Genomic DNA, 57671 nt, shown 5'->3' with positions numbered 1-57671 from the left:
ATTTGCATCTTGCGGGCACGGATGAGTCCGCCATCTTTGCCAGTCAAACCAACCGCCTGGCCGCCATAATGATTAATCAACATCACGATATCTTGTTGCACTTCGCCACCGAGCACCCACTCAACCACTTCCATGGTTTCTTCATCGGTAATCCGCATGCCTTGCACAAACGAACCTTGTTTGCCGATTTTTTTAAGCGCGTTATCAATTTGCGGCCCACCGCCATGGACGACTACCGGATTCATCCCGACCAGCTTGAGCAAAATAACATCGCGGGCAAAACTATGCTTCAGACGCTCTTCTGTCATTGCATTGCCGCCGTATTTAACGACGATCGTTTTACCGTGAAATTTACGGATGTAAGGAAGCGCTTCTGCTAAGATTTCGGCCTTAATCTCTGACGCAACGCCAGCCAATTTATCCGTTGAAGAGATTGCTGTGTCGGTTACACTGCTCATAATGAAAATATCCTGTGGTCATTTGGAAGTTTCCTGAATTTTACAGGGAAAAAGTGTCATGCAGCCATGCGACCCTACATTTGCACAAGCTAATGATGCCTTGACGTTATCATCGTAGTTATTTGTCAAAATTATCTATTTAAAAAATGACATCACTCCCCGCCCTACATCAACAACTTGAGGTCATGCGACCCGTTTTGTTGCGCTTCGCACTGTTGCAATTGCGGAATCAGGCATTGGCAGAAGATGCCGTCCAAGAGGCTTTGCTTGCCGTACTGGAAAAACCGGATAGCTTTGCCGGACAATCTTCATTGCGCACCTATGTCACAGGGATTCTTAAATATAAAATTATTGATTGCTTACGCGCCTCGAATAAAGAAGTCTCTTTGCAGGTAGAAGACGGCGAGTCGGAGGCGGATTTGATCGATAGTCTTTTTAAACAAGACGGGCATACGATAGAGCAACCGCGTGCTTGGGGTAACCCGGACGCAACGCTGGAACAAAAGGATTTTTTCCGGGTATTAGAGGTATGCCTTGAAAAACTACCAGCGCAAACAGCACGCGTATTTATGATGCGCGAATGGCTGGACTTAGAAACTGAAGAAATTTGTAAGGAATTGAGCCTGACCACGTCTAATCTATGGGTGCTGCTCTACCGAGCCAGATTACGTTTGCGGGAGTGCCTGGATTTAAACTGGTTTGCCAATAAAATCTGAGCTAAATCTTAAAGCTAAAACTTCAAGTTAGTATTTACAGTACTAATTCATTTTATATAATTTAGGACTTACGCAACATTGTCCTGGCCCAGCTTGGCGAAGAAGATGGTCTTTAGTACGACCAGATTCTGGAACGCAGCTGAGGAGGTTTTGCGTAATTCCTATCCTCTACCTACTTATCATGAGACTACGACTCACCTGCAAACAAGCGCACCAGATGGTCTCGGAAGGTCTGGACCGCGAGCTAAAACTAGGCGAGCGCACGCGCCTGAAAATGCATCTGACCATGTGTGACGCCTGCACTAACTTTAATGGGCAAATGCGATTATTGCGTAAAGCTATGCGCCAGCTACCGATACAAGATGATAGCTCTGGGCCAGATCGTCCAAAATGAGTACCTGCCCACGCTGCCAAACCAGCTTTACTTGCGCGATGACAGACAATACTGGCCAAGCTTGCTGGTGTGTTGCATTACCACAGATCCCACTCGCCCAGCTACCAGAAGGTAAATTGGACATGGATGCAAGTTGCTTTTGTCCACAATGTTTGCCCGAGTGGAAAGCCGAGCGGGTAGCGCTACAAAACTTGAGTTCGGCAATTCAGTTACCATAGTGTTTTTGTGGTGTTTGTAAGCGCAGGCAAGACCGCAAATGTCTGTTTGTGCGCCCTTTTTTGGAATCTAGCATGCCATCTGATTTGTCTTCTGAATTAAAACAACTACCGACACCCGTTCCAGTCTCGCAGCGGATACGTGAGCGAATTGTGGCGAGCAAAACGCGCTACCACGCGAACGACAATATTGCCAATTTTATCCAGCCAGGCGAGTTAGATCTATTGCTTGATGAAGTGGAAGAAAAACTCAAAGGCGTATTGCAAAGTTTAGTCATTGATACCGATAGTGACCACAATACGCAAGATACGGGTCGCCGTGTCGCGAAGATGTATTTGAACGAAATCTTCAAGGGACGCTATGTCAATATGCCGGCGGTGACTGAGTTCCCGAATGCATCGCATCTCAACGAGCTGATGATCATTGGCCCGATCACGGTACGCAGCGCTTGCTCGCATCACTTATGCCCGATTATTGGCAAGGTATGGATCGGCGTCATGCCCAACGAACATTCCAATCTGATCGGTTTGTCCAAATACGCGCGGATCGCGGAATGGATCATGAGCCGCCCCCAAATTCAGGAAGAAGCGGTGGTGCAATTGGCCGATGCCTTGCAAGAAAAAATGCAGCCAGATGGCTTGGCCGTGGTGATGGAAGCAGATCACTTTTGTATGCACTGGCGCGGAGTCAAAGATATGGACGCAAAAATGATCAATAGCGTCATGCACGGATCATTTTTAAAAGATCCCAACCTGCGCCGAGAATTTTTATCGCTGATTAAACGATAGTATACTTTTAAATTCGCTTCTGGATTTACTTTTAATTTACGCTGATCAAAAAACCAGCTCGACCACTTGTATGCCACTTATGGCAAGCTAACTTTATTCAAAGAGATCATCATGCTAGTCCGACTTTTGTACGCCAGCCGTGCCGTTGATCAACAGATGTCCAACATGATATTAGGCATCATGCAGCAATCGCGTACACAAAATCCACAAAATGGCATTACCGGTATTTTGTGCCACAGCGACAATGTCTTTATGCAAGTCTTAGAAGGTGGGCGCGATGCTGTGAATACGCTCTACGCGCACATCTTGCGAGATCCGCGTCATACGGATATAACCCTGCTGCATTACGAAGAAATCAACGAGCGGCGCTATTCTGGCTGGACTATGGGACAAGCTAATCTGGGCAAAATCAACCCATCGATTTTATTGAAATATTCAGCTCTGCCAGAACTCAATCCGCATCTGATGTCCGGCAAAAACTCTTTGGCTTTGATCGATGATTTAATGGCGACAGCAGCCATTGTAGGCCGCACCTGATTGGAATAAACCCGATTACGGCAAGTGGTCGGGTGCTTGGACGGAGCGTACAAACAAGCTTGGAGAGGAACATAGAAGCGCGCTTACTAATCCAGCAATTCTCCAACGGTTCAGCCCTTTCTCTGCAACGCATACTTCCCTTACGCAAACCCCATAAACAATATACTCCTATACAGTATATTTAGTTGTCCATAGAATCATTGGACGATACGGCATATTTATCAAAAATAAGGGGGAGTATATTTAACTTAACTCTATTACAAAGTAAATTCGCCGACTTTCTGCGGAACAGGCGCGTCGATTGCAGCGCAAATACAACGGAGTAAATCTGCGCTGTCTGGATTGAGTCGCTCGCCTGGCAAAGCTGCGGCGGCGACCAGCAAACGAATTAAAAATGGCTTAGCCAAAGGCGCTAGCTGATTCAATTTATCCAGCGCTCGCTTCACCTCAAAAAAGTCGGGTGCATTCACCGATACGGCGACCGCCGCACTGGTGTTGATCGGAGCTGTGTTGATCGCAGCTGTATTGATCACACACATATCACTAGCATTTAAGCCCAGGTCAGGCATGCTGTTGGCAGCGCGTAAAAATGCATCTCTGGCATCAAACGCTGCTGTATCTTTGCCGCTGGCAGTGTAGGCGACTAAAGACAGCAACAATGCGGTTTCTTTTTTCAGCGCAGCCAATTGACCAAAACGTACCGGCACGGCACGTCCTGCTAATGGCCCCAGTCGGCGATCAAGTACTGTTTGTAGAACAAACTCGGCCTGAGTCATCTTTTGGTCCGCTGCGATCAACCTAGAAACGATCGCTAACAGACTCGCCCTCTGCTCCACCGACAATAGTTTTAATGCGGGCATTGCCAGATCAAGCAAAGGTAAGCGCGCACTGCACGGCATGGCCTCAATATGTGGCAACAAACTTAGTGCTAAGGCAGATTGCGCTGCGGCGGATTGCTGCAAAATGGTAGTTTGTATGGCGTAGGCTTGCGTGTCACTGCGATCTAACAACAAAGCATATACCGCGGCACTAACACCCAAAGGATCGCGCAAGGCATCCAGTAACTCACTTGGCATGCGATTTTTTGATGATGGGAGGTTGCCAAATCCCAGACCGAGTTGATTACTTAAGTTTGATGTTTTGGTATCTGATGCTGCAATGTCTGATCTCGCTGCGCCCGGAGAGGCGATGATTGCCAAGGAGGAACCCGGTACGCTGTTATTCGTTGCCGCTTGCGCTGCCATAAAATTGCGTGCGCCAAATCCATATACGCCATCAGGCAAACCGGCACCAGCGTCAACATCGATAATTTCACTGGCATCTAAAAACTCTACATTCCAGCCATACAAACGTTGCAGACGTTCTTTTAACGGCGGATGTGTCGCAAAAAAACCGTCTAGTAAATTAGGTCGGGCTGCGCCTAAAAACATATGAGAAAGCTGTTCTGCATGTGGGCTATCGATACGTGATCCGCATTGGTTGGTGAGCGTTAATCCGCCGATTTTACGTAATGCGCCGCCAATACTTTCAGGGTTACGCGTAAATTGAACTGCGCTGGCGTCAGCTAAAAATTCACGCTGACGGGAGACTGCCGACTTAATCAAACGACCAAAAAAGATCCCGACATAGCCAATCACAAACAGAGCAACGCCTGTTAGAAAAAAGATCGTTTGCAACGATGGACCTTTTTCATCACGACTACGTGACGACCCGATGCTGGAACCCCAATACATCAGTTGCTGGCCAAAACTGGCAATCATCTGTATCCCAAACAGCATACCGATCAGTTTGATATTCATACGCATGTCGCCATTGAGAATATGGCTGAACTCGTGCCCTATCACTCCCTGTAATTCATCGCGGGTCAAGCGCACCAAAGTGCCTCGCGTGACGGCAACGACTGCCTCATTTTGATGATAGCCTGCGGCAAACGCGTTGATTGCCTCTTCATGATCCATCACATAAACGCGGGGACATGCGATGCCAGAGGCCAGTGCCATTTCTTCTACAATATTGAGCAGACGACGTTCTTGCAAATCCTGCGAAGACGGCATCACTAGACGCCCGCCAGCCAACTGAGCCACGGCATCACCGCCGTCGCGCAGACGGAACATCTCTACCAAAGTACCGCCGCCGATGAACAGCAGAGTCAAAAAAGTGTTCAGAATAAAGAAGCCGCGGGGGTAGTGGTGCACGCCAGCAAAGCGCTGGCCGCTGGACCAAATCCAGACCAAAGCAAGGCTAAGATTAACCGCCAGCACGATCGCTACCACCGCCAGAAAAAACAAGAATAAAAGCTTCTTACTTTGGCGGTGTGCCTGGTCTTGTTGCTCGAAAAAATCCATACGGATTTATAGAGGACAGCAGCGGTTAGAAAGAGACTTTAACAGCTTTGCGCTCTTCTGCCGACTCGGTGGCCTGCAAGAGTTCGCCAGCTTTGAAGCCAAACATATTGGCAATAATAGAACCGGGGAATTGCTCGATGGAGGTGTTGTACTGCATCACGCTGTCGTTATAAGCTTGGCGAGAGAAGGCGATTTTGTTTTCTGTACCAGTCAATTCTTCTGTCAATTGCATCATGTTCTGGTTGGCTTTTAAGTCAGGGTAGGCTTCTGACAAAGCGAACATTTTTCCTAAAGATGCAGTCAAAGTGCCTTCTGCTGCGGCCATCTGCTGCACCGCTGCGGCGTCGGAGGGATCACTTACTGCTTTCGTATTGGCGGTCACTGCCTGATTGCGTGCTGCGATAACGGCTTCCAGCGTTTCGCGCTCATGCTTCATGTAGCCTTTAGCCGTTTCTACCAGATTTGGGATCAGGTCGTAACGACGTTTTAGCTGAACATCAATTTGAGCGAACGAATTCTTGAAACGATTACGTAAGCTCACCAGCCGGTTATAAGCACCGACGATCCAGAATGCAAACACAGCAACGACGACTAAAAAAATGATTAACATGGGTTCTCCTGATGGAAAAAAAGGGTTTGAACCAAAGTACAAACCCTGTAGTTGTTATCGCTAGGCGATTAGCTTCTTCTTGGCTTCGTCTTAGCTTAGTATTGACTAAGCGGCTATTTGGATTCAGTCGCACTCTCGGACTTCGCGTCTGGCTTCTTAGGTTCAGCGGACAGTTCTTTTAATTCACTCTCGCTGATGTAGTCAAATACTTTGATTACTTTGCGCACACCACTGACACCGCGTGCGACTTCTCCTGCCAGATTACCTTCGCGCTGTGTGACACGCCCCATCAAATAAACCGTACTGGCTTCAGTGACTACTTTAAAAGCACTGGCATATAAATCTTTGGTATCAACAAAAGAGGCTTTAACCTTAGTCGTGATCAGAGCGTCGTTGGAGCGCGAAGAATAGTTGGACAACCCGGCAACTTGCAACTCGTTTGCAACGGATTGCACGCCTTCTACCGCACGCATTTCTGTCTCTGCCTTGGTTTTAGTGGCTTCGTCAGGCACTTCACCGGTCAACAAAGCACGGCGATTAAAACTGTTAACGTTGACGTGGGACGAATCACCCAGCGCTCTGGATAAACGAATTTCACCCTTCAGGACAATCGACTTGTCTTCCGTCTGAGCACCAAATGTACGCCTGTCGGTCGCAGCAAAGGTGCCGACTACCGCACTGCCTACCATCATTTCTATACACCCCTGCAAACTCATCGCAGTAGCACAACATAAACTGATTACCAGTACCGGTCGAGCGGTCTTGGTCACTAAACTCTTAGTTAGGTTCTTAATCATCTGCATCACCTCCGAATAAAGCGGCATCGATGCCGTCACACAAACAATGTATGGTTAATAAATGGACTTCTTGTATTCTGGCTGTCCGGTCATGCGGTACACAAATATGGACATCGGCGTCGCTCAGGATTTTACCGATTTGTCCGCCGCCCTTACCTGTAAGCGCAATCACGCGCATATCACGGTCAATTGCAACGTTAATCGCATTAATCACGCTAGTTGAATTACCCGATGTGGATAAGGCAAGTAATACATCGCCTGCCTGGCCAAAAGCCTGTACCTGTTTAGAGAATACTTCCTGAAAGCTATAGTCATTGGCTACGGCGGTCAAAATAGAGGTGTCTGTTGTCAGTGCGAGTGCCGGCAACGGCAAACGTTCACGCTCAAAGCGACCTATTAACTCGGCTGCAAAATGCTGGCAATCCGCAGCAGAACCGCCGTTGCCGCAAGCCAGTATCTTGTTACCGTTAGACAGCGCCGCGAACATTAGTTCGGTTGCCTGTTCGATAGGACGTGCCAGAATACTGGCCGCTTGAATTTTGAGTTCAGCACTTTCGTGGAAGTGCGCAAGGATGCGTTGATTTGTCATGGTGGGGCGATTATAAAGCAGGTCAGTGGCAAACTACCCGATGATCACGTTTTTAAGCCAGTTAATCTCTTGATCATCAATAGCCAGCAGATCAAAACGGCATGCGGGTTCTGTATGTTGTGTCTGTAAATATACTTGTGCCGCATGTACCATGCGGCGTTGTTTTGCAGGTGTCACGCTGGCAATCGCACCACCAAACTGAGAGGAAGTGCGTTTTCGTACTTCAACAAAAACCAGGGTGGTTTGATCTTGCATGATTAAATCAATTTCACCACCTTTGCACAAAAAACTGCGATGCACTAATTTTAAACCTGCCTGTTGCAAATATAAAAGTGCCTGCTCTTCGGCGGCGTCACCAGTACGCTGCCGACTGGTTCTCACTGATGCAATCCGTTTTGCTAGCCAACTCTGCTCAGCCATTGTCGTACAATCCTGTTTTGATTTATGTAAGTCTGATTAAATCACAATGAATTCGAATGAATACCTATGAATATGTCAGAAGACACATCCGCAAAAGCATCTGCAAACGCGCCTGAGAATGCGCCTAAAAACCCGTCCGAAAACACGACTGGAGCTTATTCGCTTGCCAACGCGACGATCATGCAAGCATTAGCCAGCCAGAGTTATCCCGTTTCCACATTATATGTAGTTGCAACGCCCATAGGAAATGTTTGCGATATTTCATTGCGGGCTCTGCACTTGCTGGCAATAGCAGATGCGATAGCTTGCGAAGATACACGTAATACCGCACAACTACTCAATCGCTACGGCATTAATAAGCCCCTGATTTCGGCACATCAACACAATGAACGAGAAGTTGCTGAGAAAATCGTAACGCGCCTGCAAGCAGGTGAGCGCATAGCATTGGTGTCTGATGCCGGTACGCCAGGAGTCTCAGATCCTGGTGCAAAAATCGCAGACACAGTGCGGCAAGCTGGCCTGCGTGTAATGCCTTTGCCCGGTGCCTCGGCTGCAATTAGCGCATTGTCTGCCAGTGGCTTAATCAACGATCAGTTTTATTTTTTTGGATTCTTACCAGCAAAAGCTGGCCAGCGTGACACGGCTCTGCGCAGCGTGTTGACCATCAACGCGACACTGATTTTTTACGAAGCGCCACATAGAATCATCGATTCAATCACAGCACTACAAACGATTTTTCAAGGCGAACGCCAGATCGTATTTGCGCGTGAACTAACCAAATTATTTGAAGAAATTCATCGCTGTAATTTATCGGAGGCGATCAATTGGCTTAGCGCTGATCCGCACAGAGAAAAAGGCGAATACGTTATTTTGCTGGAAGGTGCGCCAAGTAATGTGGAGGATAGCCAGCATGAGGCACTTCACATTTTGAGTATTTTGCTCGAGGAGTGCTCAGTCAAACAGGCAGCATCGCTTGCTGCAAAAATCACAGGTCAAAAGAAAAATGGCTTATATAAGCTTGCGCTTGAAATGAAACAAGAAGCACCTGATAACAACTGAGTTGGGAGCTTAGAGTTAAGAGAGTGCGGCAGATTAACGCTGAACCACAATGGGTTTGGCGGCACCTAAATCGGCAGTTTGTACAATAGCGCTGGATGCATCTGCGCGACTGGCAAATGGCCCGCTCACAAGACGATATAAACTTCCTTGCTGGACGATATCGAAACCAGGTAAGCGGCTTTGCGCCTGATCTTTTAACCTGGACATCGTTGCTTCTGCATTGGCGCGTATAGCATATGCGCCAAATTGTATATAAAACCCTGCTACCGAATTAGTGGCTGTATTAGCAGCAATAGCAGTATCGCCAGCAACACTTTCTGCGCTAGCGGTATTGCCTACTCTCCCAATTTTTTCTACTGGCTTACTACTTTGTTCCGCCAATAATTCTTCCATCGATATCTGAGCTGCCTTCGGATCAGCTTGCGGAACGGCAGCAACACTAGAGGCTGTCGTAGCCGCTGAAGTTAAAGCCACCACTGAAGAAGCAATAACAGTATTAGAAATCACCGGACGTTGATTTTTACGATTCTCTGCCATACGTTCTATATCGTCAGGCAGCAAACGCTCAACCTCAAGCTGAGTGCTTCCTTTACCAAGATAATCTAGCTTTAGCGCAGCGGTATAAGATAAATCGATAATACGGCTGGAGTGGAAAGGGCCGCGATCGTTAATCCGTACAATTACCTGCTTGCCGTTAGAAAGATTCGTCACTCTGGCATAAGAAGGAATAGGCAAAGTAGGATGCGCCGCGGTGATTTTATACATATCGTATGGCTCACCGGATGAGGTTTTTTGATTATGAAATTTTTTACCGTACCAGCTACCAACGCCGCGCTGAACAAATGGCGTCGTGCTGTCAATTAATGGTGTATAGGTTTTACCAAATACGACATAAGGTCTATTGCCAGAGCGAGAATAAGCCTCCATGGTAGGAATCGGCTCTACCGTATTCTCTAACCCCTCAGGCGGATTATCGTCGGGACCATCATCCTTGTAATAGCCACCTTTGCCTGAGTTTGCTTTGGGTAAATATGGCGCAGTATTTGTTGCACTAGTTGCTGGCTTTCCAGCAGTTGCAGTCACTGGACGGGGCTGATCAGTCGACACGGCAGAATGCTTAGGGGCACTGCTACAAGCAGCCAGAAATAATGCGCTAGTAATTGCGAAGAATTGGAATTTTCGGCTAATTGATCGTTGTCTCAAGTTTGCACCAGCTTACGATTACGTTGCACGCTCATCAAAATACCTGCGCCCATACCCAGCATAACTAAAGCTGTACCGCCGTAACTCATAAAGGGTAAGGGCACGCCAACTACGGGCAAAATACCGCTCACCATTCCCATGTTTACAAACGCATAAGTAAAGAAAATCATTGTCACCGAACCTGCCATCAATCGGGCAAACAAGGTCGGCGCATTTGCAGCAATCATCAAACCACGAATAACCAACAAAAGATAAAGCAGCACCAGAATGCCGTTACCAATAAAACCAAATTCTTCTGAAAAGACTGCAAAAATAAAATCTGTGGTTCTCTCAGGAATAAACTCCAGATGTGCCTGTGTACCTTTAAGCCAACCTTTTCCAGATAAACCACCAGAACCCACTGCGATCGTAGATTGGAGAATATGAAAGCCCTTACCAAGCGGATCACGGTTAGGATCTAAAAATGTCAGAATACGATCACGCTGGAAATCGCGCATCAGCGGCCAGACTATTGTTGGAATCACGACCAGTGCTGCAACAGCCAAAGACAACAGCAGCTTCCATGACAACCCGGCAAGAAACACCACAGTAAATCCGGCGATAACAACCAACATTGCCGTACCCAAATCTGGCTGCCTGTAAATCAATCCAACTGGAATTATAAGAATTACGGCAGCGATCAAAAAGTCCTGCACTCTCAATGCGCCCTCGCGCTTTTGAAAATACCAGGCGAGCATCAATGGCGCAGCGATCTTCATCATTTCGGATGGTTGAACAGGGGTGCCGACATTAATCCACCGACGAGCACCTTTTTTTACCATACCGAATGTAGCAACGGCAATTAATAAAGCTACGCCAAATGCGTAAATCGGTATGGCAAAACGCATCAGCGTTTGTGGTGGAATATTAGCCATAATCCACATCACTACAAATGAGATGACGATATTGCGAAGCTGATCTTCAACACGTCCGGGAAAATCAATCCCGGCGGAATACAATGTAATGATGCCTATCGACATAATCAAAAAAATGATGATCGACAGAGCTGCGTCAAAAACCATGATATGGGACCGGATTGCTCTCCAGTTGAACGCTCTATTGTTCATGATCAATCCTTATTCCCTTCGGTTTCGCCGCCAGGCTTTGGCTCACCGCTCATTTCTGCAGCAGCTTTAATATCCTCATCGGTGCGATATAGAGCCGGATCTGGTTTAAGGGCAGGTGTTTTGTCTTTATCCTGCGGACGTTTACCAAGTAAATAATAATCAAACGCTTTTTTAACAATAGGGGCAGCTGCGTCAGAGCCAAAGCCGCCATTTTCTACGATGATTGCAATCGCAATTTTTGGATGATCAGCGGGTGCAAAAGCAATATACAAAGAGTGATCTTTATGTCGCTCGGCAACGCGTCTGGCATCATATTTTTCGCCCTTTTTTATGCCCACGACTTGTGCCGTTCCTGTCTTACCACCTGACGCATATTCAGCATTTAGGAACACTGAACGAGAGGTACCTTCACGCGTAACACCGACCATCGCCTGTTTTACAAAATCAATATTTTCCTGTTTTAAAGGAATCCGAAAACTTTCTTTGGGCACAGTTAAGGTACGAACACGAGTCTGTGCATCCTCAACGATTTTAACCAAATGCGGTTTCATCACCACACCATCATTCGCCAGCGTAGCAACCGCATGCGCCATCTGCAAAGGCGTAAAGGTATTTTGCCCCTGACCAATTCCGAGTGAGATAGTGTCACCTAATACCCAGCGTTGCTGCGCTGGTTTTTTAAAAGCGCTACGTTTCCATGCGGTAGAAGGTAACAAGCCTTTTCTTTCATGCTCTAGGTCAATCCCTGTAATTTGGCCGAAACCAAAAGGCATCATAAAATCATGCATCGTATCAACGCCCAGATCATTGGCAAGCATGTAGTAATAAGTGTCACAAGATTGCACGATAGAACGATACATGTCCACCATGCCATGCCCCCCCACTTTGTCATCATTGAAGCGGTGATTACCAAAAACAAAATAACCCTGATCAGCAATTGCCTGCGTAGTTGTACGCTTGCCTAACTCTAGCGCCGCCAGCGCCATAAAAGGCTTATAAGTTGAGCCAGGCGGATAAGCTCCTGTCAATGGACGATTAAGTAAAGGCTTATCCTCAGAGGTATTTAAATCATTCCAACTTTGCTGATCTATTCCCTCAACAAAAAGATTGGGATCATAAGTAGGCTTAGATACAAAAGCGAGAACATCACCTGTAGCTGGCTCGATAGCAACTAATGCACCGCGTCGATCACCAAAAGCATCTTCAATCACTTTTTGCAATTCGATATCAACCGATAAAATTAAATTTTTACCCGAAGTAGGTGCAGTACGGGATAAAGTCCTTACTGCCCGCCCCCCTGCAGAGACTTCCACTTCTTCAAAACCAGTTGTCCCATGCAGTAGTTTCTCGTAGCTCTTTTCTAAGCCCTCTTTGCCAATATAACTGGTGCCGTTGTAATTGGCAGAATCATCACTGTCATCGATGATTTCTGCATCTTTCTGACTAATACGTCCAATGTACCCAATCACATGCGACGCGACATCACTCAAAGGATATTGACGAAACAGCCGCGCTTGAATGTCTACACCTGGAAAACGAAAGCGCTGCGCAGTAAAACGAGCAACCTCTTCATCCGTCAATTTAGTTCTAATCGGAATACTCTCAAAACTTTTGGATTCCTCTATTAACTTACGAAATTGCTTGCGGTGCTTGGGCTGAATATCGATCAATAAGGACAACTCATCAATCACAACGTCAAGATCATTGGTAATTTTAGACGGGGTTATTTCTAAAGTATAAGCAGAGAAATTGCGTGCCAAAATTACGCCATTTCTGTCTAAAATTAGCCCACGATTCGGCACTACAGGAACGATAGAAATACGGTTTTCATCTGCTTGCAAAGCGTATTCGTTGTGCTTGACGATTTGCAACCAGACAAAACGTGACATCAACAAAATAAAACATACCAAAGCGAACGCGCCTATAAAAAACAGGCGCATTCTGAACAGATAAAGTTCGCGTTCGGTATTCTTGAGTTCGGTCATATCTGCTCTACCCGGCAAAACAAGCGGGATTAAATGGGACGGGTATCGTCTTTATCAACGGCACGTCGTTGCGGTGCCAGCAATAACCAAGTCACCAGCGGCCATAACAAGGTCGTGATTAAACTTTCGGAGAAATACAAAATTCCAGGAAATTGCCCATTCGGTGCCACTAGCAAGCGGATTGCAATTTGAATTGCCTGCACCAACAGAAATAATGGCAGTACATGTAAGGACTGTGTTACTGGGTTAAACCAAAGTACGCGTCTATGAATAGTGATCGCGAAATAAGATAACAAGGTGTATGCCAGTGCGTTCTCGCCAAGGTAAATCGAATCATGCACATCCATCAATAAACCCATCGCAAAAGCCACGCCAATACCGACTTTACGGGGTTGATGGATACTCCAAAATACTAATACCAAAGCCACGAAATCAGGAACACCGATCCAATTACCCCAAGGAAGAAAATTCAGAAAAAAAGCGCATAGCAAGCTAACAGCTATAAATGTTGAACTCACCGGTAGCAAAATGTAATGAGGGCTATTCATTTTGATTTCTCCTTACTGAGCTCTTTGTTCGCGGGTTTGGTAGCGTCTTTGTTTGAATTTGAATTCACATCTTTTATTACTGGAGCTACCTGAGTCGATTGCGTTGCTGACTCCGCTGGATTAGCATTATTTACCGACTTTTGCGGCAAAGTTGTTAATGACTCTGGAGGGCTTTCTCTTGCGGCATCTCTGGTCACTTTGCGGTTTAATTTTTCTTTTTTTACTCGAATATCTTCAGTGTCAGGACGAGGCAAATTATTTGTCGATACCAGCAAGATCAACAATTGCTTGTTTTTATCAATTCCTGCTGATGGAGTGCAAAGGATATTCTCAAACTGCGTAGTGGCTTTGTTTTCTACCTGAACTACCTTAGCAACCGCCAGCCCCGCCGGATAAACCCCATCAATACCAGATGTCACCAGCACATCCCCATTGTGAACATCGGCATTAGACGTCATGCGCATATCCAGATAGCCAGACTGGCCACGACCATACACAACGCTACGCAAGCCATTACGCGTGATTTGCACCGGAATTGCCTGGTTCTTATCTGTCAATAAAGTTACTTCGGATGTCAATAGGAACACTCGCGTCACCTGGCCGACAACACCCAAATCGTCAATAACAGGCTGACTTAATGCGACCCCGTGTTGACTACCGCGGTCCAAAATAATTTTACGGGTAGTGCTATCGCGGGCATCGTAGATAATTTCGCCCAAAATCGATTTAACAGTAAGTTTTTCACGAATATCCAGCATTTTTCGTAAATGTGCGTTCTCAGTCGATAGCAGACCATTTTGTTGCAATGCCTCAGCATTTAGCGTTTGTTGCAACTTGAGTTGAGCGTTTTCTTTTTCTAAAGCAATTGTAGAGGTGAAATAAGAAGAAATTCTTGATACGGCGTCGCGTGGCATAACAGCCACGACCTGGACGGGATATAGAAGTGTGCCTAATATTTGCCGGGCAAAAATTAAGGTATTTAGGCGAGAATCAACGACTAGCAAAAAAATCGCTAAAATTGAAAAGAACACCACTTTGGCGCGAGCAGAAGCGCCTTGCTTAAAAAGTGGTGGTGGACTGTATTGCATAAATTAGATAGAAGTTCGACGTCAAGCAAGGAGCAAATTACTCGTAAGAGAAAATAGATCCCAGCTTATCCATGCGCTCCAACGCCATTCCTGAGCCACGCACTACGCAAGTGAGTGGATCTTCGGCGACAATGACGGGCAAGCCCGTTTCTTCCATCAGCAAACGATCCAAGTCACGAAGCAATGCACCACCGCCTGTCAGCATCATGCCCTTTTCAGCAATATCAGCACCCAATTCTGGCGGAGTTTGTTCCAGCGCGTTTTTTACAGCGGAGACGATGTTGTTTAAAGGGTCAGTCAACGCTTCTAAGATTTCGTTACTGGAAATAGTAAATGACCGTGGAATACCCTCTGAAAGATTGCGTCCTTTCACTTCCATCTCTTTAACTTCAGAACCGGGGAACGCAGAACCAATTGCCTTCTTGATCGCCTCAGCAGTTTGTTCGCCGATCAACATACCGTAATTGCGACGGATGTAATTGACAATTGCCTCATCAAATTTATCACCGCCGACACGTACTGAACCTTTGTACACCATGCCACCTAGAGAAATAATCCCGACTTCAGTGGTACCACCACCGATGTCAACAACCATAGAGCCTGTTGCTTCAGATACAGGCAAACCAGCACCGATCGCCGCAGCCATAGGCTCTTCAATCAAATACACCTGAGAAGCACCTGCTCCTAAAGCTGATTCACGAATTGCGCGGCGCTCTACCTGAGTTGAGCCGCAAGGTACACAAATGATGATACGAGGAGAAGGCTTAAAAAATTTAGTGTCATGCACCATGCGGATAAATTGCTTGAGCATTTGCTCAGTCACCGTAAAATCAGCAATGACGCCGTCTTTCATCGGGCGAATAGCCTCGATATTGCCAGGTACTTTACCCAGCATTTGCTTGGCTTCCCGACCGACCGCCTGGATGGTTTTTTTACCGTTAGGACCACCCTCCTGACGAATCGCAACAACGGATGGCTCATCCAATACGATACCTTGGTTACGCACATAAATCAGCGTGTTTGCGGTACCCAGATCAATTGCCAGGTCATTAGAAAAGTAACTACGAAAAAAACCAAACATGTAAGAATCCTGTATTTTGTGTTGTCGTCATGCGCAGCAGTTCTGCGCGAATTTGTCTAACCGCATCTTGCTTTAGGCTCAGCGTTATACTGATGCCGAATAATAATGATGAACATTGACGAATCACCATAAGCAAAGAAGCCCTCAAAACCCTCGCAAGCGTTTCAATGCAGGCCGAGAAACTCAGCTTTATCGTATTTCGAAGATAAAGCGGCTTCACAAACGCAATATTGTGCTGCGCAGCAGGTTTTCAGAGCTTTATGAGGTATTAACCCTATATTCTACCTTATAATCTTGCGAATATTAGGCTATCTACCGTATCTACTGAAAATGGATTTTTTACCGATGTTGGCAGCATTAACCGACATTTAGTCTGGTAAATTTTGCTTTTGTTTCCATTTGCTTCTATCAACAAGCCTCGTTATCACCATCTTTTATTACAATTCGATACTTTTATTTACCCATTACGCGCGCTACGCGATTTAGCCATGTCACTAGACCTATCCGATGTTAAGCGAATTGCTAACTTAGCAAAACTTGAACTATCCGAATCAGAAACCGTCAGCACGCTGGGGAAGCTGAATGGCATTTTTTCGCTGGTTGAGCAACTCAAAGCTGTTGACACCACCGGCATCACGCCACTCAGCCATCCAATCGCGGCGTTAATGCCAGAATTAGGATTGCGCCTGCGAGAAGATATCGTCAGCGAGCCCAATCGTCGCGATGACTACCAGGTAGTTGCGCCAGCAACACAAGACGGGTTGTATCTCGTGCCCAAGGTCTTAGAGTAGGCTAAGAACCGTCCTATAGATAACCATCACGACTTATTTCGAGAATCATCAGGATATTTCAGAACATGCATAAGCACTCTTTAAAACAATTGTCTGCCATGCTGCATAGCAAGCAGATTTCCGCGACCGAATTGGCGCAGCATTATTTGGGTAGAATTCAGGCTAGTGACCTGAACGCATTTTTGCATGTTGATCCAGAATTAACTTTGCAACAAGCCACAGCGGCTGACGCACGTTTAGCCAATGGTGATGCCACTGTCTTGACAGGCATTCCGATTGCGCACAAAGATATTTTTGTGACGCGCGGCTGGCGATCTACCGCAGGCTCTAACATGCTGGCAAACTACACTAGTCCGTTTGACGCAACAGTAGTAGAGCACTTTAATCAAGCTGGCATGGTCACACTAGGCAAACTTAATTGTGACGAGTTTGCGATGGGTTCCAGCAATCAAAATTCTGCTTTTGGCGCAGTTAAAAATCCCTGGGATTTACGTGCAGTACCTGGCGGCTCCTCGGGCGGATCAGCCGCTGCGATTGCGGCACGTTTAGCGCCAGCGGCAACAGCAACTGATACTGGCGGATCGATCCGCCAGCCGGCCTCATTTTGTGGTGTTACCGGGATTAAACCTACCTATAGCAGCGTCTCTCGTTACGGGATGATTGCGTTCGCCTCGTCACTGGACCAAGGAGGTCCCATTGCACAAAGTGCTGAAGATTGTGGACTACTACTCAATGTAATGACGAGTTTTGACCCAAAAGATTCAACCAGTTTAGAAAGACAAAAAGAAGACTTCAATCGGGATTTAAACAAAGACTTAAAAGGGTTGCGTATCGGTGTACCGCGTGAATTTTTTAGCGAAGGCTTAGCAAAAGATGTGGAACAAGCTGTCCGCGCTGCACTCGCCGAATATGAGAAATTAGGCGCCGTCTTAGTCGATATTTCTCTACCTAAAACTGAACTGTCTATCCCGGTATATTACGTCATCGCTCCGGCCGAGGCATCATCAAACTTAAGCCGTTTCGACGGCGTACGGTACGGTCATCGTGCAGCCAATTACAAAGATCTTAACGACATGTATAAGAAATCGCGTGCCGAAGGTTTTGGGGATGAAGTCAAACGTCGTATCCTGGTGGGTGCTTATGTTTTATCGCACGGATATTACGACGCCTATTATTTGCAGGCACAAAAAATCCGCCGCTTAATTGCGCAAGATTTCAAGGCTGCGTTTGAGCTATGTGACGTCATCATGGGGCCTGTAGCGCCCACTGTTGCATGGGATTTAGGCGATAAAACAGACGACCCTGTCGCCAATTATCTGGCAGATATTTTTACTTTATCTACCAGTTTGGCAGGCTTGCCTGGCATGTCAATTCCATGTGGTTTTGGACAAGGTGAAAAAAATAGCCTGCGCCCTGTCGGCCTGCAAATCATTGGGAATTATTTTAAAGAAGCCCAATTGCTGAATGTCGCACACCAGTTCCAATTAGCGACTGACTGGCATCAAAAAGCGCCTATATGAAATCAATCCGCTCACTTCTTGTTCCAACACTTTTACTCGCTTGCAGTGGCGCTTTCGCGCAGGCAGAAAAGCTCACAATATCGGCGGCGACACCAGCAGCAGTGACATCGGCGACTTCGGTAACAGCACAGCAATCGTCTAAGACCGATGTACTGGAAGCTAATTTCTCCTGCGCTTTGGTACAGCAAGAAACTAATGGTGGTGAACGTTTGGATTACGCTGATCAGGCGCATATCCGCATTGAGGGCGACGTGATCAAAACATTTCAGTGGGAATCCAGTTTGTTCAGAAGTAACCACGGCAATGAATGCAGCATCGATCTGGGTGATGACCCGCAGGCAGAAGTGACTGAGAAGGGCTGGCGAATCAGCTTAAAAGATGCGCGTGCAGCACGCACACGACGTGGATATGATTTTGATCGCGGCTTCAATTGCAGCATTCGGTTAGAACGTGTAGGTGATGATTTGCAAATCAAACCTACATGCCCCGCCTTATGCGGATCGAGGATGAACTTTACAGCACTTACAGTCAATCTTAAAAGCGGCCAATGTCGTAACGACGAATAAATAAGTAGCAATCAAAGTCGCTTACTAAAATCAAGCCGACTGGTAGTGCAAACGAAATTAATGCAATTCATGCAAATGAACGGAAAAAGGATTTAACATGCAATGGGAAGTCGTCATCGGTTTTGAGACTCACGCACAACTCAAAACCCAATCAAAAATTTTTAGCGGCTCTGCCATCCAATTTGGCGCTGAGCCAAATACGCAAGCGAGTCCCGTTGATCTGGCATTGCCTGGGGTACTCCCAGTAATGAACAAGACTGCGGTAGAAAAAGCAATACAGTTTGGCTTAGCCGTCGGTGCGGTCATTGCGCCAGAATCTATTTTTGCCCGCAAGAACTACTTCTACCCCGACCTGCCTAAAGGCTATCAGATCAGCCAATTTGAGATCCCGGTAGTACAAGGCGGCAGCGTCACTTGCGTAGTCGAAAAAGACGGCAAATCCGAAGTGAAAGTCATCGAACTCACCCGCGCCCACCTAGAAGAAGACGCCGGAAAATCGCTGCACGAAGACTACCAAGGCATGACAGGGATAGATCTGAACCGCGCTGGTACACCACTATTAGAAATCGTCACCGAACCCTGTATGCGCAGCGCGGCAGAAGCCGTCGCGTACGCCAAAGCCCTGCACTCACTAGTCATGTGGCTGGATATTTGCGATGGCAATATGCAAGAAGGTTCTTTCCGCTGCGATGCCAACGTGTCGGTACGTCCGGTGGGACAAAAAGAATTCGGCACGCGCGCAGAGATCAAAAATCTCAATTCATTCCGCTTTCTCGAAGAGGCCATCAACATTGAAGTACGCCGCCAGATTGAGTTGATCGAAGACGGTGGCAAGGTCGTACAAGAGACGCGTCTGTACGATCCAGATCGCAAAGAAACACGCTCCATGCGCAGCAAAGAAGATTCGCAAGATTACCGCTACTTCCCCGATCCCGATTTGCCACCGCTGAAGATCGATGCCGCCTGGATAGAGCGCGTAAGAGCAACGATGCCAGAACTCCCCGACGCCATGCGTGCACGTCTCATCCAGCAGTACAGCATCTCTGAGTACGACTCTATGATCGTCACTCAGTCAAAAGCCACCGCAAGCTACTTTGAGGCCGCAATTATGGCCGCTGGCAATATAGACGCCAACGGCAATCCAGCAGCGCAAGCCAAGCAAATCGCCAACTGGATGATGGGTGACGTATCATCCACCCTGCACCGAGAAAATATCGATATCGGCGCCATTCCCGTCGCGGCCAACCAATTAGCATTGCTGTTGCAACGGATTACCGATGGCACGATATCCAACAAAATCGCCAAAGAAGTTTTTGCAGCCATGTGGCAAGCAGCATCTTCTGACATCAATTTGGCAGATCAGATCATCGACAACAAAGGTCTTAAACAAATCTCCGATGTCGGCGCACTAGAAAAAATCATAGACGAAGTCATGGCGGCCAATCAACAATCCGTCGATGAATATCGCGCTGGCAAAGAAAAGGCCTTTAACTCATTGGTAGGCCAAGCGATGAAAGCTACTAATGGCAAAGGTAATCCAGGACAAGTAAATGAATTATTAAAAAATAAACTAGCCCAGTAATTTAATCAGCTTGCTTTAAGGGTCCGCAAGTTTAAACATTTGGGAATGTAGCTTTATTACTGAACTCAACCAGATAATTCCCTTTGAAAAACTGGTAATTGTCAGTTTTGAAGATAGTTGAACCAGTTAGGCGCTGCTACGGATAATTCTCTCTAAAGCTTCTCTTACAGTTTCGCCAATCTTTCTTTTTTGTCTCAATATCTCGAACACTTCTTTTGAAAACCTGACCTTTGCAAGATTTTCATCCGGTTTTTTCAATTCTTTTAAGCGCGTTCCTCCGACGGTTTTATTTGCTATCCAGCAACTTCCTGTCGGAAGTTCGTTACTTATATAAAAAGGTTCACCCATTTTGAGCCTCCAGTGTTGCTCTTATGTAATTATTGAAGACCCAGCGTCCTCGACTATTTCCATGGCCCAAATCGTTCGAAGTTCTTATCAATGCCATTTTTTTGTCATAACCGATTTGAAGATAATAATTATATTGATTAAACGCAAATAATCTACGAATTGAGTGGCTTGAATTTTCGTGCTTGATTTCTAATTTTGCCAAAGCAAGCGAGTGCCGCGTCAAAGCAGATTTCAAATTTTTACTCACAACGAGTCTTCCTTGTTTTTTTATAATTATTAGTGCCTCTTGGATAACTTGCTTTAACTCTTCTGTCCTATTTGGTTGGATGAATACGCTTCTCACTCTGCCACCCTTCGTACCATCGCGAACCGTAATTGATTGCTGGTCAAGTCCGAGAGAACGTTGCCAATCTTTTAACGAATCACCAGCACATACCGCCTCTTTGATTCGTAATCCAATTAATTGTTGCAATTTTATTAAAATAAGTGTATCCGGATTTGCGTTGTCAATTGCATTTTTTAAAATTATCTCTTCAATAATTTTTCCAACTCCAATGCGTGAACCGGCCGGTACTCCAATTTTTTTGTTATGACAAACAACGTCTGCAAAATCATCGCGATTCACCGCTCGCAATGCACGCCGAATTATGCTCATTTCGTTTTGAATTGTTCTATTTTGAACTCCTTCAGTAATTCTCCAATTGATGAACCCATGAATTTGATTTGGCGTAATGTTGATCGGTGAGACGAGGTTTCCCCAACGTGCTATCTTGGCCCATTTTTGAAGATTGCAACAAGTTGTCTGAATTTTTAGTTTGTAATTTGTTCCGCATCGACTTTCGGCATAAGCACACTTAGCAAATTTGACTTTTATTGCATCAGACGGTAAAAAAATTTCGGACATAGTAACTCCAAAAAAATGGTCCACCGAGGTTAAGAAAAACCGTTCGCGGCTCACGAACGGGTGCTGCTGAGTTGAGATAATAGCGGTCGCCGCCGAGCCGACGGGGGGATTTTGACCAAAACAAACTGCTGAGAATTATTGCGAGAGAAAGGAACTTATAGATACTTAGGCACTTCAAAAAAGCACAGTAAGTAATTGAGTTGTTAGAACATAGACCGCAAATTCAAAATATTTGAATTTGGGTGTAGTTGGTCACTTGGAGCGACAGCGGTCATGATCAGCACGAGACCGGGACTTTCCAAATGATTTTAAATTATGGCTTTTAGATTTAACAAGCACGAGTGCTTATATTTTCGCACAAAAAGTGCTAATATTTTGCTGCTCTAATTTCCTACCTGCAAATGAAATTAGATTATCAAAATGTTCAACGATGCAAGTTACCCTGCCAGACGATATTATGCTCCATTACGACTTTATTCTATCACTTTATAGCAACAAATCAAATTAATTCTAATAAATTTTATGTAGTGTTGCAGCGCCGCACTCTTCGACTTTTCTTGTTTATTTGGGTTCTTTACCAATTTATAAAGTAACAAAGTTTTGCTGGTTTGTTTTTTCAAGCTATGTCCGTTAGTGAAAAAGAAGACCCAGAATTTCCCTCAATACAACTAAAAGCAACTATTTTCTAGGTAACCTTTTATGTCTTTAGTACTTGGCCTTCCACCCTCTGTTGACCAATTCCCCGGCATCGATGTTCTAAAACCCGGCTGCAAAATCGCCCCTGACGTGACCTTATACCGGCATGGTGCCCGCGAAGGTGACATCATCACTTTAGGTGACTCAGTCAGCTTGTTTGACCGAGTGCGACTCGTCGTCGGCGATGTCTCTATCAATCTTAACGCATCAATACACATCGGCGACCGCAGCATCGTCAATGTAGGCTCTTACTTGTCTGGTGAAGGCGGCTTAACGATCGGTGACGAGGTCTTGATCGGCCCCCATGTACGCATCTTCAGCGCAGGTCATGCTGTACATGGCGGAGAGCCATCTATTTATCGCAATGAATTAACTTATAACCAAGTAAAAATAGAAGACGGTGCCTGGGTAGGCGGCGGTTCCACCGTCTTACCAGGTGTGACGATAGGACGCGGCGCGGTAGTCGGCGCTGCCAGCGTTGTCACTCAAGATGTGCCTGCCTTTGCCATTGTCGCTGGTAACCCTGCAAGATTTTTACATTATCGGGATGGGCATAATGACGGTTTGTAGTTTTGCAAAACCAGTCAAACTGATGTAGGTCGGTGCGATAGCGAGGTGTAATCTTAACTACTTAGACCGAAGTACAGGGCGCTCTAAAATGAAATAAGAGATGCTGGCGAGCATCACCGTCACTGGACCACACACTAGCGCCAAAGACAAATCGCTTAAATGGAGGATTTGCTCGCCCATCAGCAGAATGGGGTAATGCCAAAGGTAGATGCCATAACAAATCGTACCAAGATACACGATCACTCGGCTCTGGAAGACAAATTTCAGACCCAGTTGCAGCGGATTTTGGAGCAAGCCGATAATCAGCGCCAATGATATAAATTCATAGCATGGTTGTTGCCAGATATACCATTGCCTATGACGGAAATCGACTGTCAGCATGCCAATTAATAAAGTAATGATTAACAGCCAGACCAACCAAGGCCTTGAGAATAAGCGATTCCATCGCTGCATCCACGCAGCGTCATAATTGATCGCTAACAAAGCACCTAATGCCAGGCTATCCAGACGCATATCTGTGCCGTTGTACAGGCGTGGAACAGAGAAGCCCTTCACCGCCATAGCAGAGCGCCAAGCTACACAAAAAATGACTATCCCCACTAAGCACCAGCTTAGTTTTTTACCATACCAAGACGAACGTAAACTAAGTGCCAGCAAAACTGGCCACACCATATAATATTGCTCTTCGATTGATAGCGACCAGGTATGTCCAAGATAGTAGTCACTAGGTATTTCCAGCGCCCGCAGCCAGTTCATAAAATAAAACAAGGCACCGACTACATGCAGCATTTGCTTAAAACCGCGCCCAAAATAAAAATAAGTTACTAGCGTAGTCAACAGTACCACTGCCAACAAGGCGGGGAATAAGCGTTTAGCACGGCGTATATAAAATTTCTTAAAATTAATGCGCCCGGTAACACTCCAATCTTTCAGTAATAGCTTAGTAATGAGAAAACTGCTCATCAAAAAGAAGGTGTCCATGAATATGATAGGACCCGGAAACACGTCGTAATTAACATGCGCCAAGAAGACGAAAAAAGCCATAATCCCACGCAAACCATCAAACGCTGTCCATCGGTTGGCAGCCAATTTTAGGGGCGCATTAACCGAGGTAATTGCCTGATTTTGCGTAGTTACTGTCATAGCTGAACTTGAAATCATCTTGTTATTTTGTTGGACGAATTCCACTCGCCAGGTTGCCTAAGTTAGCCGGAGGAGAGACATTATTTTTCAGAGACAAAGCATGTTCAGCAATCTGGTCTGCAATGGCCTGATAACCGATGTCATTTGGATGATAAACATCATCGCCAGCCAGAAGACGCTTAATATTTTTTTGCGCAAGCGCATCTGCCGTATTGTTATGCACTCCCAAGCCGTTCAGTATATTGCCAGCAACATCTAAAAAATAGACATTTGGCTTATTTTTATCTGCAACACCAGCGAGACGCTGATTATACAAATGTAAGTCACAGACAGTATTGGGGTAAAGCGCCTTAGACTTGATCGCATTTGTACAAGCAACCTCATCTTTGATCACTTTAAAAGGATGTCCCTGACCATCAGGCAACCCGGCAACCATCGACCCGTTTGAGAATGAGGTGACGAGCAAAGTCTCTTTAATTAAGGTTTGCCCATTGCTATTTTTTGCCGCTTTTATTTTATCGATCAAGACTTGGAGATTGTTGGCATAAGCCGTCGGGGCTATCCCTCGTTGGACGATGCTGTCATTGATGCCTGCCATGATCACAATCAAGTCAATTTTTTGTACTGATTGTTTTGACAACCATGTAATAGACGCATCAAACCGGGCAGTCAAATCATTACTTGTATTGCCACCGACACCATCTCTAACAATTAGGTTTCTATTTACGCCCGGCTTTAAAGTGACTTGCCTCGCTTGATAAGCACGGCACACAGTAGCGTCCACCGCTTGTCCGGCAAAGGTATCTTTATCCCAACGCATATCACCTGTTGATGTTTTTTGCCTCTTATTGGTAACTAAGGCAAAGGCGATATCTGCCGGAAATGTTTTAGCGCCCGAGGCATCTGATGTGCCACAGCCGGCAGTATTGCTGTCACCAAAAAAGACAATAGTAACTGGCGAGCCAGCTGCCAGCCTTGCCTTAATGATGGGGGTAATGGGGATAATTGCTGCGGAAGGATTTATTGCAGTATTTACTATGACTGTCTGGGTCGAGCTCAGCGCGGGATTAATACTCAGCGAAAATACACCGACAGATAAGAATAAGCAACTTAGATTAAAAGTAGAGATACTTAGCATCATCAATAGTAGGGTGGGGTCATTCGGGCTTGTACACATCGTTACATAACGCCACTCCATCTGAGAGGATGGCCAAAGATATCTTAAAACATGTCTTAAAAAAAGATTCGTCTCATTTTTTGTTCAAGCAAACTGGGTTGATTAGTTAATAGCTTTAGGGGATGTTAACATTTAAGTCAGCCAGATGATAGCGAACTCGAGGTTGATAAACGAGAGGAAATTTCTATCCAGTTTTTCATATCTTGTTGCAATCCGTCTGAAGTGAATGATTCTGCTAAAAAACGTTCAACAAGATTTCTCTCTATGTACAAATGTTTGTCGTATTGACGTTGTTCGATGCGATTGCTTTTCGATGGTATCACTGCTTGCATCTGATGGTCTTGAATATAGGACAAAATCTCATTTGAGTCATAACCTTTATCTGCCAATACGGCTTTGGCATCGAAGCCCTTAATCAGGGCAATGCGTTGCGTGCTGTCATGTACTTCCCCGCCAGTCAGTATCCATCGTACCTGATTACACAAGGCGTCAACAGCGACATGAATTTTGCAGGTTAAACCACCTCTTGATCGGACAATGGCTTGCGCACCGCCTTTTTTTGGGTGCCTGCGGCGTGCTGATGAACTCGCACTGCTGTACTGTCAATCATCAATGCCTCCATGTCCAAGTCGCCGCTGATCGCATTGACCAATTTTTCCCAAACGCCCGCTTCGCCCCAACTCTTAAAACGCGTATAGGTGGTATGCCAATTCCCCAATTCAACCGTTAAATCACGCCAAGGCGAACCAGTTCGAACTATCCACAGTACCGCTTCCAAATATAGTCGATTATTTAGGCCTGTACGCCCTCTATCTCCGTCTTTTCCTTGTAGCAAAGCAGCCTACTTCATCCAATGATCGTCTCTCAAAATCTTTATCATCATGCTCATTCAAGGTATCCTATTTTTCAAATACCGAATGTAAACACATTTCCTTAAATGTTAGTAGGCCCTAGTACCGCCACTTATACAATTTGCATCAATAATGTTAGCAAGACCGCTTATATCAATCACGACAGATAACTAATATTCAATTAGACCTTACGCAGATTGTCCCAGCGAGGTACAGAAACGATGACAGTTTTAGGAAGACTACTCGCAGCAACGCAGCTAGAGCGGCTTTTTGTATGTTCTCTTACTAACAGGGAGCTTATTTCCGGTACTGAAAAGCAATACCGGAAATAAGATAACGTGAAAATAGGGTAGTAACCTCAAAGAATTAGCACTGCGCCGACATTAGTGGTTTTTTTAAAACCAATATCAAAAACCTAGATATTTATATTACTGCATAGTCAACGATCAGGCCTGCTTTTATGTAAAAATTGCCTTGGTCAAGGAGTTCATCGGGTTTGATGTATTCGGCAGCCAAAGCTGAGAACCACTTAATATCAAACTTTTTGCAAACCGTTTCATTTTTATCTTCGTTTTTTATTATTTGCATATATATATATGTAATTTGGCTTTTGCTTCAAAATCAGTAGCTTGCGCAAGCAAACTAACCTGATTTAAATACCAACTGAGCCTGCTTGAGGCTGTAACGAATGCATATTTTCAACCGCATGGTCATTACTATCGGCGCGTTTCTTACCGCGATATAATCTTACTCTGAGTTTCTCTATGGGTCTTTCAACAACTAATAAGACGATTAATGAGATTGTTATCGTCGCTATAAAATATGAAAACGTGTTTAATTCTAAAACTCCAATGGCACGAACCATTGCCCCAACTGGGATCTGAAGTATGTAAATTGGAAAAGCCAAATCACCTAAGAATTTGTCTATTTTGCTTTTTTTTGACAAGTCAAATAGCAGTCTTGAAAAGATAGCTAACGTTATGAAACCAACAAAAATAACTGGACTCACCCATAACGATATGAACGCTACACCAGCAAGCGAGAAGTAATAACCCCAATTTTTTGGGCGGCTGATTGGATAGAGACGATTCAACCAATAACCTAAAATACCTAACCCAAAATACGCCATGGCGTTTGGGAAATAAATATCCGTGCGGTATTTATCTGGTAAGGTTGTATTGATATGTTTAATATAAAAACAATACGCTAAACCAATTGTAATAAAAATTAGTGACTTTTTAAAACTTCTGACGACAAATGGGGCTATTAAATAAAATAGCAATTCTAAAGAAAGAGACCAAGCAGAAGTATTTAGAATAAACTTCGCTCCGTTTTGATTTGGATCGATACCATACTCCGAAAAAACTACATGTCCATCGACCCCGCTAATGTGAGTAAGGATATCAAGGCCAAACATGGTAAAGTTAGAAAACAGAGCAAGAGCTTCCATGGGCAGTGGTAAATCCATCATGAGAAGAATTGATCGCCTTAACGATCCCCAAGGCATTAATATCAATAGAGAAATAAAATAGGTTGGCCATATCCGGAAAAAACGGCCTAGGTAAAACTGATAATTTGTATCAGGTGTTAGGTAGCGTTCGCTTAATCCAAGCGTCATATAAAAGCCAGAAATAATAAAAAAACAGTTAACTGCTACCTCAGCAGGAAATAAATGCATGCCTTCAAAATTTCCAATGTGTGAAAACAGCACGCTAAGAGCAAGGATAAGTTTTATGGTCCCCATATTTTTCCGAAAATTTTTTGTTGAAATTAATTTTTAAGTAATTAATTAACTTTTTTACTCAAAAGTAGTCTGACAAGACATAACAACGAAGGCAGTTGTGTAGTCGGACTAAGACCTACAACACAACTAATACGGTTTTGCATAAGCCGTATTTATTAAATCCACCATTAGTCAATCAACTTGGCACTTAAAATAAGCGGTCTCACTGTGTGATCAAAATCGCGGCAAACTTTGCTACAAGTTGAAGATATACTATTGAGTTGAATCAAAGTAAGTTAGTTTAATCCAGTAACTGATATTCTATTAATCTCTACAGGGCGGGCATCATGTGAGCCGCCATAAACAATGGCTATTTTGGCACGTTCTGGCTTAATCACAAGCCGTGTTGCAGTCGTTAAGCCACCATTGCAATCATGTACTTTTATATCCGTTGAAAGCATTTTCCCGTTTGTGTCGTTCCAGTTAATCTGGGTGCGGAAACGCTGGCTTTTGTCACATTTTGCTTGAACTGTCAGCGCCACCACATCAACAGATCCGACATCAACTGCTTGTGTAACAGGGGAACCGACGCTGGCATAAAATTTTTCGTCTTTAAATAAAGCGCCATTAGAGGTCCAACCGTCAGCGCCATTAGAAAAATCTGGGTTACTAATAAATTCTTTTTTAAATAATTTACTTAATTCAATCTGATTAACTAGGCCGACTCGAATATCGTTCACCCTAAATAATTCAGTAGTAAGCGCAATCGCCTCTGCCTCAAATTGATAACCTCGGCCAACAGCGTACACAATAATCTCCACACCAGAACGAGCTAAAGAATTCGCTAAATTAATATCACTCGTACTTTTTGCATAATATGGCCACGAGTGCCAAGACGCAGCAATCGTACCTTTTGGGTAGTGATTGTATGTTGGATCAATGTCAGAAGTCGCATCTAAAATCAATATTTTACGACCTTTATATTGATCTAGCTTGGACAGAATATCACCAGCAATCGCTTGCGGCTTACTACGCGCAAATAGTCCTTCTTGGGCAGAACGACTCCATAATAAATCTGTTTTAAATTGCTGAAAAGGCCAATATACGACTGGAAAACGAGCCAAATTGAAAGAACAAAAAATCACTAAAAGTCCAACGAGCACGCCGCGCAAATTGACAGCACTATACAGAGCCCAAACACCACTGCATAACAACCAAGGCATTACCGGAAAAGCATATCTCAAATATGCTTGGTTATGAAAACACAACCCAATATAAGCAATTGCGGATACTCCTGTGAATAAAATAGCCCAACGTTTTAATTTCACAGCCAATAATATAGATAAAGGTATAAAAACCAAAAATACAATTCCCAATGCGCCATTAGCCGAAAACTCACCAAAATCTTTGGAACTGACGCTCATATCCCAAAAAGTTTGTAATCCAATGCTTCTTACAAAGTGACTATTAGTAAAAGAAGTTTGCGTATCAAAGTAAGGCGAATTAAATATTTGGTTAAAAAAAGGAAATACTGGGTTACCCGTTTTAAACCAAGCTACAGCGTAAGGAGGAGAACAAAAAATAAGAAATGCAATACCACTAGTTAAAATAAATTTAAAACGGAAAACTTCAAATTTATCTTCTACAGAACGTAATAAGGCGCCCAAAGCTAAAAAAGGTACTATTAAAAAACCAGGCAACTTAATTGCACAAATATAACCCGCAAGAATTCCTAAAATGATCCAGCTTCCCTTTTGGCGAATAGTTTTATATTCACCACCTGCAATTTCACATAATGCGATCATAAAAAAGAAAGTCAGTGGCGCTTCTATGTAAGCAGAACCGACCTCCAACAACGATATCGGTAAAGTAAATAAGATCGCTGGAACACCCATTGCGAGTAAGGCATCGAGTCGGCCAGCTAATAGCCTATATCCAAGATATCCAGTAGCCAATAAGAAAGATGTGTTCATCAGACGCACTGCTTGCTCTCCACCAAAAAAATAAGGTGGGACATACAACCAATCGGCGCCAAAAGGCATTACAGACCATACATATTCTTTGACGTCAAAATTCCACAAACCAGCATCTAACATTCGTACAGGGATATTTAAATGAAAAGATAAAGCATCATGACCCAAGTCAGGCAAAATTGTCACCATGATGACGATAGTGACGCCAAGCATTAGCATGGCGACTAGAATACTTTCTTTCCATTCGACTTTACGAAAAAAGCAAGGAAGTTTAGGTGGAGAAAGCTTTCCTTGAGACATCAAAAAATACGATGCGGCGACGGCGAAACCAGAAAAAAGGGTGAAAAATACTAAGGGTGTACAAACAGGGAAGTGCGCTAATAATGCAATCAAAGTTCCAAGTAAGCAAAATCCGATAGCAGTGTTGCGTAAGTCCCAAGTAGAACTTTCTGTTGACAACTCAAGCCCTGAAAATCGAGCGATCCAAACAGTAGACATACGCCCAACTATGTTTGCGCAGCACCAAAACCAAATAACTGCGACGACTGGGCCAAGACCCGCAGAAGCTACATAAAATGCAAAAGGTAACCCAAGTAAAGCAAAAATTGTGAGCCCACAGCGAGATAGCAGAAAATACAAACAATAACTAACAACTACAAATAATAGAAATTGATCCCTATTCGTTTGAAAATTCCACACAGATTCGCCCCACCAGTTTGTCCCGAAAGTGCCAGCAATAGCTGCACACGTTAACATGGCAGTTATCATCCACATCAGATATCTATGCTTTGGCAGTTGGCTTATGTTTATCTCTGGAGTTACATAAATTTGCTTCACTTGAAAACCCATAACTTGCCTAGAAAAAATCCATTAATCGCGATAACTGGCAAAGATATTATTTTACCAACCAACGCATAGTTAAAAAAAGTGTATGCAATAAACACAAAACTCAAAGTAATTGCATAGTTAATACAAACGACCGCTGAAAATTTTATAAACGACGTAGGCGTTGTAATTGATTTGAAAGTTAAATTAGCATGAAAAATGTAATTAACTAAAAAACTTAAAAAAAATCCTGCCGTTGTGGCAAGGATGTAGTTGAGCTCAAACCAGATTAGGCCCTGCATGATGCCAATGTCTAATACTGCACAGATAACACCGCCAGTGAGGTACACCAAAAACTGTTTACTCACTTTTATCTGCGTCAACATAAGCTCTGTGTAATGAATACTTTCTATGTTGCGGCCGAGTTGGTACAGCAGCAATGTCATAGGCTAAAAATGCCAATATAAATTGCAAACCCATCAATATGGGCAAAGCTGACAACATTACTGTGCCTGGAGGGGTAAGTAAATCCTCGTTAGCAGACAGAAACCAGTGCCAGCAACCATAAACTGTACCAAACGACAACAGCAATAACCCTAATGGCAGTTCCAGAGATGCTATCGCTAAATCGCGTAAATAGTAATTGTAAAAAATTCGTTTACAGAAATTCCTGGCATGCTTGATTAAAAACTCACCAATAATCTTGGATATCTTTAAGTTACTAACTTCATCACCATAACGAGCATCCATTGGTACATCAACTACTACTGCTCGCTGTAAATTTAAACGAAATAAGATATCTGTCTCGAAAAAATATCTGCTGCTGATTTTATCCATAGGTAATTGACGTGCAACACCGGCATGAATAGCGGTATAACCATTAGTTGGATCAAATAAATTCCAATATCCAGAAGATAACTTTGTCATTAAAGACAATACCGCATTACCAAATAGACGCATTTTAGGCATACTACGGATTTTATCTAAATTGAAAAATCGATTACCTTTAGTGTAATCTGCCTCCCCCACCAAAATTGGCCCAACAAATTGTGGGATAAGAGCGGGATCCATTTGCCCATCACCGTCAATTTTCACAATCACATCCATGCCATCAGCAATAGCAGCTCGATATCCCGTCATGACGGCACCGCCAACGCCCAGATTGTGTGGGTTACGCAAAACGATCACACGCGGATCAGTATTATTTGCCTCAACGAAATCACCAGACTTATCTGGGCATTGATCATCAACCACGTAAATACGTGTTATTTCAGATCCAATATGGGATAAAACATCTAATATATGACGAGTCACGCGGTAGCAAGGGATCACTACAGAAATTTTTCCATCAGACGGGTATGGCTGTTTAGACACGATCGAATTCTCAGTTTTGATTTATTGAAACTTGTAATCTTTTAATTAAAAAAGGCGGCTTACGCCGCCTTTTTATTTCAACCAAACTGGGTTGATTAGTTCTGTGCGCTAGTGCCGTTGTTCAAACCATTGATACCACCGATGTTACTGATAACACCTGAACCTGGATTGACCATCAAAGGCTGAACTGACAATTGTGTTGTCGGAGCAGTTACCAACAGAGTGTACCAAACACCGGAAGTCAGGCCTAATGCAGCAGAAACAGCACTGCCACCAACAATGACTGAACCGCCTGAAGCTACTGTACCATTTACGCCCATTGAAGAAACGAGAGCAGTACCAACAATAATGCCTGCTGGATTGATCGCCTGTACAGAAACCGGAGCAGTCAAACTACCAGTGTTGTAAATACGCAGGTAAGTATTGTAGTCATTCACTGACGAACCAGTAACAACAAAACTTGGTACATAAACAGCAGCACCGTTAGACGTCAACAAGTAGGTATTAGCACCAGTTTGTGTCGATGCATTTGTAACTGCACCGTTTGCAGCTACAGTTGCACCACCGATTGCGTACTGAACATTGAACGGCAGAACAGTCGTAGTATTCGTTGTGTAGCACAGGTAGTTGTTTACAGTTGCAACAGCACTTGTGATAGCAGCGAAAGTAACCGATTTCTTATCTGTAGATACTGTACCAGCAGCAACACTTGTTGTACAAGCTTGATCAGATGCCAAGAACACACCAGCAACAGCAGCAGCGGAGAAATCACCAGTTGCAGTGAATACTGATGTGCCGAAATCAGCAGCAGCGGCGTTGGCGCCAGCTGGTGTTTTCAACGCTGTGTTAACAACCAACTTTGTAGAACCCAAGTTAATACCGGCAGTACCAACAACAGGGCTCGTACCGACGAATTGCTTAACTGCATTATTTACGTCAACTTTTTTCGCTTCTGCAGTTGCGTAGATACCAGCAGCTAACGCGTTAGAGTTGATAGTAGCTTGACTCAATGCTTTAGAGGATGTCAACAATGTTGCTGTGCTAACTGGTTCTACATAGCTAGTTACGCCAGATGTATCACCTGGAGTCACTGTGTAACCAACTGTAGTTGTTACAGTGCCGCCAACGCCTAAAGCTGCTGACAATTTAGCGATTCTTGCAGTAGCGCCATTCATATTGATTACTGTACCGGCTGGAACACCGCCTGTGCCAGCAATAGATGTCAATGTGAAGTAGTAACCCAAACCATCTGTATCTGCAGTAGCTGCTGACAGACTGTAGTTTGCGATTGGATAAGCTGTACCATTCAAAAACAATGCTACGTCAGCAGGATTGGCAACAGCATTTGCTTTTAATGAGTTTGGCAACACACCGCCATCAGCTGCTTTTGTAGAACCAGAACCAAAACGTACGTGTACTTGAACAGCAGCACCGTCATTGATAAGACTAGCTGTTTGGTAAGTAATAGTAGGTTGAGCAACAACTACTGTTGATGTGATGTATTCGGCAGCCAATGTTGAGCCAACGTTTACACCGATTTGACCAGCGTTCGCAGCCAGAGCTGAGAAACCCAGCGTAGCGGCAACAGCAACACGCATCATAGAATGTTTCATTTTTATTTCCTTGTATACAAAGTTAATTTGCAATTGCAATTGCGTCTTTCTTTAAAGACCGACGTAGCATAACAAAAAATATTGTTATGTCAAAGTAATTCGTTATTACAAGCGCATGACACTGCTTTTGATAAAAATTACTTGACATAATTTGTGATGGCAGATTAGCGCCTTCGGACGCAAATTTACCTACTTTGACAACAATATGCAATAGAGCTGATCGAGTATTTATAAAATAAATACAACTTTTATCCTGTTTATGACAGGACGTTTACATCTGTTGCTTTTTTTACTTCTTATTGCTCTTTTGTAGTGCGCGGATCTGCTCAATAATAGCGGGATCAGTTACTACGGTACCTTTAGAAGGAGCGGCATTAATGGAATCGTTTTGATTTTGGGGATTATTCTGTCCATTTGGACTGGTTGCCTGATCTGGCTTGGACATTGGGTCTTGCTGCTCAGGCGGCGTACTTATATTGTTTATATTGCTTGTTTTTTCATTATTTTTTGGGCTGTCAAGTGTCTCATTTTTGCTACTAAATGGTAGCTGTTGTGGGCGAACCGGTTTAAGTAGTGGCGTTGGCACATTAGCGGGCGTGGTCCATGACCCTAACTGTGTACGGAATGCTTGCGTAACTGATTGTGCAGTCTGATCATCTTCAATAATATAGGGCGTGATCAGGACAATCAGTTCTGTTTTGACGTTTTTGCCCGTCTGGGAGCGAAATAAACCTCCGATCAGTGGGATATCTTTGACAAAGGGGATGCCTGCATTACCCTTGTCATTTGATTCTGAGATCAAGCCACCCAACATCACGGTTGCACCATCCTGGATAGAAAGTTTGGTATCTACTTTGCGATTGCTGAATGTGGGAGAGCTGCTGACGCCCGTCGTTGTAACACTGGCACCACTCACCTCTTGCGATACATCCACGTCAATCCGGCCACCGGCATGGATCACCGGTTTGACCTTGAGAATAATCCCGGTATCTTTATATTGTATTGTTTGTGTAGTGCTGGTACCAGCCGTACCTGTGGTGAGCAAATTACTAGTTTGGCTGGTCAGAATAGGGACTTGTTGGCCAACAGAAATAGTCGCAGTCTCGCCATTGCGCGCCATCACACGAGGGCTAGATAAAATTTGCGCTCTATCATTGGTGGCTAAAGCATTAAGAGCGGCTTTAATATTGCCATTGACAAAATTGAGGGTGAGTCCACCTGTGCCTAAACCCAATCCGCCTAAGGTACCGCCGCTTGTGCCGTTGCCAGTATTGCCCTGATTGATCGCCCATTCTATACCGAGATTGAGGCTGTCATTGAGAGTAACTTCTGCAACAGTCATCTCTATCAAGGCAGATTTGGCTGGTTTGTCGAGCTCGCGCAATAAGCCTATCCACTGGGAATATTGATCTGCGCTACCTTGGATAATCAGCGTATTAGTGGCCTTGTGAACGACAACTCTGGCTGCCGTCTTTACCGTAGCGCCACTTGGACTAGCGGCAACCACACCACCACCGAGCAGGTCTTGCACTGTCTTTGCGAGTTCATCGGCATCTAAGTTGAGCACGGCGTAAGTGAAGTACCCATTGTTACCGCGCGCCTTAGTAGGCTGATCCAACTCAGTTACCCAGTCGGCCATATGCTTTAGAATAGCCTCATCACCAGAGAACATCACTAGTGCATTATTTGCGGCGATTGGGATCAGCACAATCGGCGTACTTACGCCACCCTGTCCCATACCTACTTGCACCGTATAACCCTCTGCAGCTAGTACTTCAGCCAGTTTTTTAGCAATATCATCAACAGACCAATAGGTAGGACTGATACGTTGACTGGTGCGACCGCGCATGAGGGGCTGATCAAGGATTCTGACTACTTCTAATGCGGCGCGGACATCTTCGGTTTCGCCAGAAATCATCAGGGCGTTATTTTGTGCGCTTTCTGTTAACTGGAGACGAGTGCCAAACATTTGTGCTAACCAAGCACGTATCTCGGCTGAACGCAACGCATTCATTTCTACATACTGGAATATTGGACGTAGCGCCATAGGTACGTCTGGCAATGCTCGTCCACGACGTATCTCTGGCGAGTAACCGAGCTGAGCGTTATCTGGGACGATCCTATAGAAACCGCCCACGTCATTGACGGTAACGCCATAACTTTTCAGCAGCATCTGCGCAGCGCGCAGCACTTCCGTTGGAGTCTGGGCTCGGGATGTACGCAAAGTGACCAGGTCTTTGCGCTCAAGCACTTTGGGGTCAACACTAAAATTGGTTTTAAGCACTACGCCGTATACTGCATTAATAAATGCAGGTAATGCGATTTGATCAAACACGAGTGTGATGTCGGCTTTTTCATTGGCTACGACTGGCTGCTGGGTTTTTAATGCGGTGCTATTAATATCTAGTGGCGGCTTTGGGGTCTTGCTTACGGTGACGCGAACTGGTTTATCAGATGGATTGCCGGTCACTTCGGTAGCGGTTATACCGTTTTGAACGCCGTTCTGATCTTCAGCCATTTGTAATAAGGGCGCTGGTATAGGGCTTGCCTGCTTACCTTGCAAAATAGGGTCAAATGTAGAGCAGCCAGCAAGCGTGACGCAAACCAATACGGGTAACAATCTTAATTGAAAGCGCGGCAAATCAGGCGAAGCCGCGGTGGAATCTACGACATTACTCATAGGACGATTTACATTTTTTAAATAGTAGTGCATTAGATACTTCCCTTTTTAGTTTCGTCCGACAGCTAGCATGGCTTGCTTACCGTTAATGGAGAGAACAATCCAGTTTTGTTCGATCCTTACAATCGGATAACCGCCGGGCAACTTGTCGCCCACGTTGAGCGTCTGTAAATTGGAGGGGTTGTCGTTAAAAGTAATCACAAGCTGGTTGGCATTGCTCGTCTTGATAACGGCGGCGATACGCCAGTCTGGCGGCGTCAACGGCTTATCATTGCCGGAAGCGGCGCCTGCAGCGGACTCACCCCAAATAGTTCTGCCGATGAGTTGTAAGATTGTGGCACTGGCGTCTGCTTGTCCAACTCTAGCAATCTGCCAGTCTTGATTTTGATTTTTGGGTAATTTAACTACAGGCAATGGCGGCATCAATAATTTAATCAATATCATACCGAGCAGTAAAATCAACATACTGGCGATAATCGTCCAACGAAACTTTTGCCACATGCTTATGCTCCTCTAGCCGGTGTTTTGCTTACTGCGGACTCACCTGTATCATCTGACGCTGACTTCTCTTTATCGTCAGCAGGGCGACTCACGCGTGCAAGTGCTTTGAGGTTAAGCTCAGCTCTGCCTGAGGTGCCTATCCAAAGGTAAGAAAAAGTATCGACGATGATGCCTTGCTTCCCTGAATCCAGTGTCTGAAAAACGCTGTAGAGCGATTTTGGCGTGACCTCAAATCGTAGTTTGGCCTTAATCGGTATGACGCCGGGAATAAAAAATTGACCATCTTCAGTCTTATTGAGGGTGTTGTTGTCACTTAAATTATCAGACATTGTGACTGAAGAATTAACGGCTTTTTCTTGCGCCAGTATGAGTTGTAAAGCGTCATTCCATTTGGACTGAATAAGGCCGTTACTGCTGTCGGTCCAGTCACGTTGACGATATTCCATCAGTGCGTCACTAGCCGCTTTTGCTCTGGAGACCCATGCAATATCTGTGGCTTGTTGGCGCGTTTGTTCCAAACTAATACTGAGGCGGCGATATTCCTTTTGTTTTTTATCGACCTGTTCTGCCTTGTCTAAAACGAGGTAAGTACCAAGTATGCCAAGTACTATTGCTAAACCAATCCGCAAACGCGGATTTGCCGCTAGCTGAGTCTGCAAGCTGTCAGCCATTTTTTCCCTTCCCGTCTGTAGAGAGATTATCTTGAGGCAAAACAACACCCGGCTTCGGTAAAACAGTCATTCGAAAAGCGAGACTTTTTTGATCTCGCGCCAGCAAATTTTGCACCTCTATAAAACGCCCTGTATTTAGCAATGCTTTGGTGATGTCGGCACGTGAGGGAACTTCCAATCCCGGCATGATGACGATGCGTAATTTGCCTTCCTGAAACTCCCATTCGCGTATACGTGTATCAGTTGGCAGAGTCTCTGCCACTGCGGACATTAGATCCAATTGCGACGGGTAAGGATCAAGTTGCTGCCGAGTTTTTATCTCTTCGATTGCTTTAAGTGCTTTTTCTCTGGCTTGTATCAAACTATTAGCTTGACCAGTCAGTTTGCTCAGCTCTTGCCGATTTTGCTCAATCGCATTGCTGATTTGCTGCTGGCGCAACGTGTACCACCCATAGGGGAACGCAACACATAAAAATAAGACTGCATAGAGCCATTGTTCAATCGCCGGACTGCCGCCAGTGAGGCCACCGCCAGATATAACTGGCTCCCATGGCTGGGCTTGTATGGACAAAGATTGAATGGCGGGAAGTTTTTCAAGACCAGCGACGGTATAACCCACTTCGCGACAAAAATTAACGTAGTCATCAAGGACAGGCGTTTGTGGCCACCAGCGACTACCAATCAGTTGCTTGTCTTGCCAACATTGTGCCTCTGCGCCATCAAAACATTTGACTAATCTGACGCCACTCTCTTGCAGGGGATAGAGTGCAGACTCAGGTATCGCTTGGGCTTGCATCCATAGTTTAGGCAGTTCTTGACGCTGTTGCGCAAGCCATGCGGCATCCCAGCACCACACCAGCGCAGCGTTTTGCTCAAATATGATGGCAAATTCTGGTCTAGCAAAAGGCGCCCATTGCTTAAGTTGCAGCTGCAAGGCTTGTTGACGACGTTTCGGCGGAATCGTCTTGAGATCAAATCTTGAAAAACGACAAAAGGAGCGCCCAATAACAATCTGCCTAGGCAAAAAGGTATTACCTGGTTTGTCTTGCGGCGCTTTAGAAGTTAAGAGCAGCCTTCGCTGGGGGGGGAGGCGCCTTCTCAAGTTCGAAAGGATTTGACGGTATTGCGTCATCGTTTTTTTGGGTTATCCGTTGTGAAATTGAATAGTAATAATCAATGCGCCATGGAGCTTCGGACGCATCTGGGGTTAGCTTTATATTATATCTGATGGAAGTCGCCTGACTGCTAGTTCCTAAACTTACACGTGTTGTGTCTGAGGGTAAGGCTAAAATTTTTAGGACTAGTTTTTGCGGATCTAAGCCTGCCAACTGGGCAAGCTGTGTCTCCCCTTGTATTAATTCTATCGCGCGGTATTTAACGATTAGTTCTGCACCTGGCAAAGTAATCCCTGGCAATGTCATCAATACCGATATGGGGGCGGTATTAGGATTCATTCCAACGTTAAGAGCTGTTGTAATCGAATCCGTAAATGGAGTATCTCCCTCCCATAAACTTTTCTGTGCTGACCAACCATACACATTACGCAGTTGATCAGGAGTAATCAAGGGGCGACCAAACGGTTTGGGTAATCCTGCATTTTGATAATCTTGTAAAGTGACGCCATTTAGTCGGTGGAGCTGGGGATTGGGGGCAATATAATCCATTAAAGTGTCATACAACTGATCGTAAGCAGCCACAGGTACTTTTCTTTCAGTCAACAATATCCCAAGTGCTTCACGCGAAATACCGTTAATTGGGTACAGTCCTCTCGTATCTTGCAGACGTGCAATACAATCCCCTTCCATTTTATAAGGACGATTATCTAAGGAAAAATGGGTATTAACATCACCTAGTCCAAAAAGACTGAAATTGCGAGTTGACATTAAATACGTGATTTCAGACTTACTATCACTACAGGCAATACGACTCTTAATATGCTGATCATACTGCTGGGCTAATTCAATGGAGTTAGCAATGCGTTGTGCAAAATAAGCGGCTGCGATCGTTATGGTTGCCAAAATCCAGAGCGTAGCGACTAGCACAAAACCATTTTGTCTTTTCATTGCATTACATCCGCAAATATTTTGCTTGGATCGGGCATAGGATTGACAGGACCAGCTGGCTTTAGGGCAAGAACCCAAGGGTGACCGTCCCGATCTGTCTCTAATTGGATACTGTTAGGGATTTGTTGGCTGTGATCCAGTTCTGGAGGCCACGTATCGTGTGCTTGCTGTTTTTTATCGAGATAAATAAAACTCCCTCTGCGCCCAGTCCAGCTAAATAAAGTAATTACTTTATCTTCTTTGTTGGCCTCTCGGTACTCGATAATTGTGCGGTTCTGATCGGATTGGTAACGGAGCCTTAGTGCAAAGGGCGTGGGGGCACCATAATGTTGTGTAAAAGCAGAGTTGGTTAATCCTTTTAACTCACGTTGATCACCCTTGAATTGATTGACCCCATCTGCAACGTCGGGCTGAAGCCCCTCTATCATCTGACTCAGCCAAGACTGGCGCATTGCCTCTTGCCGGTTGCGATCAAACTCCAGACCAAAGCGATAATGTAAGCCCATGACATGCTGCAAGGCTTGCAACAATATCATTACTATCATGCTGGTTAATGCGATTACTACTATCATTTCGAGAATCGTAAATCCACGCCGATGTTTAAAATAGATTGGCTTTTTCACGTACTTTTTTATATCCTGAAAGCTTTAGATGTAATGTAAACCATGATGGATCGTCTGCTGTCTGCGCCTTGACCTCTACATCATACAGTCCAACTTTATAAAGTCCTATACCGATAGGGTACCCAACGTTGTCTGCAACAGGGCCGAATACCTGTGACTTCCAACTAATCCTGTAAGCACCAAATTCGGCGCCTCCATCAGGATTTAGCATGGGATTGACGGCTTGCATGTAATTGATTACGTTGGCGGTAGCGTCATTGCGGGCATTACTTGCCTGAATTTTTCCAAGTGAGATGATACTGGTATTGATCCAGGCGAATAAGGTCATTCCGATGGTACCGACCAAAGCAAGAGCGACGATAGCTTCTAGTAAAGTGAATCCTTGCTGCTGCCTATTCATTTGCGACCCCACATACCGGCGCAATTAGTCTGACTGATTCCGGTGGGTTGTCGGGTGAGTTAATCACTACAACACCACCCAAACAATAGCCGTTAAATTGGTAGTGGATCGGAGTAGGTACACTCAATGACCATCCTTTTGGTAAATCCACTGCGTTGCTACCATCGTTGAGTTTGTCATAACCAATACCATTTCTGGCATCAGTTTGGAGTGTGTAATCTTGCGCTAATAAATAACTTCGATAGCTAAGGCTGCTCAGTTGTGCGAGTACGCTCTCTCTTTCACCTCGGTAGCGCATGCGATCCAGCAATTTACCCAATGCAGGCACTGCGATCGATCCCAGCAAGCCCATCATTGCAAGTACAACTAACAACTCTAGCAGAGTAAAACCTGACTCAGACCGGAGGGTAGAATTATTGCGCTTTATTAGCATTTTCGCTGGCAGGGACGATGCCAATTGCGCCTTCGCCGTTTTGATTAGCATCGGGACCTAAAGAGTACAAAGCAAAAGGTTTACCATTTGGACCAGGTACGGCGTACAAATAAGGAGCTCCCCACGGATCAGGAGGCAAGTCTTCTTCTAAGTATGGCCCCTTCCATTTGCTTTTGACTTTTTCGTCTGATGGAGGCGTGTTAAGCAACGCCAAACCCTCAGCTTGCGTGGGGAAACGACCTATATCTAGGCGCATGGTTTCTAACGCACCTTTGAGCATTTTGACTTGCGTTTGTGCGGTTTGAATTTTGGAGGAATCTAGTTTTCCAAATAATTTAGGTCCGACCAAGCTAGCGAGCAAACCAATAATCACTAGTACAACCAGCATCTCAATCAGAGTAAAACCTAAATTACGAGATAAATAACGAGGTGATTTCATGTGTAAATAATATAAGTAACGTTGATGTGTAGTCAAAGCCGCAAACGAGAAAAATTAGACGGCAATATCGCTCAAACTTGTAATCGCCATCATAATCGCCGCCATGATCAAACCTATGACAGATCCTATCAGCAAGATGGTAATAGGTTCTAATAAAATCAAGAAGTGTTTCATCCTTTCATGTCCAGCATTTGTATGCAAGGTAGATAAGGTTTTTAGCGTGGTTGATAACTCTCCCGTGCGCTCGCCAACTCTGACAAGATTCAAGCCCATAGGGTTCAATGTCCTATGCAAACCAAGTGCATCGGCGAGAGATTTACCGCCTTTTAAATCTTTTACAGCGAGTCCAAGTTGCTGCTTTAACAGGCTAATTTGTACGCCGCCTTGTGCTAGTTCCATCGCTTTGATGATAGGGACTTTATTTTCAAGCAGCGTAGATAACATACCAGCCCAACGCCCTATCTCGGTTTCTACCAACCATGAACCAATTAGCGGCATGCGAGACAGACCATCCCACAGCTTTTGTCGAATCGCAGGGCGCGACAAAACGCTAACGACTAAAGCAATCGCAGCACCAGCAACAATAACAAGTAGGAGCAAATTGTCTTTCACGAATAAGCCCGTTTGCAGCACCCATACCGAAATCTCTGGCAACTTGCCCTTACTATTTTTGAGCAACCCCGCAAACTTCGGAACCACAACAATAAAAATCAACAAGGTAGCCAAAATACCGGAGCTGACGAGCACGCCTGGGTAAGTTAATGCATTGCGCATCTCCTGGCGCACTTTTTGTTCGTACTCCATCTGGTCTGCTGCATGATGCAAGGAGCTAGCCAGTTTGCCCGTCATTTCTCCGGCAGAGACCAATTGAATCAAGTAATCTGGAAACTCGATACTGCTATCCAGTAGCGCAGTAGAAAGTTTTCCGCCACTGCGCAAAGCTTGATATACCTTAGTCGCGGCAACGCCGACTGGCGAGCCACCGGAGGCCTCCCCCATTGATTGAATGGCTTCTGCCAATGGCACGCCAGCGGCTAAAAGAGTTGCCAGCTCCCGAACCATCAATATTTTATCTTGCGCACTAACTGAACGACGATTTTTAGCCTGCTTAGCCAATGTAGTTGCGATTGCTTCGAGAGCAATAGGCGTTAATCCTTGTTGCTTTAGAAGACGCATCGCCTCAGCTTCACTCGGCGCTTCTATCTGCCCCTCAACCAGTTTGCCGCTACCAGAGCTGGCTTCGTAACGATAAGCCACTATGCAACTACCTGATTACTGAGTCCAGTTACACGCATGACTTCATCAATCGTTGTCATACCGTTTCTGGCCTTGACGAAGCCGTCTTCTCTTAAATTTCTATACCCATTTTTACGCGCCAGCAAATTGATTTCATGCGCTGGCATGCGCTGCACAATGGCGGCTTGCAATTCAGTCGTGACCTCTACGAACTCATAAATACCCACGCGGCCTCGATAACCAGTTTGCTGACATTGCGGACAGCCTACGGCATGATGCCATCTTGCCGTAGCAGAGAGTAAATCTGGAAAACGCTCACTCAAATCCGATAACTGAGACCTGAACTCTGCTGGTGCCAATTGCAACATTTCTTCATCACTTACCGGCTTCGCGCAATGAGAGCATAGACGGCGCACCAGACGTTGTGCTTGTACCGCACGCAGCGATGAGGCCACTAGAAATGGCTCAAGGCCCATGTCAATCAATCGGTTAAACGCCCCTATCGCATCATTGGTGTGCAATGTAGAAAATACCATATGACCAGTTAATGCGGACTGTACCGCGATCTCTGCCGTCTCAAGATCCCGGATTTCACCAATCATGATAATGTCTGGATCATGCCGCAAAATAGCTCTAAGCGCTCGTGAAAATGTGTAGTCGATATCGGCATGAGTTTGGATTTGAGTAATCCCGTCCATCTTGTATTCGACCGGATCTTCAACCGTTATGATCTTTTTTTGCCTGTCATTAGCTTCAGCTAACGCGGCATATAAACTGGTACTTTTACCTGAGCCAGTCGGTCCTGTAACCAGCACAATCCCATGTGGCTCTTTAATCCATTGACGGAACTTACTGAGATGATCCTCCTCCATACCTAGTCGCTTCAGGCTAAAATCTTTGCGCTCCTTAGGCAGCAAACGCAGAACTATCGATTCTCCATGAACACCAGGAATAACAGATACACGGATATCAATGTCGATACCACTCGCTCGAATACTGATACGTCCATCTTGCGGTAAGCGGCGTTCGGCGATATCGAGACCAGAAATTAATTTTATTCGAGATACAACGGCATCAAAGCGATCTCGTCCAAATGCCATCTTGGTACTCAAAATACCATCTACTCGAAATCGAATTTCAAATCCGTGTTCTTCTGGCTCAATGTGAATATCTGAAGCCCCGATATCAATTGCCTGACCCCAAGTATTATTGACTAGCTCAATAACGGGAGCTTCTTCGGCTAACTCTCGCAAATGTGCAACTTCATCTGAAAAAGCAGTAGAAATGGCATCTGACCGCAACATATTGCGAATTCGCTCTACGTCTCTGGAGCGAATAAAACTCCAATGCAAAGTATGGTGATTAAAAGCGTTTGCTAGAGTTTCACGAGCAAAACTGTTGAGCGGATGAGGTGAGGCACATTCAATAACGCCCTCTGCATTTTCCCAGATGACCGTTTCTTGTTCCAGCAACCAATCTATGCTCAGCTGCCCCAAGTGAGCGGCATCCTCAACAACCGTGGCGGTTGTCGGCAATAAAATTTCGTCCAGCAAGGGCATATCTAGCTGTTGTGCCAGCACAGGCAATAAATTATCTTCAGAAATAGCACCTATGCGGATTAATATCTGTCCTAACTTTGCACCGAGTTGTGTTTGAAGCTGTAAAGCGCGATCAACATCTTGTTCAGTAACCAGATTTTTGGCAACTAAAAGGGTGCCAATAGGCGCCAGAGTTATGGACATGTCTTGCGATCTGTTAAACGGTGACTTTAAATTTTTCTAAGCCGGATTTACCTAAATTATCTTGCCACGCTACATTGACTACATCATTTTTCAACACATGCTTGGCTCTAAACTTAAGCAAGGGCTGGGCTGCCATTGAAGGATTAAATTGAGCTGAAAATAACGTTCTGTCATTTATACTGACAATTAACTCTTGCAAAAAAAAACGATAATTTACTTTTCCTGACTTTGCTTGCAATAAGCTGTCATCGCGAAATGGATTGTCTATAACCAAAGACAACTCTAGATATTGATCCTGTCGCTGAAATTTAACCATTATCATATAGCTATTCCATCAAAAGCTTAGTATTTAAAGGGATAGCAATCTTAACTTCCTTTTGTGCGGAATACAGTCTACCTCCCGCCCGCACTACTAGTTGGATTTTTGACGTTCCTGATAATTTAATCATAGTGGTAATATCAGCCTCAGTTCCTACTGGAATAAGGAACTGAGCTATTACTGGGGGCACTATGGACGGAGATATGATTAACATCATATCTGTACCAGGTAATTCACTGCGAATGCGTATCGAAATTCTTCCTGGCTCGGCGCTGATTTCTGGCGTATCGACCAACAGTTGATTACTTGGCTCGATAGGATCTTTTTCGGCATAAAGCTTGCTAGCATCAGCAGGTGAGTTAGCGTCAAATAACCTCCTTGTTGTGGCAGCAAATGACGTCGACTCCAAAGAAAAAACAGTAGTTGAAAAAATTTTTAACAGGAAATGTCGCCTGTGAAATTTCTTCAGCATAATACCAATCCATTAATCACTTTTATTCCCAATAGTTTTTCTGTAATGCAAGATAATAGCCCCTCAATTCACTCATGAGGGGCTAAGTATAATCTCAAATTGATTCCATTTATACACTTTCATTTCTCAGCGCCAAGGCAGCGGCAAAAAAATAAGCAATTTAATTCAAACTATTAGATTTTAAGTCAATGGAAATATTGACAGCTTTATTAAAAATATATCGATGTAAAATATGAGCTAAGCAAACTACTGCTGCAAAATTACTTTCTTGATTGCAAGTAGAACTAGTATCTATTTTTTGCATTGATATCTGTAGATGGACATTTTAAGTTACTTAGTCGAGAGTAGACTCGCTGCAAATAGTCCTAGGCAAATAATTGCAGTTTGTCTAGCCCATTAATCTTAACAACTAGATTAAATAAATTGCGTTATTAACTTGCGGTGACCTCAAAAATCCCTATCTCCACACGCTTACCTTCAGGCTTTAAAATTAAATAGACTGGAAATTTCCCTGGGGTTTTAAGCAATTCTGCAGGAACTTCAGCAGAACCTCCAGAATCAGGCGTAATTGCCATGCCTTCCAATTTCTTATCAGCAAACCAAACTTCTACCATTCCCGCATTGCCAATGCCTCGTTGCTCGAACCAAATTGCAGAATTTCCATTTGGCTGCGCTGAAAATGTGGTTCCTGCAACCGTACTTTGCGGGCCCCACTTCAAAATTTGAACGGAGGGCATAGACGGCTGTGGAACACTAGCTTGCGAAGCTGTTACCGTTTTTTCTGATTTTTGATCAGAACATCCACCCAAAATAATTACCAAAGCGAGCGCAGTAATGGCCCCAATATTTAAGTTTTTCATGTTTAAACTGATCCTAGACATTAACCAATAAGTGTTGGTGTATATTTGCCCTGAAAATGGCCGGGCAAATCGCCAAAAACTCAAATCCAACACGAATTGGAACTGAGCAATAAACAGTAATATGAAGCAAAAAATTTACCGAATTTTATTACATACAAAAAAATATATCTACAGAGATTGCTTAAAATATAAATAAAATTCTCATCCGCTCACTCAGACCAGTAACTTAACAAGGATTTAACAAATACAAAAATAATATATTGATAACATTAAAATGACTACAGTGTTAAAATATCAACCGAACTTGGGCTATCACACAAATAATAAAACCTTGAATTAATTGCCAGCACCAAACACTAGTGAATGCCGAGACTAAGAGGTTATACTTAGCAACCCAAAAATGCTTAGTACACCACTTTAATTTATCAGCTAAAAGATGATTTCTACTGCTTCAATTTTTCACAACTTGAGTTCTCCATGGCTTAGCTTATGGCAACATCGTGTCTTACTAGGGCAACTCTGCAAGAGAGATTTAACATCTAAGTACAAAGGCTCAATGCTGGGTCTGATTTGGTCATTCCTACTCCCCCTAATGATGCTGGCGATCTATGCTTTCGTTTTCGGTGAGGTTTTTAAATCACGATGGGGAACTGCCCCAGCACCAACTACCTTGTCGGAAAAATTAAGCTTTGCTTTAATTTTATATGTTGGATTAATTGTATTTAATTGGCTTGCGGAATGCCTGTCAAAGTCTCCGACGATTATTTTAAGCAATATTAACTATGTAAAAAGAGTAGTTTTTCCGTTAGAGGTATTGCCAATGATTCCTGTAATTGTTGGTGCCTTCCATTTTTTGATGAGTTTCACCGTATTTGCCTGCTTTGTCTTGTTTTCACCGCTTGAAATTACAGTGTATTGGCTCGCTATGCCCCTGTTGCTAATTCCCTACTTGTTGTGTCTAGCCGGAATCACATGGTTTTTAGCCTCGATCGGAGCCTATTTCCGCGACCTCGAACAAGTTATACCTGCACTAACAAGTGCGTTGATGTTTTTAAGTCCGGTTTTCTATTCCATAAGCGCACTACCAGAGGCTTTTCAATCATGGCTAATGATGAATCCTTTAACATTTATAATAGAAGCCATGCGAAATTTGCTATTTTGGCACAAATTACCGGATTTATTCTCGTGGTTGGTCCTTTATTGCATGTCCTTAATTATGTTTTATGTCGGATATTTTAGTTTCAACATTTTAAGAAGAGGATTTGCTGATGTCCTCTAAGCTTATGATTTCTGCCAAAGGAATTGGGAAAGCATATTCCCTATCGGGCAGCCCATTTAGCAAATTTTTAGATCAATTAAGGCTATCAAAAGCGGAAAGCCGTTTCTGGGCGTTAAGGGCGCTAGACCTCACAATAACAAAAGGAGAAGTTGTCGGTGTTATCGGCCAAAATGGTTCTGGCAAGTCCACGTTATTGCAAATTATTTGCGGGACACTGACACCGTCATGCGGGCAAATTGAGGTTAATGGGCGGTTAGCAGCTTTGCTTGAACTGGGGGCTGGATTTAATCCTGAATTCACTGGCTGGGAAAATGCACGCCTTAATGCTGCTTTGTACGGATTAAGCCTACAAGAAATCGAAAATAAATTGCCCGCCATAGAAGCTTTTGCAGACATTGGCGAATTCATTGACAAGCCAGTTAAAACATATTCTAGCGGAATGTTTGTCAGGCTTGCCTTTGCAGTTATCGCAAATATCGATGCTGACATTTTAATTATTGATGAAGCGCTAGCGGTGGGTGACGTATTTTTTACCCAAAAATGCATGCGCTTCCTTAAAGAATTCTCAGAACAAGGGACTATCCTGTTCGTGAGTCATGATAGCGCCAGCGTGGTTAGTTTATGTAATAGAGCCATCCTCTTAGAGCACGGGCAAGTCTTGGCCAATGGAGACCCCAAAACAGTAACCGAATATTATCTGAAAAATCAATATGAGAAGAGACAAGACAAAGTAAGTAATGCTAACGACTTTTTAATATCTAAATATCAAGAAGCTGCTACAAATACTTTAACAGCATCGGAGCATGACTTCGGCGTTGGTGGGGTCATTATCCTGTCTTGTATTTTAGTAAATGATGAAAATTTGCCAGTTTTGCAAATCAACGGAGAGACAAGCGTTCAGCTAGATATCTGCGTAGAGGCGAACCGATTAATTGAACATCCATTGGTTGGGTTTTCGGTTAAAGATCGTTTAGGTCAGGTCTTATTTGGCGGTAATTCTGAACAGTTCAATATGAAATTACCTGTTATAAAAGCCGGCCAAAAACTTGTAACATCTTTTTATTTCCGCATTCCTGGTTTAACATTGGGCGACTATATGATTAGTGTTGCAGCTGGCGAAGGTTCAGCACGAGATCATGTGATGCACCATTGGGTTCACGAAGCGTACCCTTTCCGCTCTACGCTGGCAGTGCAAAGTGGGATGATAGAAATATACCCAGACCAAGGACAATTCAACTTAGTTGAGCCAAAATGAAGACCAATACAAATAACATCATGTCGGTAGCGCAACGCTATTCCTATGACATTAATATTGATGAACGGACTGCGGCTGCGGAAGTCGTTCGCCTAACGGGTAAAAATAAACGTGTATTGGAGCTAGGGCCTGGGCCTGGAACTATATTGCGTTATCTGGAGCGACATTCTCATTGCCTTGTGAGTGCAGTCGAGCTTGATCCTGAATGTGTTGCTTCTCTGCAGAGGGTATGCGACATCGCAGTTGAAGGTGATTTAGATAAAAATGATTGGCTCAATAAATTTCAAGGTCAACAATTTGACGTAATTATTGCCGCTGATGTGCTTGAGCACTTAAAAAATCCATGGCAATGCCTGGAGAATGCGCGCACGCTTTTAGCTCCTACTGGCTTCATTATTATTTCTATTCCCAATGTTGGTCATAATTCGATATTGGCTTCGCTGATTAGCGGCCGGTTTCCATATCAACCAAGAGGGCTATTAGATCGGACGCACTTGCGTTTCTTTACGCGTCACGATTTTGAAAAAGCACTTTTAGCTACTGGCTTTTTACCTAGCGAATGGCATGCGATTAATATGCTCCCTGAGTCAGCTGAATTAGGTCATAACTGGCTTGATCTTAGCCAGTCACAACAGGCAATGCTAAATGCAAATCCTTACGGGAACGATTACCAATATGTTGTGAAAGCTTTTGCGAGTACAGAGGCTGGGACAGTTGCAAGAGCTGAGTCATTGAATGATGAAACGCGCGCTATCAATACTCGACAACTTGAGGAGTTGCAACGCCTCAAAGACACTTTATCTAAAACTGAGGACGTGGCAAAGACCGCCCTCGACAAAATTGCAGAACAAGTTGATTTGTACCAAAAGCAAGAAAATCATTACTCAGAGCTTGTCACTCAGCTGAAAAACAACCTTGAGTCAGCGAACTATGAAGAAAAAACTGCTAAAGAAAAAATTTCTCAACAGATAGCCTTATATAAAAAGCAAGAAGACCACTATTCTGAAGTTGTCGCTCAACTTACACGCGAATTAGAGTCCGTCAGCGCGCAGGAAAAAGCCGCTCAGGAAAAAATCGCTCAACAAGTAGGTTTATATCAACAACAAGAAAATCAATACTCTGAGATCGTCACTCAACTGAAACGCGAATTAGAGTCCGTCAGCGCGCAGGAGAAAGCCGCTCAGGAAAAAATCGCTCAACAAGTAATCCTGTATCGACAACAAGAGAACCATTACTCAGATCTTGTATCACAACTCAAACGAGAACTTGAATCAGTCAATATTCAAGAAAAAAATACTCAAACAAAAATAACTCAACTGCTTGAATTGCATCAACAGCAAGAAAATCAATATATTGAGAAGATTAATCACCAAGTAGAATTGTATCAACAACAGGAAAACTATTATTCTGAACAAATCGCCAAACTAAGCTTAGATCTTGCAACATTGGACGAACAAGAGAAAATCGGGCAAACAAAATTTGCAGAACAAGTGGGCTTATATCAGCAACAGAAAAGTTACTATTCGGAATTAGTATCTCAGCTTAAACACGATCTCGAAACATTAGATGCTCAAGAAAAAGCAGCGCAAGAAAAAATTGTTTTACAGGTAGATTTGCATCAAGAGCAAGAAAATCATTATTCTGAGCTGGTTTCTAGACTAAAGCATGACTTAGAGACAAGAACTACGCAAGAAAAAATTGCTCAAGAAAAAATTGCTCAGCAGCTTGGTTTGTACCAATTGCAGGAGAACTACTATGCGGAGCTAGTTAATCAGCTTAAATCTGATCTTTCAAACTTAGACGTACAAGAAAAAGCAGCACAAGAAAAAATTGTCCATCAAGTTGATTTATACCAACAACAAGAAGATCATTACGCTGGTCTTGTAAAGCAACTCCAGGACGAGCTTGAGTTATTAGCTGCTAGCGAAAAAGACTCTCAAGAAAAAATTATTCATCTTATTTCTATTAACCAACAGCAAGAAACTCATTACGCAACACTTGTGACAAACCTAAACCAAAATCTTGAAGTACTAAGAGTGCAAGAGCAGGCTGCTCAAGAAAAAATTGTTCACTTAGTTGCCTTGTATCAGCAACAGGAAAGCCAGTACGCTGAAAAAATAGCGCGCCAAGTTGAAATGTATCAACAGCAGGAGACTCATTATGTTGGGCGTATTACACAACTTAAGCAGGACCTAGAAAAATTAGGAGATCAAGAAATTAGGGCTCAGGCAAAAATTGCAGAGTTAGTTGCGCTGTTTCAACAACAAGAAGAACAATATGTCGGAGAAGTTGCCGAGCAAACTAATTTGGGCCAACAACAAAAAGCCCATTTCACAGAATTAGTAGCTGAACTCAAGCTTAAAATTGAGACTGCAATCACCGAGGAAAAAGTAGTTCAGGAAAAATTTGCGCAACAATTAAGCACATACCAAGAGCAAGAAGCTTGTCATCTTGAGTTAATAGCGAAGCTTAAACACGACATAGGCACACTTGAAATTAAAGAGAAGCTATCTCAAGAGAAAATTGCAACGCAGGCTGATATGTATGAGCAACAAGATGACCAATACTCTGAATTGGTTTATCAACTCATAGAGGAGCTTGACGAATTACATGCTCAAGAGAAGTTGGCACAAGAAAAATTTTCTCAGCAAGTAGCCTTACACGAGCAACAAGAAACCCACTACGCTAGGCTCATAGCGCAACTCAAATCCGATTTTGAAGCAGTGATTTTGAGAGAGGAATCTGCGCAGGAAAAAATTACCCAGCAAGTAGCTTTGTATGAACAACAAGAAAATCATTATTCAGCGATTGTTTCTCAACTTAATTCGAATCTTGCCTCAATCAACTTACAAGAAAAATCTGCACAAGAAAAAATTGCTCAGCAAGTAGTTCTATATCAGCAACAGGAAGACCATTATGCCGGACTTGTTTCTGAGCTTAAAGGGCAATTAAATACAATCAGCTCTTGTGAAAGTGCGGCCCAAGAAAAAATCCTGGCTTTAGTAAATATGTATCAGCAGCAGCAAGATCATTATTCTGCGCTTGCGTTTAAACTGACTCAAGACCTTGCATCGTCGACAGCTGAAAATCAAAATTTGCATCAGTTGCAAATTGCAAATACTAATTATTTAAATGATTTAAGTGGGCAACTTCAGAATGCTAACAGACGCATAGAGGAGTTGTGGGCATCTACCTCGTGGCGCTTGACTCGACCACTCAGGTGGATAAAAAAAATTGGTGGGCAATCTCAGTCTCAAGGCTTACGCTCTAAATTACGTGATACTTATCGCATACTTCCTTACCCTGTACAGTCTGCACTTGATAAAGTCGGAATGACAGGTTATTTTAGAAATTTGGCTTTACCAACTGAAACGGCTGTAACACTGTTACCTCCTCCTTCTATGCAACGGGTGGAAAGCCATTTTGTTCCGTTATCGATAAACCAGAACAAAGCACAAAACCCAATTATTATTGAACCTGAGGATGTCTTCTTTTGGGGGGTAATTGACTGGCATTTCCGCTTCCAGAGACCACAGCAACTCGCACTAGGTTTTGCGAAGCGTCAGCATAGAGTTTTCTATGTTAGTTCTGAACTAATCAACGACGAAAAGTCGGGCTTTAAGATTGATGCTATTCCAGAGCATCCAAATGTATTCCAGATTCGTTTTCATGCAAATAATGCCGCTCCCATTTACACATCTCATGCAAGTGGTGCGCTTTTACATCAATTACAGCAAGGACTAGCACAACTTTTAATATACGCATCTACTAAAAATGCTATTTCTGTTGTACAACATCCATACTGGTTACCACTAGCGCGTAGTCTACCTAACAGTCATATGGCCTACGACTGCATGGATCATCATGAGGGATTTGGTGACTCGCCACCAGACGCCATTGCTGCTGAACGCGCTCTTATGCGAGAGTCTGATACCTTAATTGTTACATCAGACTGGCTGTATGACATTGCAAAAGATAAAAATAAAAATATTTCTATCGTACGTAATGCATGTGAATTTGAACACTTTAATCAACCACCTGAAACTCGGTTTGAAGATCCAGAACATAGGAAAATCATAGGCTATTTTGGTGCTATAGCGGATTGGTTCGATTGTGTAATCATAGAAAAACTCGCGGCTGCTTTACCCGACTGCTTAATTTTACTAGTCGGGAATGACACCTGTGGAGCAGCAAAAAAATTCAGCCGATTTAACAATATAAAGATGACAGGCGAGGTATCTTATAAAACTTTGCCATATTATTTATATTCTTTTGATGTTTGTCTTTTGCCATTCCAAATCATCGACCTCACACTAGCAACTAATCCGGTGAAGGTGTACGAGTACATGTGCTCTGGCAAACCAATTGTAAGTGTGAATTTACCTGAGCTAAAAGATATGGATAAATTAGTTTATCTTGCAAAGGATACTCAAGAATTTATCAACATGTGCGTTAAGGCCTTAGAAGAACCCGCTAATGCTAATGTTCGTAGAAAACGAGTCAAATTTGCTAGTGAACAAACTTGGGTTCATCGCGCTCAAGAGTTTGAATTAGCCTTAGAAAAAAGTATTCCGCCCTTAGTGAGTATTGTTGTCGTCACATATAATAATTTAGATTTGACAAAACTATGCTTGAATAGCATAGACGCAAATACGACTGGCGTGCGTTATGAAATCATTATTGTTGATAACGCATCATCTGATGGCTCACCAGAATATTTAAGGCAATTTGCCGAAAACCGAGGTGACGTTAAGCTTATTCTTAACGACGATAATACTGGATTCTCAAAAGCTAATAATCAAGGACTTGCAGCAGCTAAAGGTGATTATCTTGTGGTTTTAAATAATGACACCGTGGTGACTATGGGCTGGGCGGCAGGTTTGTTACGTCATTGCAAAAAAGATAGCACTATTGGTCTCATTGGCCCTGTCACTAATAATATTGGCAACGAAGCGAAAATTAATATTGATTATGCCTCGCTGGATGAAATGCCGGCAAAAGCAAAAGAATATACTTTGGCGCATTTAGGTGAATCTTTTGATATTCATACCCTCGCATTTTTCTGCGTCATGATTACACGAGAAGCTTATGAAAAAATCGGCGGATTAGATGAGGCGTTTGGCCTTGGCTTTTTTGAGGATGATGATTATTGCCGTCGAATTGAGCAAGCCGGACATAGAATAGTTTGTGTAGATGATGTGTTTATTCATCATAATTTATCGGCCTCATTCAATAAACTAGGACAAGAGCGAAAGCAAGAATTATTTGTACGAAACAAAGCGATTTATGAAGCAAAATGGGGCACATGGATTCCGCATACCTATAGACTATGACCGTTCCGATATACAGGTAAAAATCTTTTATTAAACAGTTAATTGTTCACGACTTGCTGAACAAATAGATCATATGAAAAAAATAATTTGCGTGGTTGGTACGCGACCAGAAGCTATCAAAATGGCGCCAGTAATTAAGCGCCTGTCTCAAGAGTCTTGGGTTGACGTGAAAGTGCTAGCTACGGCGCAGCATCGCCAAATGCTGGATCAAGTTCTGCAATTGTTTGAAATCGTTCCTGACCGTGATTTGAATGTGATGCAACCAAATCAAACACTATCTTCTCTAACCGCAAAATTATTGACAGAGCTTGATACAGTCTTCAAAGAAGAACGGCCTGATGCGGTCTTAGCGCAAGGTGACACAACGACGGTAATGAGTGTTGCACTCAGTTGCTTCTATCATCGTATTCCATTTGGACATATTGAGGCGGGCTTAAGAACTGGCGACATTTGGAATCCCTACCCAGAAGAGATGAATAGAATTGTTGCTGGGCGTTTGGCAAAATGGCACTTTGCGCCTACAGAAGGTTCACGTCAGAATTTAATACGGGAAGGCATTTTGAGCGAGGACATCCACTTAACTGGTAATACAGTAATTGATGCGTTACTGGATGTAGTGAAGCGAGATGAAATAAATCACGTATCACTGGCAAATCTGGACAGTAACAAACGTCTGATTTTAGTGACGTCGCACCGACGTGAAAATTTTGGTGAGCCGTTTCAAGAAATTTGTAAAGCGATCATCCATTTGGTCGAAAATAATCCAGATGTAGAAGTACTGTATCCAGTGCATCCGAATCCAAATATCCAAACGATGGCTCACCAGTTATTAGGTAATAACTCGCGTATTCATTTGTGTTCTCCTTTGGATTACTTGCCGTTTGTGGCAGCGATGAAACGAGCTTTTCTTATATTGAGCGATTCTGGTGGGGTTCAAGAAGAAGCGCCAGCACTAGCTAAGCCTGTGTTGGTATTAAGACGTGAGACAGAGCGTCCAGAGGCGGTAGAACAAGGCGTAGTTAAATTAGTAGGCACTGATTTTAATACGATCGTAAGCGAGGCTCAACGTCTTCTTGACGACCCTGTTTATTACAAACAAGTAGCCAGAGGGGTGTCCCCTTATGGAGATGGGCTCGCAAGCGAAAGAATTACCGAAGTGCTGAAAAAAGCTTTCAGCGTATAGTCGTGCGTCTACTCTATTTCGCTCCAGTACCATATAAAAGTTATTGGCAACGACCTCATTACATGGTGAGGTCGTTATTAGAAAATGTGTACGATGAAATTCATTGGATAGATCCAACAATTACAAGACTGCCGCGGTGGTCTGATGTAGCTCGCTCAACACAAGCTGAGGAGAAGCACGCAGCAGAACCCCTGCTACCTCAGCTGCATGTACTGCGTCCAGGCGGTCTGCCTATAGAACCAATCCCTCTTTTCAATCGCGTTAATGACTGGTTTGTCTGGCATAAAATTAAGGCAAACATAGCTAGCTTGGACATTGATCTAAGCTGGGACATTGGCATTGGACGTCCCAGCCGCCTTGCATTGTGGGCTGTTGAGAATCTGCAATCGCGTATTAGTTTCATGGATGTGATGGACGATTTTCCGGCTTTTTATAGCGGTCTCTCGCGTTACTCTATGGAGCGTACAGAAGATACCTTGGCAGGTCGGTGTGATTACTTATTTTGTAGCGAAGAAACCCTAATTAGAAAACTAGCAAAATACTCTCCAAGAGTGTCTATAAAGCTGGTTTCAAATGGCTACGATATGCAGAGACTGCCCGCATTTTCCACTGCCAGATCGCAAAAAGAAGTTATTGGTTTCATTGGAACAATTGCTACCTGGTTTGACTGGAGACTAGTCATAGAGATGGCGAACGCCCTGCCCCAATTACGTGTTAAATTAATTGGCCCTCGTGCGGGCTATATTCCATCTCACTTACCCTCTAATATTGAATTACTGCCCGCGTGTACGGTAGAAGATGCTATTCGTCATTGCCAAAACTTTACGGTTGGTTTAATTCCATTTTTAAATAATCAATTGACCAGATCTGTTGATCCTATCAAATATTACGAATTGCGGGCTCTGGGAATTCCTGTTTGGTCTACCGCATTTGGAAGCATGGTTAACCGGCTCAATGAGCCGGGTGTGGCTCAAATTTACAGCGGTATTGACTGGAAAAAATTGTGGGAAGAGTCTTCAAATGTGAGCGCAGATCCGATAGAAATAGCACGCTTTCGTCAAAATAATGATTGGACTGTTCGCTTTGAAAAAATGCCAGAATATCTTAACGTAAGCAGAAAAATTATTAAGACTTAACTTACGCCGTAACGATGACGATAAGTAGCTACGGCATCTCTGTATTGCATTATTTGTTGATTAGCATCTGATTTGGATAAAAACTCAAATAAATCGTTCAGATTGCCGATAGCGAGTACCGGTATATCATAAGTTGCACTCACTTCTTGCACTGCCGAATAAGTTGATAACGTATCATCTTTCCCAGATCGCTCCATTCGGTCTAACGCGATCAGGACAGCACAAGGCTGAGCTCCTGCTTCAAGTATCATTTTTACTGACTCACGCACGGAGGTTCCTGCGGAAATAACGTCGTCAATGATCACAACCTTACCTTGCAATTTTGCGCCGACTATCGTTCCACCTTCGCCGTGATCCTTTGCTTCTTTACGGTTAAACGCAAATGGGACATTACGGTTTTTGCCTGCTAAAGCAACCGCAGTAGCAGATGCTAAAGTAATACCTTTGTAAGCAGGACCAAACAACATATCGAACTCAATACCCGATTCAAGCAAAGTATCTGCATAAAATGAAGCTAATTTACCTAAATTAGCGCCATCGTTGAACAAGCCAGCGTTAAAAAAATAAGGGGAGTTACGTCCGGCCTTGGTAATAAAATTGCCAAAACTGATAACCCCGGCTTCTACAGAAAATGTTATAAATTCTTGTTGTAAATTACTCAAAATAACTCCAATGTCTTCCTAAGATCGTTCAAAATTTACTGAGACGCATTTTGTAATATGATAAAACGAATTTGCAAAGTCTCACTAAATAATATTGGCAAGTTACAGACAAGATAAGATCGTTTCAAGCAGACAATCTCATAGTAATTTAGAGGACTTTTCATATTACTTATATAGATTAGTCCTCAGAGATCACCACACGAAGATAAAGCAATATTGTTATTGGAACAAACTCTAAAAGTACCCTCTTTAATCAGCTCTCAATATTTGCTATCTTATTCACCATTCAATTCACTTTTCTCCTTATTTTAATGACAAAAATCATCTCCGCAAACTTGAATGGCATACGCTCTGCTTCGAAAAAAGGCTTTTTTGACTGGATGCAGCAACAGCAAGCAGATTTTGTTTGTGTGCAAGAACTGAAGGCACAAGCTGACGATATGACGGCAGATTTTTTGATGCCTCACGGCTATCATGGGAATTTCCATTACGCTGAGAAAAAAGGGTATTCAGGTACTGGCGTGTATAGCAAAGCTACGCCAGATAAAGTAGAGATTGGTTTTGGTAGTCCTGAATTTGATGCTGAGGGGCGCTATGTGCGCTGCGACTTTGGTAACTTGTCGATAATCTCAGTATATTGCCCTTCAGGATCATCCTCGCCTGAGCGGCAAGAAGCTAAATTCCGGTTTATGGCCTTGTTTTACCCGCACTTACTAGATCTGATTTCCCAAGGACGTGAATTAGTCATTTGTGGTGACTGGAATATCGCCCATAAAGAAATTGATTTG

Annotated in this window: 53 protein-coding genes and 1 pseudogene (2 of these 54 cut by a window edge); 17 read left to right on the top strand and 37 right to left on the bottom strand. The window is 43.8% G+C overall.

Annotated features, from left to right (window positions below):
• Window positions 1-458: the start of an acetylglutamate kinase gene (gene argB, locus QN395_RS08345; RefSeq protein WP_322120898.1), read on the bottom strand. The gene continues 466 nt to the left of window position 1, outside the view; the window shows 458 of its 924 coding nt (coding positions 1-458); the start codon lies at window positions 456-458; its stop codon lies beyond the left edge, outside the window.
• Between the two features lie 146 nt (window positions 459-604).
• On the opposite strand from argB, the gene QN395_RS08340 reads away from it, so the two are divergent.
• The 5 genes from QN395_RS08340 (at window position 605) to QN395_RS08320 (ending at window position 3109) form a co-directional block, all read left to right on the top strand.
• Window positions 605-1174 (top strand): sigma-70 family RNA polymerase sigma factor, encoded by a 570-nt coding sequence (locus QN395_RS08340; RefSeq protein ID WP_322120897.1) that lies wholly within the window; start codon window positions 605-607, stop codon window positions 1172-1174.
• Window positions 1175-1355: 181 nt separating this feature from the next.
• Window positions 1356-1568, top strand: a complete 213-nt coding sequence (locus QN395_RS08335; protein WP_322120896.1) for a zf-HC2 domain-containing protein — start codon at window positions 1356-1358, stop codon at window positions 1566-1568.
• Window positions 1565-1786, top strand: a complete 222-nt coding sequence (locus QN395_RS08330; protein ID WP_322120895.1) for a cysteine-rich CWC family protein — start codon at window positions 1565-1567, stop codon at window positions 1784-1786. The genes QN395_RS08335 and QN395_RS08330 overlap by 4 nt, the downstream gene beginning before the upstream one ends.
• Before the next feature lie 72 nt (window positions 1787-1858).
• Entirely contained in the window at window positions 1859-2572 is a 714-nt protein-coding gene (folE, locus tag QN395_RS08325; RefSeq protein WP_323492743.1) for a GTP cyclohydrolase I, read from the top strand.
• Between the two features lie 111 nt (window positions 2573-2683).
• The gene (locus tag QN395_RS08320; protein ID WP_322120893.1) at window positions 2684-3109 is read left to right on the top strand and encodes a BLUF domain-containing protein; all 426 of its coding nucleotides are present in this window, start codon (window positions 2684-2686) and stop codon (window positions 3107-3109) included.
• Window positions 3110-3366: 257 nt separating this feature from the next.
• Here the strand turns inward: QN395_RS08320 and QN395_RS08315 are convergent, their stop codons facing one another.
• The 5 genes from QN395_RS08315 to QN395_RS08295 all read right to left on the bottom strand — a co-directional run bounded on the left by QN395_RS08315 (window position 3367) and on the right by QN395_RS08295 (window position 7870).
• Window positions 3367-5454 carry a M48 family metallopeptidase gene (locus tag QN395_RS08315; RefSeq protein WP_322120892.1) on the bottom strand — a complete coding sequence of 696 codons (2088 nt, stop codon included), beginning with the start codon at window positions 5452-5454 and terminating at the stop codon, window positions 3367-3369.
• Between the two features lie 25 nt (window positions 5455-5479).
• A complete protein-coding gene (locus QN395_RS08310; protein WP_322120891.1) occupies window positions 5480-6064 on the bottom strand; it encodes a LemA family protein in 585 nt (194 codons plus the stop codon).
• 113 nt (window positions 6065-6177) lie between these two features.
• Window positions 6178-6861, bottom strand: coding sequence for a BON domain-containing protein (locus tag QN395_RS08305; protein WP_322120890.1), 684 nt, complete (start codon window positions 6859-6861; stop codon window positions 6178-6180).
• On the bottom strand, window positions 6854-7450 hold the full coding sequence (locus QN395_RS08300) for a phosphoheptose isomerase (protein WP_322120889.1): 597 nt from the start codon (window positions 7448-7450) through the stop codon (window positions 6854-6856). The genes QN395_RS08305 and QN395_RS08300 overlap by 8 nt, the downstream gene beginning before the upstream one ends.
• Window positions 7451-7483: 33 nt before the next feature.
• Window positions 7484-7870, bottom strand: coding sequence for a YraN family protein (locus QN395_RS08295; protein ID WP_322120888.1), 387 nt, complete (start codon window positions 7868-7870; stop codon window positions 7484-7486).
• Between the two features lie 180 nt (window positions 7871-8050).
• Here QN395_RS08295 and rsmI point away from each other — a divergent pair, with 180 nt between their 5' ends.
• On the top strand, window positions 8051-8929 hold the full coding sequence (gene rsmI, locus QN395_RS08290) for a 16S rRNA (cytidine(1402)-2'-O)-methyltransferase (protein WP_322121672.1): 879 nt from the start codon (window positions 8051-8053) through the stop codon (window positions 8927-8929).
• Between the two features lie 33 nt (window positions 8930-8962).
• On the opposite strand, the gene QN395_RS08285 is transcribed toward rsmI, so the two are convergent.
• The 6 genes from QN395_RS08285 to QN395_RS08260 all read right to left on the bottom strand — a co-directional run bounded on the left by QN395_RS08285 (window position 8963) and on the right by QN395_RS08260 (window position 15940).
• On the bottom strand, window positions 8963-10036 hold the full coding sequence (locus tag QN395_RS08285) for a septal ring lytic transglycosylase RlpA family protein (RefSeq protein WP_322120887.1): 1074 nt from the start codon (window positions 10034-10036) through the stop codon (window positions 8963-8965).
• A 92-nt stretch (window positions 10037-10128) separates the two neighbouring features.
• On the bottom strand, window positions 10129-11238 hold the full coding sequence (rodA, locus tag QN395_RS08280; RefSeq protein WP_322120886.1) for a rod shape-determining protein RodA: 1110 nt from the start codon (window positions 11236-11238) through the stop codon (window positions 10129-10131).
• A 2-nt stretch (window positions 11239-11240) separates the two neighbouring features.
• Window positions 11241-13223: a penicillin-binding protein 2 gene (gene mrdA, locus QN395_RS08275; protein WP_322120885.1), complete on the bottom strand. Its 1983-nt coding sequence runs from the start codon at window positions 13221-13223 to the stop codon at window positions 11241-11243.
• 29 nt (window positions 13224-13252) lie between these two features.
• Entirely contained in the window at window positions 13253-13771 is a 519-nt protein-coding gene (gene mreD, locus QN395_RS08270; RefSeq protein WP_322120884.1) for a rod shape-determining protein MreD, read from the bottom strand.
• Window positions 13768-14859 (bottom strand): rod shape-determining protein MreC, encoded by a 1092-nt coding sequence (gene mreC, locus QN395_RS08265; protein ID WP_322120883.1) that lies wholly within the window; start codon window positions 14857-14859, stop codon window positions 13768-13770. Before mreC ends, mreD begins: the two co-directional genes overlap by 4 nt.
• Window positions 14860-14896: 37 nt before the next feature.
• A complete protein-coding gene (locus QN395_RS08260; RefSeq protein ID WP_323492742.1) occupies window positions 14897-15940 on the bottom strand; it encodes a rod shape-determining protein in 1044 nt (347 codons plus the stop codon).
• A 488-nt stretch (window positions 15941-16428) separates the two neighbouring features.
• Between QN395_RS08260 and gatC the strand changes: the two genes are divergently transcribed.
• The 4 genes from gatC to gatB all read left to right on the top strand — a co-directional run bounded on the left by gatC (window position 16429) and on the right by gatB (window position 20399).
• The gene (gene gatC / locus QN395_RS08255; RefSeq protein WP_322120882.1) at window positions 16429-16731 is read left to right on the top strand and encodes an Asp-tRNA(Asn)/Glu-tRNA(Gln) amidotransferase subunit GatC; all 303 of its coding nucleotides are present in this window, start codon (window positions 16429-16431) and stop codon (window positions 16729-16731) included.
• A 65-nt stretch (window positions 16732-16796) separates the two neighbouring features.
• On the top strand, window positions 16797-18251 hold the full coding sequence (gatA, locus tag QN395_RS08250; RefSeq protein ID WP_322120881.1) for an Asp-tRNA(Asn)/Glu-tRNA(Gln) amidotransferase subunit GatA: 1455 nt from the start codon (window positions 16797-16799) through the stop codon (window positions 18249-18251).
• Complete coding sequence (locus QN395_RS08245; RefSeq protein WP_322120880.1) at window positions 18248-18817, top strand: hypothetical protein; 570 nt, start codon at window positions 18248-18250, stop codon at window positions 18815-18817. Before gatA ends, QN395_RS08245 begins: the two co-directional genes overlap by 4 nt.
• Window positions 18818-18914: 97 nt before the next feature.
• Window positions 18915-20399: an Asp-tRNA(Asn)/Glu-tRNA(Gln) amidotransferase subunit GatB gene (gene gatB / locus QN395_RS08240; RefSeq protein WP_322120879.1), complete on the top strand. Its 1485-nt coding sequence runs from the start codon at window positions 18915-18917 to the stop codon at window positions 20397-20399.
• Window positions 20400-20525: 126 nt separating this feature from the next.
• On the opposite strand, the gene QN395_RS08235 is transcribed toward gatB, so the two are convergent.
• The gene (locus tag QN395_RS08235) at window positions 20526-20747 is read right to left on the bottom strand and encodes a hypothetical protein (protein ID WP_322120878.1); all 222 of its coding nucleotides are present in this window, start codon (window positions 20745-20747) and stop codon (window positions 20526-20528) included.
• Window positions 20740-21651, bottom strand: a complete 912-nt coding sequence (locus tag QN395_RS08230) for an integrase domain-containing protein (RefSeq protein ID WP_322120877.1) — start codon at window positions 21649-21651, stop codon at window positions 20740-20742. The genes QN395_RS08235 and QN395_RS08230 overlap by 8 nt, the downstream gene beginning before the upstream one ends.
• A 699-nt stretch (window positions 21652-22350) precedes the next feature.
• Between QN395_RS08230 and QN395_RS08225 the strand changes: the two genes are divergently transcribed.
• Complete coding sequence (locus tag QN395_RS08225) at window positions 22351-22917, top strand: acyltransferase (protein WP_322120876.1); 567 nt, start codon at window positions 22351-22353, stop codon at window positions 22915-22917.
• Window positions 22918-22974: 57 nt separating this feature from the next.
• Here the strand turns inward: QN395_RS08225 and QN395_RS08220 are convergent, their stop codons facing one another.
• The 22 genes and pseudogenes from QN395_RS08220 to QN395_RS08115 all read right to left on the bottom strand — a co-directional run bounded on the left by QN395_RS08220 (window position 22975) and on the right by QN395_RS08115 (window position 46035).
• Entirely contained in the window at window positions 22975-24060 is a 1086-nt protein-coding gene (locus tag QN395_RS08220) for an acyltransferase (RefSeq protein ID WP_322120875.1), read from the bottom strand.
• A 22-nt stretch (window positions 24061-24082) separates the two neighbouring features.
• Window positions 24083-25237, bottom strand: coding sequence for an SGNH/GDSL hydrolase family protein (locus QN395_RS08215; protein ID WP_322120874.1), 1155 nt, complete (start codon window positions 25235-25237; stop codon window positions 24083-24085).
• Window positions 25238-25369: 132 nt separating this feature from the next.
• A pseudogene (locus tag QN395_RS08210) lies at window positions 25370-26072 on the bottom strand (IS5 family transposase).
• Window positions 26073-26740: 668 nt separating this feature from the next.
• Complete coding sequence (locus tag QN395_RS08205; protein WP_322120872.1) at window positions 26741-27832, bottom strand: acyltransferase; 1092 nt, start codon at window positions 27830-27832, stop codon at window positions 26741-26743.
• Window positions 27833-28107: 275 nt separating this feature from the next.
• Window positions 28108-30633 (bottom strand): hypothetical protein, encoded by a 2526-nt coding sequence (locus QN395_RS08200; RefSeq protein ID WP_322120871.1) that lies wholly within the window; start codon window positions 30631-30633, stop codon window positions 28108-28110.
• On the bottom strand, window positions 30618-30977 hold the full coding sequence (locus tag QN395_RS08195; protein WP_322120870.1) for a GtrA family protein: 360 nt from the start codon (window positions 30975-30977) through the stop codon (window positions 30618-30620). Before QN395_RS08195 ends, QN395_RS08200 begins: the two co-directional genes overlap by 16 nt.
• Window positions 30970-31983 carry a glycosyltransferase gene (locus tag QN395_RS08190; RefSeq protein WP_322120869.1) on the bottom strand — a complete coding sequence of 338 codons (1014 nt, stop codon included), beginning with the start codon at window positions 31981-31983 and terminating at the stop codon, window positions 30970-30972. Before QN395_RS08190 ends, QN395_RS08195 begins: the two co-directional genes overlap by 8 nt.
• 95 nt (window positions 31984-32078) lie before the next feature.
• A complete protein-coding gene (locus QN395_RS08185; protein ID WP_323492787.1) occupies window positions 32079-33596 on the bottom strand; it encodes a hypothetical protein in 1518 nt (505 codons plus the stop codon).
• 289 nt (window positions 33597-33885) lie between these two features.
• Entirely contained in the window at window positions 33886-36276 is a 2391-nt protein-coding gene (locus tag QN395_RS08180; protein ID WP_323492786.1) for a secretin N-terminal domain-containing protein, read from the bottom strand.
• A 48-nt stretch (window positions 36277-36324) separates the two neighbouring features.
• The gene (locus QN395_RS08175; RefSeq protein ID WP_323492785.1) at window positions 36325-36777 is read right to left on the bottom strand and encodes a hypothetical protein; all 453 of its coding nucleotides are present in this window, start codon (window positions 36775-36777) and stop codon (window positions 36325-36327) included.
• Between the two features lie 2 nt (window positions 36778-36779).
• A complete protein-coding gene (locus QN395_RS08170) occupies window positions 36780-37448 on the bottom strand; it encodes a hypothetical protein (RefSeq protein WP_323492784.1) in 669 nt (222 codons plus the stop codon).
• On the bottom strand, window positions 37441-38382 hold the full coding sequence (locus tag QN395_RS08165; RefSeq protein WP_322120864.1) for a hypothetical protein: 942 nt from the start codon (window positions 38380-38382) through the stop codon (window positions 37441-37443). The genes QN395_RS08170 and QN395_RS08165 overlap by 8 nt, the downstream gene beginning before the upstream one ends.
• Before the next feature lie 121 nt (window positions 38383-38503).
• A complete protein-coding gene (locus QN395_RS08160) occupies window positions 38504-39511 on the bottom strand; it encodes a type II secretion system protein GspK (protein ID WP_322120863.1) in 1008 nt (335 codons plus the stop codon).
• Window positions 39508-40134 (bottom strand): type II secretion system protein, encoded by a 627-nt coding sequence (locus QN395_RS08155; RefSeq protein WP_322120862.1) that lies wholly within the window; start codon window positions 40132-40134, stop codon window positions 39508-39510. Before QN395_RS08155 ends, QN395_RS08160 begins: the two co-directional genes overlap by 4 nt.
• Window positions 40112-40534, bottom strand: coding sequence for a PulJ/GspJ family protein (locus tag QN395_RS08150; RefSeq protein ID WP_322120861.1), 423 nt, complete (start codon window positions 40532-40534; stop codon window positions 40112-40114). The genes QN395_RS08155 and QN395_RS08150 overlap by 23 nt, the downstream gene beginning before the upstream one ends.
• Entirely contained in the window at window positions 40527-40967 is a 441-nt protein-coding gene (locus tag QN395_RS08145) for a type II secretion system protein (RefSeq protein WP_322120860.1), read from the bottom strand. The genes QN395_RS08150 and QN395_RS08145 overlap by 8 nt, the downstream gene beginning before the upstream one ends.
• Entirely contained in the window at window positions 40948-41406 is a 459-nt protein-coding gene (gspG, locus tag QN395_RS08140; RefSeq protein ID WP_322120859.1) for a type II secretion system major pseudopilin GspG, read from the bottom strand. The genes QN395_RS08145 and gspG overlap by 20 nt, the downstream gene beginning before the upstream one ends.
• A gap of 54 nt (window positions 41407-41460) precedes the next feature.
• Window positions 41461-42663, bottom strand: a complete 1203-nt coding sequence (locus tag QN395_RS08135) for a type II secretion system F family protein (RefSeq protein WP_322120858.1) — start codon at window positions 42661-42663, stop codon at window positions 41461-41463.
• Complete coding sequence (locus QN395_RS08130) at window positions 42663-44384, bottom strand: GspE/PulE family protein (protein ID WP_322120857.1); 1722 nt, start codon at window positions 44382-44384, stop codon at window positions 42663-42665. The genes QN395_RS08135 and QN395_RS08130 overlap by 1 nt, the downstream gene beginning before the upstream one ends.
• Before the next feature lie 13 nt (window positions 44385-44397).
• Entirely contained in the window at window positions 44398-44706 is a 309-nt protein-coding gene (locus QN395_RS08125) for a thiosulfate oxidation carrier complex protein SoxZ (protein ID WP_322120856.1), read from the bottom strand.
• Window positions 44707-44710: 4 nt separating this feature from the next.
• Window positions 44711-45175 (bottom strand): thiosulfate oxidation carrier protein SoxY, encoded by a 465-nt coding sequence (locus QN395_RS08120; protein ID WP_322120855.1) that lies wholly within the window; start codon window positions 45173-45175, stop codon window positions 44711-44713.
• A gap of 431 nt (window positions 45176-45606) precedes the next feature.
• Window positions 45607-46035, bottom strand: a complete 429-nt coding sequence (locus tag QN395_RS08115; RefSeq protein WP_322120854.1) for a hypothetical protein — start codon at window positions 46033-46035, stop codon at window positions 45607-45609.
• A 436-nt stretch (window positions 46036-46471) separates the two neighbouring features.
• On the opposite strand from QN395_RS08115, the gene QN395_RS08110 reads away from it, so the two are divergent.
• From QN395_RS08110 to QN395_RS08090, 5 genes are all read left to right on the top strand, one after another.
• Entirely contained in the window at window positions 46472-47314 is an 843-nt protein-coding gene (locus tag QN395_RS08110) for an ABC transporter permease (RefSeq protein WP_322120853.1), read from the top strand.
• Complete coding sequence (locus QN395_RS08105; protein WP_322120852.1) at window positions 47304-48569, top strand: ABC transporter ATP-binding protein; 1266 nt, start codon at window positions 47304-47306, stop codon at window positions 48567-48569. The genes QN395_RS08110 and QN395_RS08105 overlap by 11 nt, the downstream gene beginning before the upstream one ends.
• On the top strand, window positions 48566-53902 hold the full coding sequence (locus tag QN395_RS08100; protein ID WP_323492201.1) for a glycosyltransferase: 5337 nt from the start codon (window positions 48566-48568) through the stop codon (window positions 53900-53902). Before QN395_RS08105 ends, QN395_RS08100 begins: the two co-directional genes overlap by 4 nt.
• Before the next feature lie 73 nt (window positions 53903-53975).
• Window positions 53976-55085 carry a non-hydrolyzing UDP-N-acetylglucosamine 2-epimerase gene (gene wecB, locus QN395_RS08095; RefSeq protein ID WP_322120850.1) on the top strand — a complete coding sequence of 370 codons (1110 nt, stop codon included), beginning with the start codon at window positions 53976-53978 and terminating at the stop codon, window positions 55083-55085.
• Window positions 55086-55147: 62 nt separating this feature from the next.
• Window positions 55148-56221: a glycosyltransferase gene (locus QN395_RS08090; RefSeq protein ID WP_322120849.1), complete on the top strand. Its 1074-nt coding sequence runs from the start codon at window positions 55148-55150 to the stop codon at window positions 56219-56221.
• Here the strand turns inward: QN395_RS08090 and pyrE are convergent.
• Entirely contained in the window at window positions 56218-56883 is a 666-nt protein-coding gene (gene pyrE / locus QN395_RS08085; RefSeq protein WP_322120848.1) for an orotate phosphoribosyltransferase, read from the bottom strand. The two genes, QN395_RS08090 and pyrE, sit on opposite strands and share 4 nt — an antisense overlap.
• A gap of 311 nt (window positions 56884-57194) precedes the next feature.
• Here pyrE and QN395_RS08080 point away from each other — a divergent pair, with 311 nt between their 5' ends.
• A protein-coding gene (locus tag QN395_RS08080) for an exodeoxyribonuclease III (protein ID WP_322120847.1) crosses the window boundary here: on the top strand, window positions 57195-57671 show its 5' portion. The gene runs 297 nt beyond the window's last position; 477 of the gene's 774 nt are visible here — the first part of the coding sequence; its start codon is at window positions 57195-57197; its stop codon lies beyond the right edge, outside the window.

Source organism: Undibacterium sp. RTI2.2 (assembly GCF_035018705.1).
In the GTDB taxonomy this organism is placed as follows: domain Bacteria; phylum Pseudomonadota; class Gammaproteobacteria; order Burkholderiales; family Burkholderiaceae_D; genus Undibacterium.
The sequence above is the reverse complement of the archived record's forward strand: the minus strand, read 5'-3'. Positions and strand labels throughout refer to the sequence as shown.

What these genes read in the sequence shown, in the direction of transcription:
- QN395_RS08330 (WP_322120895.1), top strand. Translation starts at nt 1,565, where the DNA reads ATGAGTACCTGCCCACGCTGCCAAACCAGCTTTACTTGCGCGATGACA.
- mrdA (WP_322120885.1), bottom strand. Translation starts at nt 13,223, where the DNA reads ATGACCGAACTCAAGAATACCGAACGCGAACTTTATCTGTTCAGAATG.
- gatA (WP_322120881.1), top strand. Translation starts at nt 16,797, where the DNA reads ATGCATAAGCACTCTTTAAAACAATTGTCTGCCATGCTGCATAGCAAG.
- QN395_RS08110 (WP_322120853.1), top strand. Translation starts at nt 46,472, where the DNA reads ATGATTTCTACTGCTTCAATTTTTCACAACTTGAGTTCTCCATGGCTT.
- QN395_RS08120 (WP_322120855.1), bottom strand. Translation starts at nt 45,175, where the DNA reads ATGCTGAAGAAATTTCACAGGCGACATTTCCTGTTAAAAATTTTTTCA.
- QN395_RS08315 (WP_322120892.1), bottom strand. Translation starts at nt 5,454, where the DNA reads ATGGATTTTTTCGAGCAACAAGACCAGGCACACCGCCAAAGTAAGAAG.
- QN395_RS08305 (WP_322120890.1), bottom strand. Translation starts at nt 6,861, where the DNA reads ATGATTAAGAACCTAACTAAGAGTTTAGTGACCAAGACCGCTCGACCG.
- gatC (WP_322120882.1), top strand. Translation starts at nt 16,429, where the DNA reads ATGTCACTAGACCTATCCGATGTTAAGCGAATTGCTAACTTAGCAAAA.
- rodA (WP_322120886.1), bottom strand. Translation starts at nt 11,238, where the DNA reads ATGAACAATAGAGCGTTCAACTGGAGAGCAATCCGGTCCCATATCATG.
- QN395_RS08115 (WP_322120854.1), bottom strand. Translation starts at nt 46,035, where the DNA reads ATGAAAAACTTAAATATTGGGGCCATTACTGCGCTCGCTTTGGTAATT.
- rsmI (WP_322121672.1), top strand. Translation starts at nt 8,051, where the DNA reads ATGCAAGCATTAGCCAGCCAGAGTTATCCCGTTTCCACATTATATGTA.
- QN395_RS08245 (WP_322120880.1), top strand. Translation starts at nt 18,248, where the DNA reads ATGAAATCAATCCGCTCACTTCTTGTTCCAACACTTTTACTCGCTTGC.
- QN395_RS08145 (WP_322120860.1), bottom strand. Translation starts at nt 40,967, where the DNA reads ATGCTAATAAAGCGCAATAATTCTACCCTCCGGTCTGAGTCAGGTTTT.
- QN395_RS08130 (WP_322120857.1), bottom strand. Translation starts at nt 44,384, where the DNA reads ATGTCCATAACTCTGGCGCCTATTGGCACCCTTTTAGTTGCCAAAAAT.
- QN395_RS08260 (WP_323492742.1), bottom strand. Translation starts at nt 15,940, where the DNA reads ATGTTTGGTTTTTTTCGTAGTTACTTTTCTAATGACCTGGCAATTGAT.
- mreC (WP_322120883.1), bottom strand. Translation starts at nt 14,859, where the DNA reads ATGCAATACAGTCCACCACCACTTTTTAAGCAAGGCGCTTCTGCTCGC.
- QN395_RS08200 (WP_322120871.1), bottom strand. Translation starts at nt 30,633, where the DNA reads ATGGGTTTTCAAGTGAAGCAAATTTATGTAACTCCAGAGATAAACATA.
- QN395_RS08175 (WP_323492785.1), bottom strand. Translation starts at nt 36,777, where the DNA reads ATGTGGCAAAAGTTTCGTTGGACGATTATCGCCAGTATGTTGATTTTA.
- QN395_RS08125 (WP_322120856.1), bottom strand. Translation starts at nt 44,706, where the DNA reads ATGATAATGGTTAAATTTCAGCGACAGGATCAATATCTAGAGTTGTCT.
- QN395_RS08090 (WP_322120849.1), top strand. Translation starts at nt 55,148, where the DNA reads ATGGTGAGGTCGTTATTAGAAAATGTGTACGATGAAATTCATTGGATA.
- folE (WP_323492743.1), top strand. Translation starts at nt 1,859, where the DNA reads ATGCCATCTGATTTGTCTTCTGAATTAAAACAACTACCGACACCCGTT.
- QN395_RS08310 (WP_322120891.1), bottom strand. Translation starts at nt 6,064, where the DNA reads ATGTTAATCATTTTTTTAGTCGTCGTTGCTGTGTTTGCATTCTGGATC.
- gspG (WP_322120859.1), bottom strand. Translation starts at nt 41,406, where the DNA reads ATGAAATCACCTCGTTATTTATCTCGTAATTTAGGTTTTACTCTGATT.
- QN395_RS08300 (WP_322120889.1), bottom strand. Translation starts at nt 7,450, where the DNA reads ATGACAAATCAACGCATCCTTGCGCACTTCCACGAAAGTGCTGAACTC.
- QN395_RS08160 (WP_322120863.1), bottom strand. Translation starts at nt 39,511, where the DNA reads ATGAAAAGACAAAATGGTTTTGTGCTAGTCGCTACGCTCTGGATTTTG.
- QN395_RS08225 (WP_322120876.1), top strand. Translation starts at nt 22,351, where the DNA reads ATGTCTTTAGTACTTGGCCTTCCACCCTCTGTTGACCAATTCCCCGGC.
- QN395_RS08100 (WP_323492201.1), top strand. Translation starts at nt 48,566, where the DNA reads ATGAAGACCAATACAAATAACATCATGTCGGTAGCGCAACGCTATTCC.
- QN395_RS08205 (WP_322120872.1), bottom strand. Translation starts at nt 27,832, where the DNA reads ATGGGGACCATAAAACTTATCCTTGCTCTTAGCGTGCTGTTTTCACAC.
- QN395_RS08335 (WP_322120896.1), top strand. Translation starts at nt 1,356, where the DNA reads ATGAGACTACGACTCACCTGCAAACAAGCGCACCAGATGGTCTCGGAA.
- QN395_RS08170 (WP_323492784.1), bottom strand. Translation starts at nt 37,448, where the DNA reads ATGGCTGACAGCTTGCAGACTCAGCTAGCGGCAAATCCGCGTTTGCGG.
- wecB (WP_322120850.1), top strand. Translation starts at nt 53,976, where the DNA reads ATGAAAAAAATAATTTGCGTGGTTGGTACGCGACCAGAAGCTATCAAA.
- QN395_RS08320 (WP_322120893.1), top strand. Translation starts at nt 2,684, where the DNA reads ATGCTAGTCCGACTTTTGTACGCCAGCCGTGCCGTTGATCAACAGATG.
- QN395_RS08180 (WP_323492786.1), bottom strand. Translation starts at nt 36,276, where the DNA reads ATGAGTAATGTCGTAGATTCCACCGCGGCTTCGCCTGATTTGCCGCGC.
- QN395_RS08295 (WP_322120888.1), bottom strand. Translation starts at nt 7,870, where the DNA reads ATGGCTGAGCAGAGTTGGCTAGCAAAACGGATTGCATCAGTGAGAACC.
- QN395_RS08235 (WP_322120878.1), bottom strand. Translation starts at nt 20,747, where the DNA reads ATGGGTGAACCTTTTTATATAAGTAACGAACTTCCGACAGGAAGTTGC.
- QN395_RS08150 (WP_322120861.1), bottom strand. Translation starts at nt 40,534, where the DNA reads ATGAATAGGCAGCAGCAAGGATTCACTTTACTAGAAGCTATCGTCGCT.
- QN395_RS08230 (WP_322120877.1), bottom strand. Translation starts at nt 21,651, where the DNA reads ATGTCCGAAATTTTTTTACCGTCTGATGCAATAAAAGTCAAATTTGCT.
- QN395_RS08220 (WP_322120875.1), bottom strand. Translation starts at nt 24,060, where the DNA reads ATGACAGTAACTACGCAAAATCAGGCAATTACCTCGGTTAATGCGCCC.
- gatB (WP_322120879.1), top strand. Translation starts at nt 18,915, where the DNA reads ATGCAATGGGAAGTCGTCATCGGTTTTGAGACTCACGCACAACTCAAA.
- mreD (WP_322120884.1), bottom strand. Translation starts at nt 13,771, where the DNA reads ATGAATAGCCCTCATTACATTTTGCTACCGGTGAGTTCAACATTTATA.
- QN395_RS08185 (WP_323492787.1), bottom strand. Translation starts at nt 33,596, where the DNA reads ATGAAACATTCTATGATGCGTGTTGCTGTTGCCGCTACGCTGGGTTTC.
- QN395_RS08340 (WP_322120897.1), top strand. Translation starts at nt 605, where the DNA reads ATGACATCACTCCCCGCCCTACATCAACAACTTGAGGTCATGCGACCC.
- QN395_RS08215 (WP_322120874.1), bottom strand. Translation starts at nt 25,237, where the DNA reads ATGTGTACAAGCCCGAATGACCCCACCCTACTATTGATGATGCTAAGT.
- QN395_RS08105 (WP_322120852.1), top strand. Translation starts at nt 47,304, where the DNA reads ATGTCCTCTAAGCTTATGATTTCTGCCAAAGGAATTGGGAAAGCATAT.